60 protein-coding genes and 1 tRNA gene (1 of these 61 only partly in view) are annotated in these 55,131 nt (G+C 64.6%); 24 read left to right on the forward strand and 37 right to left on the reverse strand.

From position 1 onward, the window contains the following. From C100_RS0124565 to C100_RS33980, 7 genes are all read right to left on the reverse strand, one after another. Nucleotides 1-272: biotin/lipoyl-containing protein (locus C100_RS0124565; protein ID WP_031309252.1), on the reverse strand; the 272-nt coding region annotated here is incomplete at its 3' end. Nucleotides 273-280: 8 nt separating this feature from the next. Then, nucleotides 281-3,076 carry a 2-oxoglutarate dehydrogenase E1 component gene (locus tag C100_RS33955; RefSeq protein WP_031309253.1) on the reverse strand — a complete coding sequence of 932 codons (2,796 nt, stop codon included), beginning with the start codon at nucleotides 3,074-3,076 and terminating at the stop codon, nucleotides 281-283. Nucleotides 3,077-3,167: 91 nt separating this feature from the next. Next, entirely contained in the window at nucleotides 3,168-4,052 is an 885-nt protein-coding gene (gene sucD, locus C100_RS33960; RefSeq protein ID WP_024019503.1) for a succinate--CoA ligase subunit alpha, read from the reverse strand. Between the two features lie 105 nt (nucleotides 4,053-4,157). Further along, nucleotides 4,158-5,120, reverse strand: a complete 963-nt coding sequence (gene mdh, locus C100_RS33965) for a malate dehydrogenase (protein WP_031309255.1) — start codon at nucleotides 5,118-5,120, stop codon at nucleotides 4,158-4,160. Nucleotides 5,121-5,473: 353 nt separating this feature from the next. Next, nucleotides 5,474-6,586: a cell division protein ZapE gene (gene zapE, locus C100_RS33970; RefSeq protein ID WP_024019505.1), complete on the reverse strand. Its 1,113-nt coding sequence runs from the start codon at nucleotides 6,584-6,586 to the stop codon at nucleotides 5,474-5,476. Beyond that, complete coding sequence (locus tag C100_RS33975) at nucleotides 6,583-7,044, reverse strand: PaaI family thioesterase (protein WP_031309257.1); 462 nt, start codon at nucleotides 7,042-7,044, stop codon at nucleotides 6,583-6,585. The genes zapE and C100_RS33975 overlap by 4 nt, the downstream gene beginning before the upstream one ends. A gap of 2 nt (nucleotides 7,045-7,046) precedes the next feature. After that, nucleotides 7,047-7,835, reverse strand: a complete 789-nt coding sequence (locus tag C100_RS33980; protein WP_024019507.1) for a succinate dehydrogenase iron-sulfur subunit — start codon at nucleotides 7,833-7,835, stop codon at nucleotides 7,047-7,049. 198 nt (nucleotides 7,836-8,033) lie between these two features. On the opposite strand from C100_RS33980, the gene C100_RS33985 reads away from it, so the two are divergent. From C100_RS33985 to pncB, 4 genes are read left to right on the forward strand one after another with little or no spacing between them, the layout of a single operon-like run. Further along, complete coding sequence (locus C100_RS33985; RefSeq protein ID WP_024019508.1) at nucleotides 8,034-9,110, forward strand: glycosyl transferase; 1,077 nt, start codon at nucleotides 8,034-8,036, stop codon at nucleotides 9,108-9,110. Continuing rightward, nucleotides 9,107-10,213 carry a CDP-alcohol phosphatidyltransferase family protein gene (locus C100_RS33990; protein WP_024019509.1) on the forward strand — a complete coding sequence of 369 codons (1,107 nt, stop codon included), beginning with the start codon at nucleotides 9,107-9,109 and terminating at the stop codon, nucleotides 10,211-10,213. Before C100_RS33985 ends, C100_RS33990 begins: the two co-directional genes overlap by 4 nt. Further along, complete coding sequence (locus tag C100_RS33995; RefSeq protein WP_024019510.1) at nucleotides 10,210-10,647, forward strand: HIT domain-containing protein; 438 nt, start codon at nucleotides 10,210-10,212, stop codon at nucleotides 10,645-10,647. The genes C100_RS33990 and C100_RS33995 overlap by 4 nt, the downstream gene beginning before the upstream one ends. A gap of 24 nt (nucleotides 10,648-10,671) precedes the next feature. Further along, on the forward strand, nucleotides 10,672-11,973 hold the full coding sequence (pncB, locus tag C100_RS34000) for a nicotinate phosphoribosyltransferase (RefSeq protein ID WP_024019511.1): 1,302 nt from the start codon (nucleotides 10,672-10,674) through the stop codon (nucleotides 11,971-11,973). Nucleotides 11,974-12,074: 101 nt separating this feature from the next. Here the strand turns inward: pncB and C100_RS34005 are convergent, their stop codons facing one another. The 4 genes from C100_RS34005 to C100_RS34020 are packed head-to-tail and all read right to left on the reverse strand — an operon-like array spanning nucleotide 12,075 to nucleotide 15,646. After that, nucleotides 12,075-12,287 carry a hypothetical protein gene (locus C100_RS34005; protein WP_024019512.1) on the reverse strand — a complete coding sequence of 71 codons (213 nt, stop codon included), beginning with the start codon at nucleotides 12,285-12,287 and terminating at the stop codon, nucleotides 12,075-12,077. A 14-nt stretch (nucleotides 12,288-12,301) separates the two neighbouring features. Further along, nucleotides 12,302-13,648: an Nramp family divalent metal transporter gene (locus C100_RS34010; protein ID WP_031309259.1), complete on the reverse strand. Its 1,347-nt coding sequence runs from the start codon at nucleotides 13,646-13,648 to the stop codon at nucleotides 12,302-12,304. A gap of 33 nt (nucleotides 13,649-13,681) precedes the next feature. After that, nucleotides 13,682-14,671 (reverse strand): ferritin-like domain-containing protein, encoded by a 990-nt coding sequence (locus C100_RS34015; RefSeq protein WP_024019514.1) that lies wholly within the window; start codon nucleotides 14,669-14,671, stop codon nucleotides 13,682-13,684. Between the two features lie 27 nt (nucleotides 14,672-14,698). Beyond that, nucleotides 14,699-15,646 carry a ferritin-like domain-containing protein gene (locus C100_RS34020; RefSeq protein ID WP_024019515.1) on the reverse strand — a complete coding sequence of 316 codons (948 nt, stop codon included), beginning with the start codon at nucleotides 15,644-15,646 and terminating at the stop codon, nucleotides 14,699-14,701. Between the two features lie 327 nt (nucleotides 15,647-15,973). Here C100_RS34020 and C100_RS34025 point away from each other — a divergent pair, with 327 nt between their 5' ends. Further along, the gene (locus C100_RS34025; RefSeq protein ID WP_161633909.1) at nucleotides 15,974-16,564 is read left to right on the forward strand and encodes a Crp/Fnr family transcriptional regulator; all 591 of its coding nucleotides are present in this window, start codon (nucleotides 15,974-15,976) and stop codon (nucleotides 16,562-16,564) included. 96 nt (nucleotides 16,565-16,660) lie between these two features. On the opposite strand, the gene C100_RS34030 is transcribed toward C100_RS34025, so the two are convergent. The 9 genes from C100_RS34030 to C100_RS34070 form a co-directional block, all read right to left on the reverse strand. Beyond that, on the reverse strand, nucleotides 16,661-17,230 hold the full coding sequence (locus tag C100_RS34030; RefSeq protein ID WP_024019517.1) for a fasciclin domain-containing protein: 570 nt from the start codon (nucleotides 17,228-17,230) through the stop codon (nucleotides 16,661-16,663). An 81-nt stretch (nucleotides 17,231-17,311) separates the two neighbouring features. Beyond that, complete coding sequence (locus C100_RS34035; protein WP_024019518.1) at nucleotides 17,312-18,019, reverse strand: anti-sigma factor; 708 nt, start codon at nucleotides 18,017-18,019, stop codon at nucleotides 17,312-17,314. After that, nucleotides 18,012-18,572, reverse strand: coding sequence for a sigma-70 family RNA polymerase sigma factor (locus C100_RS34040; RefSeq protein ID WP_024019519.1), 561 nt, complete (start codon nucleotides 18,570-18,572; stop codon nucleotides 18,012-18,014). The genes C100_RS34035 and C100_RS34040 overlap by 8 nt, the downstream gene beginning before the upstream one ends. 256 nt (nucleotides 18,573-18,828) lie before the next feature. Next, on the reverse strand, nucleotides 18,829-19,044 hold the full coding sequence (locus C100_RS34045; protein WP_024019520.1) for a hypothetical protein: 216 nt from the start codon (nucleotides 19,042-19,044) through the stop codon (nucleotides 18,829-18,831). 114 nt (nucleotides 19,045-19,158) lie between these two features. Next, nucleotides 19,159-19,235, reverse strand: a tRNA-Arg gene (locus C100_RS34050). A gap of 62 nt (nucleotides 19,236-19,297) precedes the next feature. Beyond that, nucleotides 19,298-19,768, reverse strand: coding sequence for a DUF1178 family protein (locus C100_RS34055; protein WP_024019521.1), 471 nt, complete (start codon nucleotides 19,766-19,768; stop codon nucleotides 19,298-19,300). Further along, complete coding sequence (locus C100_RS34060) at nucleotides 19,765-20,595, reverse strand: carbon-nitrogen hydrolase family protein (protein WP_031309262.1); 831 nt, start codon at nucleotides 20,593-20,595, stop codon at nucleotides 19,765-19,767. The genes C100_RS34055 and C100_RS34060 overlap by 4 nt, the downstream gene beginning before the upstream one ends. Nucleotides 20,596-20,600: 5 nt before the next feature. Next, nucleotides 20,601-20,858 carry a glutaredoxin 3 gene (grxC, locus tag C100_RS34065; RefSeq protein ID WP_024019523.1) on the reverse strand — a complete coding sequence of 86 codons (258 nt, stop codon included), beginning with the start codon at nucleotides 20,856-20,858 and terminating at the stop codon, nucleotides 20,601-20,603. A 59-nt stretch (nucleotides 20,859-20,917) separates the two neighbouring features. Next, complete coding sequence (locus tag C100_RS34070) at nucleotides 20,918-21,670, reverse strand: ComF family protein (RefSeq protein WP_024019524.1); 753 nt, start codon at nucleotides 21,668-21,670, stop codon at nucleotides 20,918-20,920. Nucleotides 21,671-21,711: 41 nt separating this feature from the next. On the opposite strand from C100_RS34070, the gene C100_RS34075 reads away from it, so the two are divergent. Next, entirely contained in the window at nucleotides 21,712-22,578 is an 867-nt protein-coding gene (locus C100_RS34075) for a methyltransferase domain-containing protein (protein WP_024019525.1), read from the forward strand. Between the two features lie 143 nt (nucleotides 22,579-22,721). Then, on the forward strand, nucleotides 22,722-23,183 hold the full coding sequence (locus C100_RS34080; RefSeq protein WP_024019526.1) for a cache domain-containing protein: 462 nt from the start codon (nucleotides 22,722-22,724) through the stop codon (nucleotides 23,181-23,183). A gap of 76 nt (nucleotides 23,184-23,259) precedes the next feature. On the opposite strand, the gene C100_RS34085 is transcribed toward C100_RS34080, so the two are convergent. Beyond that, nucleotides 23,260-24,144 (reverse strand): metallophosphoesterase family protein, encoded by an 885-nt coding sequence (locus C100_RS34085; protein ID WP_024019527.1) that lies wholly within the window; start codon nucleotides 24,142-24,144, stop codon nucleotides 23,260-23,262. 70 nt (nucleotides 24,145-24,214) lie between these two features. On the opposite strand from C100_RS34085, the gene C100_RS34090 reads away from it, so the two are divergent. After that, complete coding sequence (locus C100_RS34090; RefSeq protein WP_031309264.1) at nucleotides 24,215-25,111, forward strand: diacylglycerol/lipid kinase family protein; 897 nt, start codon at nucleotides 24,215-24,217, stop codon at nucleotides 25,109-25,111. Between the two features lie 43 nt (nucleotides 25,112-25,154). On the opposite strand, the gene C100_RS34095 is transcribed toward C100_RS34090, so the two are convergent. Further along, a complete protein-coding gene (locus tag C100_RS34095) occupies nucleotides 25,155-26,312 on the reverse strand; it encodes a hypothetical protein (protein ID WP_024019529.1) in 1,158 nt (385 codons plus the stop codon). A gap of 151 nt (nucleotides 26,313-26,463) precedes the next feature. Here C100_RS34095 and C100_RS34100 point away from each other — a divergent pair, with 151 nt between their 5' ends. Then, nucleotides 26,464-27,531, forward strand: a complete 1,068-nt coding sequence (locus tag C100_RS34100) for a fatty acid desaturase family protein (RefSeq protein ID WP_024019530.1) — start codon at nucleotides 26,464-26,466, stop codon at nucleotides 27,529-27,531. Between the two features lie 180 nt (nucleotides 27,532-27,711). Here C100_RS34100 and lptG read toward each other — a convergent pair whose 3' ends face one another. Together lptG and lptF are read right to left on the reverse strand one after the other, a co-directional pair. Continuing rightward, nucleotides 27,712-28,812 (reverse strand): LPS export ABC transporter permease LptG, encoded by a 1,101-nt coding sequence (gene lptG / locus C100_RS34105; RefSeq protein ID WP_024019531.1) that lies wholly within the window; start codon nucleotides 28,810-28,812, stop codon nucleotides 27,712-27,714. A gap of 3 nt (nucleotides 28,813-28,815) precedes the next feature. Next, on the reverse strand, nucleotides 28,816-30,024 hold the full coding sequence (lptF, locus tag C100_RS34110) for an LPS export ABC transporter permease LptF (protein ID WP_024019532.1): 1,209 nt from the start codon (nucleotides 30,022-30,024) through the stop codon (nucleotides 28,816-28,818). A gap of 130 nt (nucleotides 30,025-30,154) precedes the next feature. Here lptF and C100_RS34115 point away from each other — a divergent pair, with 130 nt between their 5' ends. Both C100_RS34115 and C100_RS34120 read left to right on the forward strand, forming a co-directional pair. Next, nucleotides 30,155-30,649, forward strand: a complete 495-nt coding sequence (locus tag C100_RS34115; RefSeq protein WP_031309265.1) for a DUF2141 domain-containing protein — start codon at nucleotides 30,155-30,157, stop codon at nucleotides 30,647-30,649. A 9-nt stretch (nucleotides 30,650-30,658) separates the two neighbouring features. Then, nucleotides 30,659-31,627 (forward strand): diacylglycerol/lipid kinase family protein, encoded by a 969-nt coding sequence (locus C100_RS34120; protein ID WP_024019534.1) that lies wholly within the window; start codon nucleotides 30,659-30,661, stop codon nucleotides 31,625-31,627. Between the two features lie 160 nt (nucleotides 31,628-31,787). Here the strand turns inward: C100_RS34120 and C100_RS34125 are convergent, their stop codons facing one another. The 7 genes from C100_RS34125 to C100_RS34155 form a co-directional block, all read right to left on the reverse strand. Next, nucleotides 31,788-32,309 carry a DUF2239 family protein gene (locus C100_RS34125; RefSeq protein WP_024019535.1) on the reverse strand — a complete coding sequence of 174 codons (522 nt, stop codon included), beginning with the start codon at nucleotides 32,307-32,309 and terminating at the stop codon, nucleotides 31,788-31,790. A 65-nt stretch (nucleotides 32,310-32,374) separates the two neighbouring features. Continuing rightward, complete coding sequence (xth, locus tag C100_RS34130) at nucleotides 32,375-33,151, reverse strand: exodeoxyribonuclease III (protein WP_031309266.1); 777 nt, start codon at nucleotides 33,149-33,151, stop codon at nucleotides 32,375-32,377. Nucleotides 33,152-33,250: 99 nt separating this feature from the next. Then, nucleotides 33,251-33,577 (reverse strand): iron-sulfur cluster insertion protein ErpA, encoded by a 327-nt coding sequence (erpA, locus tag C100_RS34135; protein WP_024019537.1) that lies wholly within the window; start codon nucleotides 33,575-33,577, stop codon nucleotides 33,251-33,253. Between the two features lie 80 nt (nucleotides 33,578-33,657). After that, complete coding sequence (locus C100_RS34140) at nucleotides 33,658-34,386, reverse strand: M23 family metallopeptidase (protein WP_031309267.1); 729 nt, start codon at nucleotides 34,384-34,386, stop codon at nucleotides 33,658-33,660. A 105-nt stretch (nucleotides 34,387-34,491) separates the two neighbouring features. Further along, a complete protein-coding gene (locus tag C100_RS34145; RefSeq protein WP_037530206.1) occupies nucleotides 34,492-35,298 on the reverse strand; it encodes a ferritin-like domain-containing protein in 807 nt (268 codons plus the stop codon). An 11-nt stretch (nucleotides 35,299-35,309) separates the two neighbouring features. Next, nucleotides 35,310-35,771 (reverse strand): thioredoxin-dependent thiol peroxidase, encoded by a 462-nt coding sequence (gene bcp / locus C100_RS34150; protein ID WP_024019540.1) that lies wholly within the window; start codon nucleotides 35,769-35,771, stop codon nucleotides 35,310-35,312. Beyond that, complete coding sequence (locus C100_RS34155) at nucleotides 35,771-38,461, reverse strand: bifunctional [glutamine synthetase] adenylyltransferase/[glutamine synthetase]-adenylyl-L-tyrosine phosphorylase (RefSeq protein WP_031309269.1); 2,691 nt, start codon at nucleotides 38,459-38,461, stop codon at nucleotides 35,771-35,773. The genes bcp and C100_RS34155 overlap by 1 nt, the downstream gene beginning before the upstream one ends. Nucleotides 38,462-38,541: 80 nt before the next feature. On the opposite strand from C100_RS34155, the gene C100_RS34160 reads away from it, so the two are divergent. Beyond that, nucleotides 38,542-38,733, forward strand: a complete 192-nt coding sequence (locus tag C100_RS34160; protein WP_024019542.1) for a hypothetical protein — start codon at nucleotides 38,542-38,544, stop codon at nucleotides 38,731-38,733. 76 nt (nucleotides 38,734-38,809) lie between these two features. Next, nucleotides 38,810-39,163, forward strand: a complete 354-nt coding sequence (locus C100_RS34165) for a hypothetical protein (RefSeq protein ID WP_024019543.1) — start codon at nucleotides 38,810-38,812, stop codon at nucleotides 39,161-39,163. A 3-nt stretch (nucleotides 39,164-39,166) separates the two neighbouring features. Here C100_RS34165 and ypfJ read toward each other — a convergent pair whose 3' ends face one another. Further along, nucleotides 39,167-40,048, reverse strand: a complete 882-nt coding sequence (gene ypfJ, locus C100_RS34170; protein WP_031309270.1) for a KPN_02809 family neutral zinc metallopeptidase — start codon at nucleotides 40,046-40,048, stop codon at nucleotides 39,167-39,169. A gap of 145 nt (nucleotides 40,049-40,193) precedes the next feature. Between ypfJ and C100_RS34175 the strand changes: the two genes are divergently transcribed. The 3 genes from C100_RS34175 to C100_RS34185 all read left to right on the forward strand — a co-directional run bounded on the left by C100_RS34175 (nucleotide 40,194) and on the right by C100_RS34185 (nucleotide 43,642). Further along, nucleotides 40,194-41,387: a DUF3734 domain-containing protein gene (locus C100_RS34175; protein ID WP_024019545.1), complete on the forward strand. Its 1,194-nt coding sequence runs from the start codon at nucleotides 40,194-40,196 to the stop codon at nucleotides 41,385-41,387. Then, nucleotides 41,384-42,175, forward strand: coding sequence for a 3-hydroxybutyrate dehydrogenase (locus tag C100_RS34180; RefSeq protein WP_024019546.1), 792 nt, complete (start codon nucleotides 41,384-41,386; stop codon nucleotides 42,173-42,175). The genes C100_RS34175 and C100_RS34180 overlap by 4 nt, the downstream gene beginning before the upstream one ends. 111 nt (nucleotides 42,176-42,286) lie before the next feature. Next, nucleotides 42,287-43,642 carry an amidohydrolase gene (locus tag C100_RS34185; protein WP_031309271.1) on the forward strand — a complete coding sequence of 452 codons (1,356 nt, stop codon included), beginning with the start codon at nucleotides 42,287-42,289 and terminating at the stop codon, nucleotides 43,640-43,642. A gap of 88 nt (nucleotides 43,643-43,730) precedes the next feature. Here C100_RS34185 and bdcA read toward each other — a convergent pair whose 3' ends face one another. Further along, a complete protein-coding gene (gene bdcA / locus C100_RS34190; protein ID WP_031309272.1) occupies nucleotides 43,731-44,444 on the reverse strand; it encodes an SDR family oxidoreductase in 714 nt (237 codons plus the stop codon). A 72-nt stretch (nucleotides 44,445-44,516) separates the two neighbouring features. On the opposite strand from bdcA, the gene C100_RS34195 reads away from it, so the two are divergent. After that, a complete protein-coding gene (locus tag C100_RS34195; RefSeq protein WP_024019549.1) occupies nucleotides 44,517-45,110 on the forward strand; it encodes a TetR/AcrR family transcriptional regulator in 594 nt (197 codons plus the stop codon). Between the two features lie 38 nt (nucleotides 45,111-45,148). On the opposite strand, the gene C100_RS34200 is transcribed toward C100_RS34195, so the two are convergent. The 4 genes from C100_RS34200 to C100_RS34215 form a co-directional block, all read right to left on the reverse strand. Further along, a complete protein-coding gene (locus C100_RS34200; protein WP_024019550.1) occupies nucleotides 45,149-46,138 on the reverse strand; it encodes a nucleotidyltransferase domain-containing protein in 990 nt (329 codons plus the stop codon). After that, nucleotides 46,135-46,998 (reverse strand): HprK-related kinase A, encoded by an 864-nt coding sequence (locus C100_RS34205; RefSeq protein WP_031309273.1) that lies wholly within the window; start codon nucleotides 46,996-46,998, stop codon nucleotides 46,135-46,137. Before C100_RS34205 ends, C100_RS34200 begins: the two co-directional genes overlap by 4 nt. After that, the gene (locus C100_RS34210) at nucleotides 46,995-47,282 is read right to left on the reverse strand and encodes an HPr-rel-A system PqqD family peptide chaperone (RefSeq protein WP_031309274.1); all 288 of its coding nucleotides are present in this window, start codon (nucleotides 47,280-47,282) and stop codon (nucleotides 46,995-46,997) included. The genes C100_RS34205 and C100_RS34210 overlap by 4 nt, the downstream gene beginning before the upstream one ends. A 76-nt stretch (nucleotides 47,283-47,358) precedes the next feature. Continuing rightward, a complete protein-coding gene (locus tag C100_RS34215) occupies nucleotides 47,359-47,799 on the reverse strand; it encodes a hypothetical protein (RefSeq protein WP_024019553.1) in 441 nt (146 codons plus the stop codon). Nucleotides 47,800-47,900: 101 nt separating this feature from the next. Between C100_RS34215 and C100_RS34220 the strand changes: the two genes are divergently transcribed. From C100_RS34220 to phoB, 7 genes are all read left to right on the forward strand, one after another. Beyond that, nucleotides 47,901-49,193, forward strand: coding sequence for an ATP-binding protein (locus tag C100_RS34220; RefSeq protein ID WP_037530203.1), 1,293 nt, complete (start codon nucleotides 47,901-47,903; stop codon nucleotides 49,191-49,193). A 90-nt stretch (nucleotides 49,194-49,283) separates the two neighbouring features. After that, nucleotides 49,284-50,345, forward strand: a complete 1,062-nt coding sequence (locus C100_RS34225; protein WP_200866558.1) for a substrate-binding domain-containing protein — start codon at nucleotides 49,284-49,286, stop codon at nucleotides 50,343-50,345. A 10-nt stretch (nucleotides 50,346-50,355) separates the two neighbouring features. Further along, complete coding sequence (pstC, locus tag C100_RS34230; protein ID WP_024019556.1) at nucleotides 50,356-51,750, forward strand: phosphate ABC transporter permease subunit PstC; 1,395 nt, start codon at nucleotides 50,356-50,358, stop codon at nucleotides 51,748-51,750. 11 nt (nucleotides 51,751-51,761) lie between these two features. Next, the gene (gene pstA / locus C100_RS34235; RefSeq protein WP_031309278.1) at nucleotides 51,762-53,006 is read left to right on the forward strand and encodes a phosphate ABC transporter permease PstA; all 1,245 of its coding nucleotides are present in this window, start codon (nucleotides 51,762-51,764) and stop codon (nucleotides 53,004-53,006) included. A gap of 8 nt (nucleotides 53,007-53,014) precedes the next feature. Beyond that, nucleotides 53,015-53,803, forward strand: a complete 789-nt coding sequence (pstB, locus tag C100_RS34240; protein WP_031309279.1) for a phosphate ABC transporter ATP-binding protein PstB — start codon at nucleotides 53,015-53,017, stop codon at nucleotides 53,801-53,803. Nucleotides 53,804-53,835: 32 nt separating this feature from the next. Further along, entirely contained in the window at nucleotides 53,836-54,531 is a 696-nt protein-coding gene (gene phoU / locus C100_RS34245) for a phosphate signaling complex protein PhoU (protein WP_024019559.1), read from the forward strand. A 2-nt stretch (nucleotides 54,532-54,533) separates the two neighbouring features. Beyond that, a protein-coding gene (phoB, locus tag C100_RS34250; protein WP_024019560.1) for a phosphate regulon transcriptional regulator PhoB crosses the window boundary here: on the forward strand, nucleotides 54,534-55,131 show its 5' portion. The gene runs 104 nt beyond the window's last position; 598 of the gene's 702 nt are visible here — the first part of the coding sequence; its start codon is at nucleotides 54,534-54,536; its stop codon lies off the right edge, out of view.

Raw genomic sequence — 55,131 nt, forward strand, 5'->3', positions numbered from 1 at the left:
GCGGCGGCGGGCGTCGGGGAAGCGGCGGCGGCAGCGCCTTCGTTCAGATAGGCGAGCAGCGCGCCGACCTCGACCGTGTCGCCTTCCTTGGCGATGATGTCGCCCAGCGTGCCGGCGACCGGCGCGGGCACATCGACCGCGACCTTGTCGGTTTCCAGGCTGACGATGGGTTCGTCCAGGGCGACAGCCTCACCGGGCTTTTTGAGCCACTGGCCGACGGTTGCTTCGGTAACGGATTCGCCCAGCGTGGGGACTTTGACTTCAGTGGCCATGAGCTGTCTCAGCCTTTCTTCTGGCGGCGGATTTCGGTGCGGACATTATGCCCGAGCGCGTCGGCGACGAGAGCGCCCTGTTCGGCGACATGGCGCTTGGCCAGGCCCGTGGCGGGCGAGGCCGCCGCCTTGCGGCCGGCATAGCGGGCGCGCATCGGCGCACGACCGGCCTTGGCCAACGCTTCCTCGATATAGGGTTCGACGAAGGACCAGGCGCCGTTGTTGCGCGGTTCTTCCTGGCACCACACGATGTCTTCCAGATCGGTCATGCGGCCGATGCGCTTGGCCAGGGCTTCGGTCGCGAACGGATAAATTTGTTCGATGCGAAGGATCTGGACATCGGTGTCGCCGGCGGCGTCGCGCGCCTCCATCAGGTCGTAGAAAACCTTGCCGGAACAGAGCACCAGGCGCCTGGTTTCCGCGTCGGGCGCCGCATTGGGGTCCGACAGGATGCGCTTGAAATGCGTTTCGCCCAGGAAATCCTCAGCCTTGCTGACCGCCATCTTGTGACGCAGCAATGATTTGGGCGTCATGATGATGAGCGGCTTGCGGAAGGGCCGCAGCATCTGGCGACGCAGGACATGGAAATAATTGGCCGGGGTCGTGATGTTCGCGACCTGGATATTCCCTTCGGCGCAGAGCTGGAGATAACGTTCCAGACGCGCCGAACTATGTTCCGGCCCCTGCCCTTCATAGCCATGCGGCAGCAGGCAGACGAGCCCGTTGGAGCGCAGCCACTTGGTTTCCGACGACGCGATATACTGATCGAAGATGATCTGCGCGCCATTGGCGAAGTCGCCGAACTGCGCTTCCCAAAGCACGAGGCTCTTGGGATCGGCGAGCGCGAAGCCATATTCGAAGCCCAGCACGCCATATTCGGACAGCGGCGAATCCAGCACTTCGAACCGGCCATGCGGCACCGTGGCGAGCGGGATATATTTGTTTTCCGTATCCTGATCGACCCAGACCGCATGACGCTGGCTGAAAGTGCCGCGCCCCGAATCCTGGCCAGACAGGCGCACGCCATAGCCTTCCGACAGCAATGAGCCGAAGGCCAGCGCCTCGCCGGTCGCCCAGTCGAAATTCTCACCCGACTTGAACATCTCAGCCTTGGCGTCGAGGACGCGCTTCAGCGTCTTGTGGACATTCTGGCCTTCGGGCACAGTGGTCAGCGTACGGCCCAGGCTGTCGAACAGCTTCTGGGAGATGCCGCTTTCGACCGTCTGCCGCGCGGTTTCCGCGTCGGCGGGCTTGTGCAGGCCCGACCAGCGGCCGGCGAACCAGTCGGCGGTGTTCGCCTTATAGCTCTTCGCCGCCTCGAACTCTTCTTCCAGATGATTGACGAAGTCGCCGGTCGCCTGGGTGACGAAATCATCGTCGACCAGCCCTTCGGCCTTCAAGCGGGCCGAATAAATGTCGCTGACCGGCGGATGCTGGCGGATTTTCGCATACATTTGCGGCTGGGTGAAAGACGGCTCGTCGCCTTCATTATGACCGAAGCGACGATAGCACCACATGTCGATCACGATGTCGCGATGGAAGGTCTGGCGATATTCCATCGCCAGCTTGCACGCGAAGGTGACCGCTTCGGGGTCATCGCCATTGACGTGCAGGATCGGCGCCTGAACGCCCTTTGCCACGTCGCTGGGATAGGGCGAACCGCGCGAGAATTGCGGGCTGGTGGTGAAGCCGATCTGATTGTTGACAACGAAATGGACACAGCCGCCGGTATTGTAACCGGTCACGCCCGAGAAGCCGAAACATTCCCACACGATGCCCTGGCCAGCAAAGGCCGCGTCGCCGTGGATCAGCACGGGCAGAACCTGCTCATGCCTGGCGAGGTCGTCGCGGAAGGTCTGCTGCGCGCGCACCTTGCCGAGCACGATCGGGTCGACAGTTTCCAGATGCGACGGGTTGGGAACCAGGCTCATATGAACCTTGACGCCGTCAAACTCACGGTCGGTCGAAGTGCCCAGATGATATTTGACGTCGCCCGATCCGCCGACATCTTCCGGGTTGGCGGTGCCGCCCGAAAATTCGTGGAAGATGACGCGGAAACCCTTGGCCATGACATTGGCGAGCACGTTCAGGCGGCCGCGATGGGCCATGCCGAACACGATTTCGCGCACACCGGTCGCGCCGCCATATTTGATGACCGCTTCCAGCGCCGGGATCATGGATTCGCCGCCGTCGAGGCCAAAGCGCTTGGTGCCGACATATTTGCGGCCCAGGAACTTCTCATATTGCTCGGCCTGGATGACCTTGGACAATATCGCCTTCTTGCCCTCGGGCGTGAAGTGGATTTCCTTGTCCTTGCCTTCCATCCGCTCCTGGAGGAAGCGGCGCTCCTCGACATCGGAGATGTGCATATACTCCAGGCCGACACTGCCGCAGTAATTCTGCCGCAGGATCGCCACGAGCTCGCTGACGGTCGCATATTGCAGCCCCAGCGCGCCGCCGAGATAGATTTTCTTGTTGAGGTCGGTCAGGCCATGATATTCCGGCGTCAGATCCGCCGGCTGGTCACGCTTGGCCAGGCCCAGCGGATCGAGATTCGCGGCCAGATGACCGCGCACGCGATAGGTGCGGATCAGCATCAGGGCGCGGATGCTGTCTTCGGCGGCGGCGGCGATGTCGGCGTCCGACACGGCCTTGCCCTGCGCCTTGGCGGCTGCCTTAACGGCCACCTGCATCTGCGTGGGGTCCAGCGCGCCGGTCAGATCATCCGTATCCGTCAGCGGCCAGTTGTCACGCGCCCAACTGGGGCCGCGCTCAATCTCGAATTCCTGGTTCTCGTAACCCATGGTCTGTCCCATCCCAGCCGCGTGCAGTCGCGGATACGGGAAAATGGCGGCCGGGGTGCAGCCCGGCCGCGCTATATATGTAGGAGTTTATTCAGCCCTTCAACACTTCAACGAGCGTCGAGCCGAGTTCGGACGGGCTGGCGGCGACCTTGATGCCGGCCGCTTCCATCGCCGCGATCTTGCTTTCCGCGTCGCCCTTGCCGCCCGACACGATCGCGCCGGCATGGCCCATGCGACGGCCCGGAGGCGCAGTGCGACCCGCAATGAAGCCGGCCATCGGCTTCTTGCGGCCCTTCTTGGCCTCGTCGATCAGGAACTGGGCGGCCTGTTCTTCCGCGTCGCCGCCGATTTCGCCGATCATGATGATCGATTCGGTGGCGTCGTCGGCCAGGAACAGCTCCAGCACGTCGATGAAGTTGGTGCCGTTGACCGGATCGCCGCCGATGCCGACCGCAGTGGTCTGCCCCAGGCCCGCGTTGGTGGTCTGGAACACGGCTTCATAGGTCAGCGTGCCCGAACGCGACACGACGCCGACCGAACCCTGCGAGAAGATCGACCCCGGCATGATGCCGATCTTGCATTCATTGGGGGTCAGGACGCCGGGGCAGTTCGGGCCGATCAGGCGCGACTTGCTGCCCGACAAGGCGCGCTTCACGCGCACCATGTCCAGGACGGGGATGCCTTCGGTGATGCAGACGATCAGCGGGATTTCCGCGTCGATCGCTTCCAGGATCGAGTCGGCCGCGAATGGCGGCGGCACGTAGATGACCGAAGCGTCCGCACCGGTCTTCGACTTGGCTTCCGCGACCGTGTCATACATGGGCAGGCCGATATGGGTCGTGCCGCCCTTGCCGGGGGTCACGCCGGCAACCATCTGGGTGCCGTAGGCCAGCGCCTGCTCAGTGTGGAAGGTGCCGGTGGCACCGGTCATACCCTGGGTGATGACCTTGGTGTTCTTGTTCACCAGAATGGACATGCGTGTCCCTTTATCTTCTGTGGACGTGGCACTTTGGGTCTAACGGCAGCCCGCCCCAGGCTGCGCACTTACCTGGGACGGACCGGTGCAGGCTTGGAGTAGGGTTCAGGCGAGGCTGGGGTCGATGCCCTTGCAGGCTTCCAGCAGTTCCTTGACCGCATCGACCGACACGGTGAGGTTGGCCTTGGCTTCTTCGTTCAGTTCGATTTCGACGATCTGCTCGACACCATCCTTGCCGATGATGACCGGCACGCCGACATAGAGATTGTCGACGCCATATTGGCCGGTCAGGTTCGCGGCGCAGGGCAGCAGACGCTTCTTGTCGCCCAGATAGGCTTCGGCCATGGCGATCGCGCTGGTGGCGGGCGCATAGAAGGCCGAGCCGGTCTTCAGCAGCGCAACGATCTCGCCGCCGCCCGAACGGGTGCGCTTGACGATTGCGTCGATGCGCTCCTGGGTCGAACGGCCCTGCTTGATGAGGTCGGGAACGGGGATGCCCGCGACGGTCGAATATTCGATGACCGGCACCATGGTGTCGCCATGGCCGCCGAGCACGAAGCTGGTGACGTCCTTGGCCGACACGTTGAATTCCTCGGCGAGGAAATGGTTGAAGCGCGAGCTGTCGAGCACGCCCGCCATGCCCACGACCTTGTTGTGCGGCAGGCCGGAAAATTCGCGCAGCGCCCACACCATCGCGTCGAGCGGGTTGGTGATGCAGATGACGAAAGCGTCGGGGGCGTTGGCGGCGATGCCTTCGCCCACGGCCTTCATGACCTTGAGGTTGATGCCGAGCAGATCGTCACGGCTCATGCCCGGCTTGCGGGCGACGCCGGCGGTGACGATGATGACGTCGGCGCCGGCGATGTCGGCATAATCGTTGGAACCCGTGATCTTGGCATCGAAGCCTTCGACCGAAGCGCATTGCGAGAGATCGAGGGCCTTGCCCTGCGGCACACCTTCGACAACATCGAAGAGGACGATATCGCCGAGCCCCTTGAGCGCTGCCAGATGCGCGAGCGTGCCGCCGATATTGCCTGCGCCGATGAGCGCGATCTTCTTACGGGCCATATGCTTGTCATCCTCCAAGTCATGACTACTGGAATTGTTGGCTCGCCTACGCCCTTCGCGCGGGGGTTTCAACCTTGGAAATCCGCCAAAGTCAAATTATCTTTGCAATTAGTTCGCAATTGCATTAATAGCGATTCACCTCCTGTCGCTCCGAACTCCTACCCTGGTTCGCGAGCCTTCCCTACAGAGGTATCCTGCCGGATGCCGTCATAGCCGACGGCATCCGGCCTGTTTCCTTCAGAAAAATTGCGTCCCGATGAATGGTTCCGTGTGAATGTGACGGCCAGAGCCCCGCCCCCGCCGTAGCGCGCGCGACGAGAGGGTGACGAAAAGCCTGAAACGGGCAGAAAAATCTATTTCGGGCCGTGGCCCAGCGCGAGATAATCGTCCGACTGCATTTCCATGAGTCGCGACACTGTGCGCTCAAACTCGAACGCGCCATCGCCCTGCGGATAGAGTCGCGCCGGTTCGGCATCGGCCGCGGCCAGCAGCTTCACCTTATATTCGTAGAGCGAGTCGATCAGCGTCACGAAGCGGGCCGCCTCGTTGCGCTTTTCCGGCCCCAGGACGGGGATGCCGACGATGATGGCAGTATGATATTTACGCGCGATCGCCAGATAGTCCGACGCGCCCCGCGCCTCGGCGCACAGGCGCTTGAAGGAAAAGACTGCAACACCCTTCAGGCTCTTGGGCACATGCATGGTGCGACCACCCTGCACGACGATGTCCTCGGCCGGCACTTTGGCCCGGTCCTCGACCGGATAGTCGGTCAGGCGGAAAAAGGCTTCCGACAGCGCCCTGGTAGCTTCCGGCCCATTGGGGACGTGCCATAATTTCGCGTCGCCCAGACGGTCGCGCCGATAGTCGGTCGGCCCATTGAGCGTCATCACGTCCAGCTTCGCCTTGATAAGGTCGATGAAGGGCAGGAAAAGCTGGCGATTGAGGCCGTCCTTGTAGAGGTCGTCCGGCACCCGATTGGAGGTGGTGACGATCGTCACCCGCTTTTCGAGCAAGCCAGTGAACAGCCGCGACATGATCGCCGCGTCGGCCATATTGTTGACGACCATCTCGTCAAAGCAGAGCAGCCGGGCCTCTTCGGCCAGCGATTCGACGACAGGCGGAATCGGGTCGCCGGTTTCCGACTTGCGGGCTTGCGCCAGGCGGGCATGGACGTCGAGCATGAATTCATGGAAATGCGCGCGCTTCTTGCGCTGGACATGAACCGTGTCGAAAAACAGGTCCATCAGCATCGATTTGCCGCGCCCCACCCCGCCCCACATATAGAGACCGCGCGGCGGTTCGGGCGCCTTGCGCAGCAGTTTCCACAAGGTCGATCCGCGCGCCGGCGTCGCCTCCAGTTCCTGCTGGAGATGGTCGAGTCGCTCGGCCGCGGCGCGCTGGTCGGGATCGGGGCGCAATTCACCGGCTTTCACCAGCTGGTCATAGCAGGTGAGGACGGTCGTCACTTGCGCGGCGGCGCCTTGCGCAGCGTCGCGGTCGATGCGGCAACCGACTGGCCATCCTGGGTTATCAGCATCCGCAGGAAGAAGAGGCGCCCGGTTTCGCGCAGCGCCTCGACCTCGGCGATCAGGTCCGGGCCGACCTTGCCCGCGCCCAGATATTGCATCGACAGGTCGATGGTCACGCCATTGATCTGATCCTTATGCCCCATCGCCCACAGCGCGCCGAAATAGGCATGATCGGCAAAGGCGGCGAGGAAACCGCCATGCAGCGTATCGAGTCGGTTGCGGTGACTGGTGCGCGTCTCCAACCCGACCAGCGCCTTGCCGGGCGCGTCGCTGCGCATATAGCCCCGGCCGATGGCCTGGAGAAAAGTGTCGGGATGGGGGTCGGACCATGCAGCCCAGCCCGCCCATTTCCCATCGGTCAGCGGCTTCCCGCCGGCAACACCGTCGCTATTCAACGTCAAAGCTGCCGTTCGACCATCATCTTCTTGGTTTCGGCGATCGCCTTGGCCGGGCTCAGCCCCTTGGGGCAGACATTGGCGCAGTTCATGATGGTGTGGCAGCGATAGAGGCGGAAGGGATCTTCCAGTTCATCCAGGCGCTCGCCGGTATATTCGTCGCGGCTGTCGGCCAGCCAGCGATAGGCCTGAAGCAGGATGGCGGGGCCAAGAAACTTGTCCGAATTCCACCAATAGCTGGGGCAGCTGGTCGAGCAGCAGGCGCACAGAATGCACTCGTAGAGGCCATCCAGCTTCTCGCGATCGGCCGGCGACTGGAGCCGCTCCTTGCCCGAAGGCGGCGGCGACACGGTCTTTAGCCAGGGCTGGATCGAATTATACTGGGCGTAGAAGTGAGTGAAGTCCGGCACCAGATCCTTGATGACGTCCATGTGCGGCAGCGGGGTGATCTGCACCTGCTTGCCCGCACATTCGTCGATGGCGGTGGTGCAGGCCAGGCCGTTCTTGCCATTCATGTTCATCGAGCAGGAACCGCAAATGCCTTCGCGGCAGGACCGGCGGAAGGTCAGCGTCGGATCATATTCATTCTTGATCTTCAGCAGCGCGTCCAGAACCATTGGCCCGCATGTATCGAGGTCGATCTCGAACGTGTCGTAGCGCGGGTTCTGGCCGGAGTCGGGGTCGTAGCGATAGACCTTGAAGCTGCGGACATTGGTGGCGCCCTCGGGCGCCTTGTGGGTCACGCCCTTGCCGCTGATCTTGCTGTTCTTGGGCAACGCAAATTCGGCCATCGCTCGTCGAGCCTCTTCGAGAATGTCTGTTAGTCGGGGTCCGCATAACAAAAATTCCGCAAAGGTCCAGCGCTGTGGCCGATGTTTCTGTCCCCACGACCTTGTTGCAAATGGCTTGCAGGCCTGCACATCGTCATGCGGCAGCCGCTTGCTTCCTTCGCCATGCGCGCTAGGGCGGGCGGAGCGCGGGGAGTTTCAGTGCCGGTCGATATCGCCTTTCTTGCCATTGCCGAAGCGCAGCAGCTCTATCATTGGCTGCCGGCCGCGCTGGAACTGGCGCGTCGCCCCGATGTGCGGGTCAGCATGCTGTCGCCGTCCGACCAGCTATTGGCCCTGGCCGGCAGCTATGACCCCGAAGGCCGCCTGACGCGCCTGCGCCTGCGCCGCCCCCCATCCGGCCCCGACTCGCTGTTCCGACAGCCGTCGCGGCTTGCCACGCTGTTGCTGAACCACCGCACCATCGCGCGCTTTCCGACCGTCGTGACGACCGAGATCAGCAGCGCCTGGCTGCGCCACATGCCCGGTTTTTCATCACGCATGATTCATATAAAGCATGGCGCGGGCGATCGCGAAGGCGGCTACAAGAAACGGCATCGCGACTTTGACCTGACCCTGGTCGGCGGCGAGAAGGACCAGCGGCGGCTGATCGCGCGCGGCCTTGGCACAGTCGAGGACATTCGCATCGGCGGCTATGCCAAATTCGAACTGCGCGCGCCGCGACAACGTTTTTTCGCCGACGACAAGCCCGTGCTGCTCTACAATCCGCATTTCGACCCGGACCTGTCATCCTGGATCAAGCATGGGCCTGAAATTCTCGCGACATTGGAGGCGCTGACGGATTGGAACGTCATCATCGCGCCTCATACCAAGCTGGCCCGGCGCGTCCCGCCGATCGTCAGCAGCGCGCCGCACATCCGCATCGACATGGGCAGCCGCCACTCGATCGACATGAGCTACACAAATAGCGCGGATCTTTACATCGGTGACGTGTCCAGCCAAGTTTACGAGTTCCTGCTCACTCCCCGCCCCTGCGTCTTTCTCAATCTCGAAAGGCGGCACTGGCAGGGGATCGAGAATTTCAACCATTGGCGGCTTGGGCAAGTGATCGAGCGGGCAGATGGCTTGCCGCAAGCGCTGGCCCGCGCGAACGACTTGCAAGCCGGGTTCCTTGCCGCGCAGGAAGCGGCGATGCACCAATCCATCGACCTGTCCCCCATCCCCGCCTCCCGGCGGCAGGCCGACCTCATCCTCCATTTCGCGAAGGGCGCCGCATGAGCCAGCTTTTGTCCACCACCCTCGGCCCGGTTCGCCTGCTGGGCGAGAATGCGACGCCGATCTGGGGCATGTCCAACGCCGAACGGGACCGCCGCATGGCGGAGAGCGCGGCGAAGAGTGGCAGCACATTGGCGACGGGGCACGAGCTGCTGTTCAACCTTGCCTATGCGTTCGACCCGCTGCTGTTGCGGCTGGCGCTCGAAACGCCGGGCACAATATTCGTCTGGGGCGCGAAGCCGATCGTGGGGCAGGTGCCGCAGGGCGCGGATCCGCTGACCGCCGCCCATGTCATCGACCTGTCGGACGGCCGCAAGCTCTACAACCGCCAGTTGCGCAAGCTGGAGCAGCCGATGGTGCGCGAACTCACCCCGGAGACCCGGCGCGAGATCGAACGCCGCAGCTATTTCGGCGCCTATAAGGGCGTCACCGACCTGCTCACCAAATATCTCTGGCCCGAGCTGGCGCTGATCCTGACCCGTAGCGCCGCGCAGTTGAAGATGACGCCGAACATGGTGTCGGTGATCGGCGTCACGCTCTGCCTGGTCGCGACTTTCCTGTTCGCCAAGGGGATGTACTGGAGCGGATTCCTGAGCGGCTTCATCTTCATGGTGCTGGACACGGTGGACGGAAAGCTGGCGCGCTGCACCATCACCTCGTCCAAATGGGGCAATGTGATCGACCATGGCGTCGATCTGGTCCATCCGCCCTTCTGGTGGTATTTCTGGGGCACGGGCCTGGTCTATTGGGGACTGGGTCTGTCGGCCGGCACCTTCACCTTCATCATGACGGCGGTCATTGCAGGCTATGTGCTGCAACGGCTGATCGAGGGGATGTTCCTCAAGGATTTCAAGATGGACATCCATGTCTGGCGCCCGTTCGACAGCCAGTTCCGCCTCATCACCGCGCGGCGCAATCCCAACATGGTGATCCTGTTCGTGTCGTTGCTCTTTGGTCGGCCCGACATCGGGCTGATCGCGCTGGCATGGTGGACGATCCTGTCGCTGGTCGTTCATGCGGTGCGGCTGGCGCAAGCCTATGGCGTCAAGCGCAGCGGGCGGCCGATCACCAGCTGGATGGACGAGGCGGGAGCGGCGGCGGCATGAACGCGACGATCGAGAAATTCGGATGGCCCGCGACGTTGATCGCGGAGTTCGACCATTGGCTGGTCCTGCTGCGCCCCGCCCAGCCGACGCTGGGATCGCTGGTGCTGGCGGCGAAGAGCGATGCGACCGCGTTCGGCGACCTGCCGGGCGAGGCCCATGCCGAACTCAAGACCGTAACCGCCGCGGTCGAGGCCGCGCTGGCGGCGGCGGTCGATTTTCGGAAGATCAACTATCTGATGCTGATGATGGTCGATCCCCACGTCCATTTCCACGTCATCCCCCGCTATGACGGCAGCCGCAGCGCCGTCGGCCTGACGATTACGGACGCGGGCTGGCCGGGGCAGCCGGACCTGGGCGCGGCAGTCAAACCCGACAGCGAAATGGACAGCTTGCGCGACTGGCTGAAATCTCATTTCGATACAGAAATAATATAGCTTTACCCTGCCGGAAAGGCCGCCATGCTGACCGACATCGCCACCCGCGTTCATAATCATGGCTGGCGGCTCGACCCGATCGTGCGCAGCCTGCTCGACACGGATTTCTACAAGCTGCTGATGTTGCAGATGATCCGCAACCTGCATCCCGATGTCACAGCGACCTTCGCCCTTATCAACCGCACCGCGTCGGTTCGCCTGGCCGACATCATCGACGAGGCGGAGTTGCGCGCGCAGCTCGACCATGCGCGCACGCTGCGCTTCACGCCCAAGGAACTGATCTGGCTGGCCGGCAACAGCTTCTATGGCAAGACCCAGATGTTCGCGCCCGACTTCATCGCCTGGCTCGCCCAATTCCGCCTGCCCGACTATGAATTGCGCAAGGTGGAAGGGCAATATGAACTGCGGTTCGAAGGGCCATGGACGCATACGACGATGTGGGAGATCCCCGCGCTCGCCATCGTGAACGAACTGCGCGTGCGCGCCGCGCTCAAGGATCGGGGGCGGTTTGCGCTGGATATTCTCTATGCGCGCGCCAAGGCGAAACTGTGGACGAAGGTCGAGCGCCTGCGCATGTTGCCCGACCTGGCGCTGTCCGATTTCGGCACCCGCCGCCGCCATGGCTTCCTGTGGCAACGCTGGTGCGTGGAGGCGTTGAAAGAGGGGCTTGGCGACCGCTTCATCGGCACGTCCAACATATTGCTGGCGATGGACGCGGATCTGGAGGCGATCGGCACCAATGCCCATGAACTGCCGATGGTGCTGGCGGCGCTGAGCGACGACGACAAGAGCCTGGCGCAGGCGCCCTATGCCGTGCTGGAGGAATGGCGCAGTCACTATGGCGGCAATCTGCTGATCGCCCTGCCCGACGCCTTCGGCACGGCCGCCTTCCTGCGAGAGGCGCCGGATTGGGTAGCCGACTGGACCGGCTTTCGCCCCGACAGCCTGCCGCCGATCCCCGCAGGCGAGCAGATCATCGCCTGGTGGCAGGCAAAGGGCCGCGATCCCCGGACCAAGCGGCTGATCTTTTCCGACGGCATGGATGTCGATGGCATAGAGACCGTCTATCGCCATTTCCACGGGCGCGTGCGCATGAGCTTTGGCTGGGGCACCAACCTGACCAATGATTTTCGCGATTGCGCGCCCTTCGACACCGATGCGCTCGATCCGATATCCCTGGTGTGCAAGGTGGTGGAGGCCAATGGGCGGCCGGCGGTCAAACTGTCCGACAATCCGGCCAAGGCGACCGGCGACCCGGCGGAAATCGCGCGCTATCTGCGCATATTTGGCGCGCAAGGGCGGACGCAAAGCACGGTGACGGTGTGATGGCCGCGGGTTGATCCGGCACAAGAGGAAAATGGTGCGCCCTAGAGGATGAAGATGGGAACGGACCGATCGTCAGTTGCCTGAAGGGCCACTATCCTGCTTCAGCGTGCAGGCGTCGCATTGGCGGCATAGGGTCGCTCCAGGATCGAACGGCTGGCGATCTGGTAGAGCGCCTCATAGGCTATCGCGGCCGCCATTATGCCGATGGCATAGGGGAGGTCCGACCGGTCGAACAAGATGGCCCGAAGCAGCAGGCCGAAGGCTACCGCCATTGATGACAGCCGCATGAGTGTGGAACGCAAATTGGCGCGCATGTCAGTCCTTCCTTTCAAAAGAAGAAGTCGAGCAGAAGCTTGAGGTTGAGGATGATGATGACGGCCGAGATCGACCAGGCCACCCATCCAAGCCATCGCGGATTGACGAACTTGCCCATCAGCCTGGCATCGCTGGTGAATTTCACCAACGGCACGACGGCAAAGGGTAGTTGCAGGCTCAGCACCACCTGGCTCAGGACCAGGAGCCTGGTCGTGCCCTCCGATCCATAAAAGACGGCGACGATCACGGCCGGCACGATGGCGAGCATCCGGGTTACGACTCGTCGCGCCCAGGCGGGCACACGCAGATTGACGAAGCCTTCCATCACGATCTGCCCGGCCAGGGTCGCGGTGATCGTGCTGTTCTGGCCCGACGCCAGCAGGGCGACGGCGAACAGGGTGCTGGCGATGCCGGCGCCCAGAACCGGCGCGAGCAGGCGATGCGCGTCCTGGATTTCGGCCACGCCGGTCATGCCCGCCACATGGAAGGAAGAAGCCGCCAGGATCAGGATCGCGCCATTGACGAACATCGCCAGCGTGAGCGCGACGGTGCTGTCCACCGTGGCGAACAGCACCGCTTCCCGCTTGCCCTTTTCGCTCCGTTCGAAGCTGCGGGTCTGGACGATCGAGGAATGTAGATAGAGATTATGGGGCATCACGGTCGCGCCGATGATGCCGATCGCGATGTAGAGCATTGCCGGATCGGTGACGACGCCGGCGCTGGGAACAAGGCCCGCGCCGATCGCGGCAAGGTCGGGGCGAGACAGGAACAGTTCGATGGCAAAACAGCCGGCGATCACGATCAGCAGTGCGACGATAAACGCCTCCAACTGGCGAAAACCGCGCTGTTGCAGGAACAGGATCAGCAGGACGTCGGCGGCGGTCAGGCACACGCCCAGCGCCAGCGGGATGTCGAACAGCAATTGCAGCGCGATCGCGGTGCCGACCACCTCGGCCAGATCGCAGGCGATGATCGCCAGTTCGCACATGACCCACAACATCGTGCGCACCGGTGCGCTATATTCCGCGCGGCAGGCCTGCGCGAGGTCCATGCCGGTGACGATGCCCAGTTTCGCCGCAAGCGATTGCAGCACCATCGCCATGATGCTGGACAGCAGGATGACCGACAGCAAGGTGTAGCCGAATGCCGACCCACCGGCGAGGTCGGTCGCCCAGTTCCCCGGGTCCATATAGCCGACCGCGACGATGTAGCCGGGACCGGCAAAGGCGCCCATTTTCTTCCAGACGCTGCCGCCAGCCCGCGGCACCGCGACCGTCCGGTAGGAGCCGGGCAGGCTGGGCCTGATGGCCGGCATGTCCGTGGACGGCATTGCGATGTCGGCGGGTGGCGGAGGCGTCATGTATCATCCCCTCTGGAAGTAGTCGCTAGTTTGTCACTGGGCCATGCTGCTGTTCAGGCTGCCATTGAGGCCATTGGGGAAAAAGCCGCCCTTTTGTGCGGCGAGTTTCGTCAGATAGACGATGTTGAGCACTTCTCCGGTCGACCGGCTGTAGGCGATGCCATCGGCATCGGTCGGAACGATGTTCGATGCGCCACCGCTCGGGCTGATGCCCTGATCCTTGTCGCTCGCCCCGTCGAGACTGTCGCGCGCGTCGGATATTTTGTCGGCGGACGTGCGTAACGAGGGCGTGTCCACGCCCTTGCCGTAGAGCACTGTCCGAACCAGGGCGGCATGATAGGCTTCGGCGGCGAGGATGCCGGCCGCAGCCTCCAGGAACGTCTTGTTGGTGATGAGCGGCGAGGCGCCTTTATAGGCGGTGACCCCGACATCTTCGAAGATGAAGGCGCCCAGCAGGAAATTCTCGTCGCTGGCATAGGGGTCGAAGCTCTGGCCTGCCGGGATCAGGCCGGCCGCCTGGGCCGCGGCGGAGAAAGCCCCGGTTGCGTCGGACCCTATATCGATCGCGGGCTGGGCCACGGCCGTAGTGCCGATCGCGCCCCGCAGAAATTCGACATGGGCGCGCTCGTCGGCGGCAATTTCCCGCGCATAACGGGCGATCAAGGGATCGGTGAAGGCCACCTGGCGTCCGCCGGTGACTGCGCCCTGCGTGCCTGCGCCGCCCAATATGCCGCTCGGCAACCCGGAGCCGAAGGCGGCGAAATAATAGAATTGCGCCTCCAGATATTCGAGGTTCAGGGCAAAGTTCAGGACGTCCCCGTCCGTCACCGTCGGGGCAGGCGTGGGGGTTGGCGTGGGCGTAGGCGTCGGGGCCGGTGAGTCGTCATCGTCGTCGCAGGCCGACAGCAGGCTCGCGCCAGCCGCCACCACCGCCATCGAACCCGCCGCGCGCAGAAAACCGCGCCTCTGGTCACGGCGTCGCGCGCGCGCTTCAAAGGCTTCAAGCATCAGATCGTCTTTCATGGGAACATCTCCGTCGCAAAGAGGGGCTTAGTTCGCCGCGCTCATGTTGATGGTGCCGTTGACGCCGTTGGGGAAAAATCCGCCCCGCGCCGTCGCCATGTTGGTCAGATAGGCGATGTTGAGCACCTGTCCGGTCGTTCGACTGTAGGCGAGGCCGTTGGCGTCGAGCGGAACGATGTTCGACGCATCGCCGATATTGGCGATGCCCTGGTCCAGGTCGCTGGAACCGTCCAGACTGTCGCGCGCGTCGGAAATCGCCTCTGTCGCGTCGATCAGCGCGGGCGTTGCGATGCCCTTGCGATAGAGTGAGGTGCGGACCAGCCCTGCATGATAGGCTTCCACCGCCAGGATCCCGGCTGCCGCTTCGAGATAGGTCTTGCTGGTGATGAGCGGCGCTGCGCCCTTGTAGGCGGTGACCCCGACATCTTCGAAGATGAAGGCGCCCAGCAGGAAATTCTCGTCGCTGGAATAGGGGTCGAAGCTGGCTCCGCCACCGATCAGTCCTGCCGCGCGCGCAGCGGACGAAAAAGCGCCATTGGGATCGGTGCCGACATCGATGGCCGGCTGGGCGACGGCGGCGGTGCCCAGATTCTTGCGCAGAAAATCGACATGGGCGATTTCATCCTGCGCGATCTCCTTGGCATATTGAGCCACGACCGGGTCGGTGAAATTGACTTTCCGCCCGCCCGTGGCGGTGCCGGCATTGCCGCTGCCGCTGGTATATTTGGTGTCGATCGGCGTGCCGAACACCGCATAGGAATAGAAATTCGCCTCCAGATATTCGAGATTGAGGGCGAAGTTCAGAATGTCGCCATCAGATGGCGCGCTCTGCGCCAGGGCTGACTGGCTGCTCGCCGCAAAGCCCGCGCTGCCAAAGGCTGCCATGGCCCCGAGCGTTCGGAAAAAATCCCGCCTTTCTTCGCGCCGTTTGGCCCTGCGCTCCAAAGTTTCGATTGCCAGAATATCATCGGTCATCCCTTGATCCTCACTGACTGGTGGTCATGATGAGCGGGTGCGCGTCATCGGCGGGCTAAGGCGGGATCGGGTGACGAAGTTCCGGTTTTTACGCGGAAAAAAGAATCTGCGTACGCGAACGTACCCGGATGCATCCGCGACGCCGCCGGGTCCGTATCTGGTGGTTTGATCAGCATGAATTGCGAGGGCGTTTTGGTTGCCGCCATTCAGAAAGATACAGCGAACATCCTCTTGCGATCCTTGTCGCCGCCCGACTATGCCAGCGTCAGCCGGCATTTTACGCGGGTGGCATGTGCGCCACGATCGATAATCCAGCCCGCCGGGCAAATGATAGAATTTCTGGACTTCCCGGAGGACGGCATATTGACCCTCGGCAGCGACGCGGGCGCCCGCGCAGCCTGCCTGACGGCGCTGGTCGGACGCGAGGGCTTCATCGGCTGGTCAGCCCTGATGAATGCGCGCCTTTCTCCCTATCATATCCGGGCGGGGCGAGAAGGCGCCAGCGTCCTGCGAATGGAGATAAACCCGATGCTCCAACGCATGGAGGATCGGCCAAGTCTGCGCGCCAGCCTTTTGCGCTACGTTCATGCCGTGATGATCCAGATGACCGCCACGATCGTGTCGAGCAAGACCGATCCCATCGAACGGCGCCTGGCCCGCCTGATTCTGATGCATCATGATCGCGCGAGCGGCGACCACATCTGCGCCACGCACCAGGATCTTGCGGACATGCTGGTGGTTCGCCGCGCCAGCATTACGGACGCGCTGCATGTGATGGAGGGCGATCAATTGATCGCCAGCACCCGCAATCGGGTCGTCATGCGCAACCGGCCCGGCCTTTGCCTTGTGGCTGGCGATACTTACGGCGTGGCCGAAGAACATTATGGCCGGTGCGTGGCGTCCCTGTTTGGCTTGTGAGAAGCGCGCAGGGCGGGCGTGCATAAAGGGGGAAGCCCGCCGATCGACGGGCGATCGACGGGCTTCCGCAGTCCGGCGTTTAGATGGCCGATCGGGTCAGGGCATCAGAACCGTGTCGACCACATGGATGACGCCATTGGACTGCATCACGTTGGCGATCTCGATCTTGGAGGTGCCGCCCTTGGCATCGGTCAGATACCAGGCGCCGTCTTTTTCCCATGCGGTCAGGCTTTCGCCTTCCACAGTGGTCAGCATCGCCTTGCCGTCGTTCATTTTCGCCTTGGCCGCGATGTCGTCGGCGGTCATCCGACCGGCAACGACATGATAGGTCAATATCTTGGTCAGCATCGCCTTGTTCTCAGGCTTCAGCAATGTGTCCACCGTGCCGGCGGGCAGCTTGGCAAAGGCGGAATTGGTCGGGGCAAAGACGGTGAATGGCCCCGCGCCCTTGAGCGTATCGACCAGACCGGCGGCTTTGACCGCGGCGACCAGCGTCGTGTGATCCTTTGAGTTGACGGCGTTGTCGATGATGTCCTTGGTCGGGTACATGGCCGCGCCGCCGACCATCGGATTCTTGCCCATGTCCTTGGCGATGGCCGGAGCCCCGCTGGCGAGAAACAGGGTGCCCACCAATGCAAGCGAAAGCTTTGTCAGGTTAGTCGTCATAAAGGCTTCCTTCCTATGTCGCGCGTCCCGTCAGAGCGGGCGTGCAGGTCAGTTACGGAAGGGAGCGGTCAGCGGATGCAATCACAGCAGGGATATTTTTCCTGCGGCAATCGGCGCCGAACTGGGGGCGTCATGAGGGGCGCCGGACATTGCTTCCATGGTGACCGCCAAAGTCGCGCCCTCTGTCAGCAAGGGGCGATATGACGGATCGACGACAATGCGACTTTCAGCGCCGTCGGTAATCAGGCCAAGCGACCTGGGTTTGCCATCGGCGGGAATGATCCACAATTCGGGCGCGAGAGTGTCCGATCCTATCCCGGTGGGCCGCAGGGTCAGGTCACCCGACGCCGGGTCGTACCGCGCCAATATCATCGGCCCATCGGAAGCGCCGACCATCTGCGCCACCGCCACTGGCGCAGGAACGGAAAGCGGAACCGGCGCCGAGGGACGAAGGAGCATGACGAACGCCAGCGACGCGGCGATGGCCCCCGCCCCCAGCGCGCCTGCACGCCAGCGGCGCAATTGCCTTATGACCGGTTCGCGTAGCGATCCCTCGCCAAGACGGGTTTCGATGCCTGCCCACAGCGCGCCCGGCGGCGCGACCGGGACATAATCGTCGTAGAGCGCCGCGAGGCGATGTTCCCATGCATCGATCATGCCGGGCGCAAAGTCCGGATCAGCCAGCAGGCTGCGCAGCGCCGCCGCCCGCGCGTCGCCGTCCAGCACGCCAAGCGCCAGTTCGGCGGTGAGCGCATCGCGCTCCTCGGGTGTCAGGGGCGCGTCAGCCATCGCCGATACACGCCTTGAGTTGCTGGAGGCCGCGCCGTATCCAGCTCTTCATCGTTCCGAGCGGCACGGCCAGGCGATCGGCGAGCTGCGCATAGGTCAGCCCATCCATGAATGCGGTGCGAATGGATGTGCGCTGCCGTTCCTCCAATTGATCCAGGCAGGCAAAGATGCGTGCTTTGTCCTGGTCGCGCTCGATCATCAGGTCGGCTGCAAGTGTCGTGTCCGGGATTTGCGTCGCGGCGCTTTCGGGCAGCATGTCGGGACGGCGTGACGAGCGGCACCAGTCGATCGCGCTGTTGCGGGCGATGGTGCACAGCCAAGTGATCGGGCTGGCGCGCCCGGCATCGAACCGTCCGGCCCGATTCCAGATCTTGATGTAGACGTCCTGCAAAACATCCTCCGCAGCATCCCGGTCTGCACAGATACGGAGGCAAATGCCGAATAGTTTCGGTGACGTCATCTCATAGACCTGCCGAAGCGCCGAATGGTCGCGCTGCGCGACCCGCGCCAGCGCTGCGATCAATCGGTCGCGTTCGGTGTCTACGTCTCCCACTTGGGCAACCTAGCAAGCTTCCTTCTCATTTCAATCTTGGAAACCGGGGCATCTGCGCAAAACCCAACGTCATTGAATCGTCTTAATTTCTGGAATATTGGCAATCAAGCTGCCGCTTGAAGACGCCGGTTTGGTATTCCTCGCTGCTGCAGAGAAGTCCATCGCAGGCGGCGAGGGAGTCAGGCGTCAGTAATCGTCACCTTCAACGCAGGCCGCGACGTCATCGGCGCTTTTACAAGCGATTCGGGTAAGAGCCTCAGCCGCTGGGTAGAACGGGGCGCGCAATAGGGCAAAAAGCGGTAAGCCCGACCAGCCATCCCTGCCAGTTCTTGCCCTTCACCTCAGCCGCTTCGCAGCCGATGAACATAGCGCCGAACAGGACACCCATGGAAATGACGGCGCTAGCGATCCCTGCGCCGGTAGCGCGCAAAATGTCGATGAACGACGCGAGTATCTCGCCCCCTGTCCGCATAGAATGATCATATGGCAGCGAGAAATCTGGCGCCTCATGGTGCTTATCCAGCGCTTACCCTCGTAAATCGCCGGCGGTATCCGATGCGGAGGCTTCCGTTAATTCATTGAAAAATGGTGCACCCAACTGGATTCGAACCAGTGGCCCCCAGATTAGGAATCTGATGCTCTATCCTGCTGAGCTATGGGTGCCCGCCGACGGCTCTATTGCGGGGGGGGCATGTGGTCAATTCTTGGCGCGCATTTCCCGGCGATCAATTCTTCGCCTGGGGCGGGACGACCGGCAGGGGTAGCGGCGCCACTTCGACGCCTTCGGCGATCAACGCCTTCGCCTCGGCCGGGGCGACTTCGCCATGGATGCTGGCGCGGTCCTGTTCGCCATAATGCATCGCCCGCGCCTGATCGGCGAAATCGCGTCCGACCCAGGTGGAGTCCGCCAACAGCTTTTGCTGCGCCTGCGCCACGGCTTCGACAAGGGCGCGCATCTTCGCCTGGTCGGCGCCCGTCGTCGCCGGGGCGGCGGGCTGTTCGCGCGGGGCGAGCGCGCGGCGGTTGCCCTTCGCCCCGACAGCGGGCGCCATCACCGCCTTGGTCACGGCGACATCGCCGCAGATCGGACAAGCGACCAGCCCGCGCGCCTGTTGCGCGTCATAATCGGCGCTGGACCCGAACCAGGCTTCGAACACATGGCCATGGGCACCGCATTTAAGGTCGAACACGATCACGAAACAGTTACGTCCTTCGATATCTCACGGCGGTTGGCGAGGGCGGGCACCCGCCCGCGCACATCCCCTATGCGCGAGAGGTCAAGATCCGCAAGCCCCAGCCCGGATGCATCGCCCATGTCGAGCAATATGTCGCCCCACGGATCGATCACGACGCTATGGCCATAGGTGGTCCGCCCGTCCTGATGCGCGCCGGTCTGCGCCGTGGCGATGACAAAGCATCCCGCCTCGATCGCACGGGCACGGAGCAGCACATGCCAATGGGCCTGGCCGGTCGGCACGGTGAAGGCGGCGGGCGCCAGCAATATGGTCGCACCCGCATCGGTCAGGGCGCGGTAGAGATCGGGGAAACGCATGTCGTAGCAGATGGAAAAGCCCATCCGGCCCCAGGGCGTATCGACGGCGACAACCTGCTCCCCCGGCCCATAGACCGAGGATTCGCGCCAGCTTTCCCCGGTGGCGAGATCGACGTCGAACAGGTGGATCTTGTCATAGCGCGCGCGAATGTCGCCATTGGCGTCGATCAGGAAACTGCGATTGGCCCAGCGCCCGTCGGCCCGCTCGCCCTTCAGCGGCAGCGATCCCACATGTATCCACAATCCTTCGCGCGCCGCCGCCTCGCGCACTGCGGCCAGCACGACATCATCACCCTCCGCCCGCAGCGTCTGCGCCGCGCGCGTGCGGTCGCGATCCAGATAGCCGGCCATTTCGGGCGTGAAGAGCATGTCCGCGCCCTCGCCCTTGGCGCGCCGGGCCATCGCCACGATCGCGGCGGCGTTGGCTGCGGGATCGATCCCGCTGGTCATCTGGAACAGGGCGGCGCGCAGGGTCGTCACAGGCCGAGCAGCTCGTCCAGCTTGCCCTCCCGGTTCAGCGCGCCCAGTTCGTCGCTGCCGCCGATATGCTGCCCGTCGATGAAGATTTGCGGCACGGTGGTCCGGCCGGGCGCGCGGGACAGCATCTCGTCGCGCTTTGGCCCGCCCATGCTGATGTCATATTCCTCGAACGCGGCGCCCTTGCCGTCGAGCAAGGATTTCGCCCGCGCGCAATAGCCGCACCAGGCCCTGGTATAGATTTCGACTTTCGCCATGAAATAACAGCTCCTTTCTCATGAAAATGGGGGTCTGCGCCATATTGTCAATCAATCCGTCATGGCGCGTCGCCATCGGGCAGCGCCCGCGCCCAGCAAAGCAACCGCACATCCGCCGCGCCGCCGCGCCTGAGGACCAGGGCGCAGGCCGCCGCGGTCGCCCCGCTGGTATGGACATCGTCGATCAGCAGCACCCGCCGCCCCTGCATCCCATGCCCGTCCGCCAAAGCGAAGGCGCCGCGCACCGCCCTGGCCCGCTGCGCCGGATTCATGCCCCGCAGCGGCTGCGTCCGCCGCACGCGCCGCAAGCCACGCCTGTCCACCGGCCATCCGGTCAGGCGGCCCAGATGATCGGCGATCAGCGCCGACTGGTTGAAGCCCCGGCCCCACAGCCGCCAGCGATGCAGCGGCACCGGCACGATCAGCGGCGGCGCGCCGTCCCCAACCGCACCGACATGGCGCAGCATCTGCCGCGCGATCAGCCGGGCAAGGCCGATGCGCCGCCCATATTTGAGCCGCAGCGCCACCGTGCGCGCGACATCGCCATAGGCAAGCACGGCGCGGGCGCTGTCCCAGGGCGGCGGATCGGCGAGGCAGGCGCCGCATTCCGCCCCCGCCTCCATCTCATGCGGGAATGGCAGGCCGCAGCGCGCGCAGCATGGCTCACCCAGGAAGGTCATCCCGCTCCAGCAGGTCAGGCAGAAAGCGAAATCCTCACCCACGATGGCGCCGCAGCCGGGGCAGCGGGGCGGCAGCGCATAATCGATCGCGGGGCGCAGCGCGGCCTTGAGAAGCGGGGCGAGAGGCATCATCTGCCTTGTCCCCGCTTCGCCCCCGATGCACAAGGCCCGCCATGACCGCAACCGAACCGCGCCCCGATATTTTCGACCGATCCCTGCGCGCGCGGCGTCGCGACCGGATGCTGACGGCCTTTGCCGATCATGACTTCCTGCACCGGGCGATGCTGGACGAATTGCTGGAGCGGCTGGGCGATGTGCAGCGCGACCTGCACGAGGCGCTGGTGATCGGCTGTCCCGATGGCAGCGCGAAGGCGGCGCTCGAAGCGATGGGCAAGCGAGTCGCCTGCGCCGATCCGGGCTTTCTGGCGGCGAACCAGGGCGGCGGGGTGCAGGCGGACGAGGACGCCCTGCCCTTTGCCGATGCAAGTTTCGACCTCATCCTGGCCTGCGGCACGCTCGACAGCGTCAACGACCTGCCGGGCGCGCTGATCCTGATGCGGCGGGTGTTGCGCCCCGACGGGCTGATGCTCGCGGCTTTTGCGGGCGCAGGGAGCCTGCCCCGCCTCAAGGCCGCGTTGCTCGCCGCCGAGGGCGACCGGCCGGGCCAGCATGTCCATCCGCAAGTCGATGTGCGATCGGCCGGCGACCTGCTGAGCCGCGCCGGTTTCGCCATGCCGGTGGCGGATGGAGAGACGCTGACGATCCGCTATGGCGATGTCGTGCGGCTGATGCATGACCTGCGCGGCATGGGCGCGGGCAATATGCTGGCGAACCGGCCGCCGGCGCTGACCCGCGATGTCATCATGCGCGCCGCCGCCCATTTCGCCGACGCCGCCGACCCGGACGGGCGCACGGGCGAGCAGATGGCGATCGTCTATCTGTCGGGCTGGCGGCCGGACCCGAGCCAGGCCCAACCGGCGCGGCGCGGCAGCGCCACGGCATCGCTGGCGGAGGCGCTGAAGGGGAAGCCGGCGGGATAGACGCGCGCGCGCCTCCCTCATTCCAAAGGTCGATTTGATCCATGTCCAAGACGGGGCGGGGGGATCGGCGCAAGACCCTTCGCATCGTCGGCACCGCGCCTGTCCGCGCGGATATAGGCACGGCGACATAAGGAGGTAGACCCATGCGCTTTCATCCCCGCCTTTTGCTCGCCGCCTGTGCGCTCGCGCTGCTGCCGGCCAGCGCCCATGCCGCTCCGCGCGCCACCGCCGCCGATGCGCGCGCCATGCTCGAACGGGCGGTCGCCCAAGTGCATGAGGTCGGCGCGCAAGCGGCGTTCGCGGCCTTCAACCAGCCCGATGGCGCGTTCAATACCGGCGAGCTTTATGTCTTCGCCTTCGACCTTGACGGCATTTACGAAGCCTATGGCGCGCATCCGGGACTGGTCGGCAAGGATGTGCGCGACCTGACCGATGCCGAGGGCAAGCCGATCGTGCGCGACATGATCGAGATCGCCAGGACGTCCGGGCGCGGGCAGATCAACTATGTCTGGCTCAACCGCGCCGACAATCATGTCGAACATAAACTGTCGCTGATCGAACGGGTGGGCGAGCATGTGATCGGCGTGGGCTATTACGCCGACTGACCGGCGCGCCGGGTTCGCTTTGCCCGGCGCCCTGTTGCGAGGATAGCGAAAGGATCGGATGGCGGGGGTGATGCCGTCAGACGCGGGCCGCGCCGGCGCGTCGCGGTTCGGCGCCGACCCTCGGCGGGTCGATCACGTCGCGCGCGGTCCAACCCTGGCCATCATGGGCGTAGTCGACGTGGCTGGCGCGGCGGAATCCGGCGCCGTCCCAGACGATGACCTGCAATTCCATCTCGTCATGGCGGCGAACATGCAGCCAGTTGAAACTTTGCGGCTCGTCATTGCGCAGCCGGGTCGATGTGGCGGTGCCGGCCTGGATCACCAGCGCGCCACCGCTATGCGCCACCATTTTCTGCGCCGCTTGCGCATAGGTGCGGTGGAAATGGCCCGCCAACGCCAGATGCACGCCGGCCTGACACGCGGCCTGCACCGCATCTTCGTGCCGGCCGACCGCCTCGCTCAATTCCCCGCCCTTGCCGATGGGCATGGCAAAGAGCGGATGATGAGTGACGAGGATGCGGGTCTTGTCGGGGGCGACGGTCGCGAACCGGCGCCGAAGAATGTCCATTTGGTCATGGTTGATCCGCCCGTCCTTGATCGTCAGCGACCGCGCGGTGTTGAGGCCCAGGATCGCGACCTCGTCATCCTCGTAAAAGGGGCAAAGCGCATTGCTGATATAGCGTTTGTAACGCCGCAGCGGCGCCATGAAGCGGCGCACGACGTCATAGAGCGGCACGTCATGATTGCCCGGAACGACCAGCGTCCTGAGCCCCGCCGCATGCAACCGGCCCAGCCAGGCGGCGGCCTGCCGGAATTGCGCCACGCGCGCCCGTTGCGTGAAATCGCCGCTGATGATGACGAGGTCGGGGCGGCGTTCCTCCAGCCAGGCGGTGGCGGCATCGACGATCCTGGGATCGTTCGCGCCGAAATGAATGTCGGACAGATGAGCGATACGGGCCATGCAGGAGTAACGGATCGGCGGCGAAGGGTTTCCCTTGGACCCCGAATCGATCCGGCGGAGTTATTGCGGCATGGAAATGAAACCCCTCCCCAAGGACGCCATTCTGGTGGTCAACGCCCATAGCCGACGCGGGCAGGATCTGTTCGCGCAGGCCCGGTCCAAGCTGGAAGCGGCCGGCGTCCGCCTGATCGCCGCCCACGCCGTGGAAGAACCCGAACGGATGGCCGCGACCGTGCGCGACGCCGTCGATAGCGGCGCGCCGATGGTGATCGTGGGCGGAGGCGATGGCTCCATGTCGGGCACGGTCGACGAATTTGTCGGCAAGGATTGCGTGTTTGGCGTGCTGCCGCTTGGCACCGCGAACAGCTTCGCCCGAACGCTGGGCCTGCCGCTCGACCTGGACGGCGCGGTGCAGGCGATCGCGGCGGGACGGCGGCGGCGCGTCGACCTGGGCATGATCGACCGCGATTATTTCGTCAACGCCGCCTCGCTGGGCCTGTCGCCGATGATCGGGCGGACGGTGCCGCACAAGCTGAAACGCTATCTGGGGCGGGTCGGCTATCTGGTCTGGGCGGCGAAATGTTCGGTGGGCTTCCGCGCCTTTCGCCTGACGATCGATGACGGGACGCAGGAACATCGCCTGTGGTCGACCGAAGTGCGCATACTCAACGGCCCCTATCATGGCGGGGTCGCGCTGTCCGATCGCGCCGAGGTCGATAGCGGCGAGATCGTGGTGCAGGCGGTGGTCGGCCGCAGCAAGCCACGGCTCGCCTGGGACTGGTATGCGAAATTCTTCAGGCTGCGGGACCGCAACGCGCATACGCAGGAATTTCATGGCACGGCGTTCCGCATCGCCACGAAACCGCGCCAGCGCATCTCCATCGACGGCGAAGTGCTGGCAAAGACGCCGGTGACGGTGAAGGTCGCGGCCGGCGCCGTCGAGGTGGCGGTGGCCGCGGACGACTGACGCCGCCCCCGGTCCCTGCCCGCCCGGAGATGATGAACCCGACCTACAGCGGCTTTTCGTAGATCTGGTAAATCTTGTTCACCTCGCTCCCGATGGCTTCCGCGATCGCGTTCATGCCCTGATTATCGTCCAGCACCCAGCCGATTTCGCCCCGTGTCGCGCCATAGCGGGTGATGGCGTTGCGGCGGATATATTCGATCATCATGAAGGCGAGCTGGCTCGCCATGCGCGAGGATTGCAGCCGCTGCACGACGCCCATCAGCGGCACGCGCATGGTGCGCACGCGTGGCTTTTTCAGCCAGCGCAGCAGCTTGATCCAGCCAAAGGGAAAGAGCGAGCCGTTGAGCGGGCCGAGCGCCTCATTCAGGTCGGGCAAGGTCATCATGAAGGCGACCGGCTCGCCGTCCAGTTCGGCGACCATGATCAGGTCTTCGAACACGATGGGTTTAAGCTTCTTGCCGCTATGGGCGACTTCGTCGTCCGTGATCGGCACAAAGCCCCAATTCTGGCCCCAGGCATCGTTCAATATGCCCAGGATGATGGCGGCCTCTCGATCGAAATTTTTCCTGTCGACCTGGCGGACGCGGATGCGGCCGTTTTTCTCGCCCGACTGGATGATGCGCTGGATCAACGGCGGAAAATCACGGGTGATGTCCAACTCATAGGTTTTGAGCTGCTTGGCGGGGACGTAGCCTGCGCCTTCGATCATCGCCTGATAGGCCGGGCTGTTATGGCCCATCATCACCGTGGGCGGATGGTCATGGCCTTCGATCAGCAGGCCCGGCTCTTCCCAGATGGACAGCGAGATCGGCCCCAGCACGCGGGTCATGCCCTTGGCGCGGAGCCATGTTTCCGCCGCCGCGATCAGAGCCGCGCCGGTTTGCGCATCCTCCGCCTCGAACATGCCGAAATTGCCGGTGCCCGGCCCCATGCCCTGTCCGACCGGCTGTTCCAGCGCGAGATGATCGATATGGGCGGAAACGCGGCCCACCACCTTGCCGCCGCGCCGGGCGAGGAAATATTGCGCTTCCGCATGGCCGAAAAAGGGATTCTTCCCCGGCGTCAGCAGTTCCTTCACCTCGGCCTTGAGCGGCGGCACCCAGTTGGGATCATTGGCGTAGAGCCGCCAGGGCAGGTCGATAAAGGCCTGCATGTCGGCCTTGCCGGAAACGGGAGTGATGACCAGATCATTATGCGCCACAGGTGCCGCCTTCGCAAAAACAGGAAGATGCAGTGCAGTTCGTCGCTTGTTTGCGGAATGTCAATCATGCGCGCGACGGCAGAGTGTAACAGGCTGGATATGTCATGGTGCTGCCATGAATTCAGCGCATTTGGAGATTAGGAACGCCCGCATGACAGTGCATGATCCCATTCTTGCCGCCGCGCGGCGGGCGCGCGCGGCGATCCCCGACGACAGCGCGATGCTGCGCGCCGCGGCCGATCTGGCGCGCGAATTTTCGGTCGCCAACCCCCGCATCTACTGGTCCGACCTGCTGGCGTCGGCGCTGATCGGCTGGAGCGCGCTGGCGGGCGCGATCCTGATCGACAATGTGGCGCTGGCCGTCGCCTGTGGCGTGGTGGCGATGCTGGCGCTCTATCGCGCGGCAAGCTTCATCCATGAGCTGACGCATATCCGCAAGGATGCCCTGCCCGGCTTTCGCCTGACCTGGAACCTGATCGTCGGCGTGCCGCTGATGATCCCGTCCTTCATGTATGAAGGCATCCATACGCAGCATCATGCCCGCACCCGGTACGGCACCGCGGACGATCCCGAATATCTGCCGCTGGCGCTGATGAAGCCCTGGTCGCTGCCGCTGTTCATCGTCGTCGCGTCGCTGGCGCCGGTCGGCCTGATCCTGCGCTTTGGCCTGCTGACGCCGCTGTCGCTGCTGATCCCGGCGCTGCGCCGCAAGGTGGTGGCGGAATTGTCCGCCCTGTCGATCAACCCGGCCTATCGCCGCCGCGCGCCGGAGGGCGATTTCGCCCGGATGTGGGCCTGGCAGGAAGCGGGCGCCTGCATCGTCGCGCTGGCGCTTGTGGCCAGCGTCTTCGCCTTCGGCTGGAAGCCTTTGCTGGTCTACATGGCCGTGCATTCGGCGATGACCGTCATCAACCAGTTGCGCACCCTGGTCGCCCATTTGTGGGAAAATGAGGGCGAAGCGATGACGGTGACGGCGCAATATCTGGACTCGGTCAATGTGCCGCCGCCGGGCGCGCTGCCCGCTCTATGGGCGCCGGTGGGCCTGCGTTATCATGCGCTGCACCATCTGCTGCCCAGCGTCCCCTATCATTCGCTGGGACAGGCCCATGCGCGGCTGATGACGACGCTCGACATGGATTCGCCCTATCACAAGGGCAATTACAAGGGGATGATGCCGCTGGTCGGCAAGATCGCCCGCAGCACCATGACAGCACGCTGACGGACCCACCGGACGGCAAACGCTGCCGCCCCAAATATTTTTAAGTTGCTGCTTGAAACCGTCAAGCACGCGCCCATATCGCGGTTGTTCCGGTCACTTTCCCCTCCCCCTCATGAGGACCGGGACGCCCCCTTGAGGAGGCCCCGTGCGACACCCTTGGTCGCCGGGGCCTTTTTCCTGTCATTCCTCCGTGCGGAACAGCACGGTTTCGCCGAGCAGCAGGAACAGGCAGAACGGCGCCCAGGCCGCCAGCACCGGCGGATAAGCGCCCAGATTGCCCATGGCGAGCGAGAAATTATCCGCCACGAAATAGGCGAAGCCCAGCGCCATGCCCAGCACCGCGCGCATGAAAAGCTGGCCCGAACGGGCAAGGCCGAAGGCGGCGACCGACCCGAGAATCGGCATCAGCAGCGCAGAGAGCGGTCCCGACAGCTTGTGCCACAGGCTTCCTTCCAATTCGGCGGTGGGGCGGCCCGCGTCGTGCAGGTCGGCGATGGCGTCCTGCAATTCGCCAAAGGTCAGCGCGTCGGGATCGACCTTGGCCAAAGTGAACTGGTCGGGACGGATGTCGCGGCCGAAACGGACGGTGCCGATGTCACGCATCGTGCCGCGCGCCACGTCAAACTGGCGCGCGCCCTCCAGCACCCAGCTTTTGGAGGCCGCGTCATAATGGCCCCTGGGCGCCTGCACGATCGTCGTCAGGCCGTTATTGACGCGATTATAGATTTCCACTTTGCGCAACTGAACATTGGTGCCGCGTCCCGCGACGATCGCCGCATTGACCAGATTATTGCCATCGCGCACCCAAGGGTTGGTTTTCACCCCGCTGTCGCGCGGGATCGGGCCATAATCGACCGCGTCCCACGCGCTGAGCGCCGCGGTCGACCGCGCCACGATCCGTTCGTTGAAGACGAAGCTGATGGCCGACACACCCAGCGCCGCCACGACCAGCGGCGCCAATATCTGATGGGCGGACAGGCCGGCCGCCTTCATCGAGATGATCTCGCTATTCTGGTTCAGCGTCGCCAGCATGACCAGCGTGCCCAGCAGGACCGAAAAGGGCAGGAACCGCGCGATGATCTGCGGCGCGCGCAGGCCGACATAATGCCACAGCTGCGCGTCGCCATTGCCCGGATAGGCCAGGATGTCGCCCGAATTGCCAAGCAGATCCAGCGTCTGGAGCACAATCACGAGCAGCGCCAGCACGGCGAAGGTGCGGGTCAGGAACTGCCGGACCATGTAGAGGCTGATCTGGCGCGAAGGAAAGAAATTAAGCTGCATGGGTCAGGCGGCTCCTTCCGCCGAGGCGCGTCGCCGCCCGAAACGCACCAGCCGGGCAATCTGCTTGCCCAGCTTGGCAAAGGCATATTCCAGCGCAGCGATCGGCTGGCCGCCGGGGCGATTGGCGATCACATGATACATCCAGAGCACCAGGCCGGAGGCGAACAGGAAGGGCGTCCAGAGCGCGATGATCGGATCGACCTTGCCCAGCGCGCCGACGCTTTCGCCATATTGGTTGATCTTGTGATAGGTCACGATGAATATGATGGAGAGGAAGACGCCCAGCGCCGATGTCGATCGTTTGGGCGGGATGGCAAAGGCCAGTGCAGCGAGCGGCAGCAGCAGCATGAAGACGACCTCGACCATGCGGAAATGGAAATTGGCGCGCACCTCGTTACGTAATTTGTCCGGCGTGGCGCTGTTGCGGCCGATCACCACCAGTTCGGGAATCGTCTTTTCCCGGTCCACGTCGCGGCCACGAAACGCCTCGATCCTGGGCAGGTCGATCGGCAGGTCGTGGCTGGAAAAGGAGAGGATACGCGGCGTCTTATATTTGGGCGCGTCATTGACCAGCACGCCGTCGCGCAGGCGGAAGATGATCGTGTCGGGATCATCCGTGGCCAGGAACGTCCCCTGCGCGGCGGTGACCGCGACCGACTGACCGTCGCGATTCGTCGCGCGCACGAAGATGCCTTGCAGGTTGCGACCCTGGTCGCGGCTGCGTTCGATCCGCAGGGTCATCCGCTTGCCCAGATCGGTGAATTCGCCAACCTTGATCGACGCGCCGAGCGCGCCGGATCGCAGTTCGAATCGCAAGGCTTCATAGGCGTGGCGCGAGAGCGGCTGGACGAAGCCGACAATGCCGAAATTGATCAGCGCCAGCGCGATCGCATACATATAGGGCACGCGCAAAAGCCGACCATAGGACAGGCCGACAGACCGCATCACGTCCAGTTCGGAGGACAAGGCGAGCTTGCGGAAGGCGAGTAATATGCCGAGCATCAGCCCGATCGGGATGCCGAGCGAGAGATATTCGGGCAGCATATTGGCGAGCATCCGCCACACGACGCTGACCGGCCCCCCTTCCGCCGCGACGAAATCGAACAGGCTGAGCATCTTGTCGAGCACCAGCAGCATCGCGGCGATCACCAATGTGCCCAGCATGGGCACCGCGATCAGGCGGGCGAGATAACGATCGGTGGCGGTCAGCATTCTCTAAGTCGTCGTCCCATCACCATGTTTTGGCCGCAAACCCCACCCATATGCGAGCGAGGTAGAATTGCGGGGCGAACAGGGGCTCGCCGTCCGGTCCATTCGGGTGGCTATAGCTTCCAGGAGTCTGATGGTCATGTTGAAAGTTGCAATGGGTGTCATGTCGGCAGCAGCGATGGTCGCTGCGGCACCGGCGCTGGCCCATGGGCAGGAAATTCCGAACAATCTAGAACGCTGCGGCGCCGATGCGAAGGGGCCGGCGGTGCTGGTCGATGTGCGCGGCTTTGCCGCGGCAACGGGCAAGGTGCGCGTCCAATCCTATCCCGGCACCAAGGCCGCCTGGCTGGAAAAGGGCGAATGGCTGAGCCGCATCGACGTACCAGCGAAACCCGCGAACGGAGGTATGCGCTTTTGTATGCCGGTGCCGCATCCGGGCACTTATGGCATCGCCGTGCGGCACGACCGCGACGGCAATGGCAAGACCGACATTTCGCGCGATGGCGGCGGTTTTTCCAACAATCCGTCGATCAACATCTTCAACCTGGGCAAGCCGAGCGTGAGCAAGGCTGCGTTCCAGGTCGGTCCCGGCGTGACGAAAATCACGATCAACCTCAAATATATGTGATCCCGAACCATGGTGTGCGTCGCGCTTTTGTCCAATCCCAAATCCACGGGCAACCGGCAGTCGCTTCCGCGCGTGCGCAGCTATTGCGCCAGCAACCCCGACATTTTCCACTATGAAGTGGAGCATGTCGACCAGATCGGCCGGGCGTTCCAGACGATCGCCCGCGTCGATCCCACCGTTATCGTCATCAATGGCGGCGACGGCACGGTGCAGGCGTCGCTCACCGAACTCTATCAGGGCGAGCATTTCACGGGCCGGGTTCCGCCGATCGCGGTGCTGCCCAATGGCAAGACCAACCTCATCGCGCTCGACCTTGGCATCCATGGCGACCCGATCAAGGCGCTGGAGCGAATCGTCGAGATCGCCAAGTCGGGCGTCGATGACCATGTCGTCGCGCGCGAACTGATCGCCTTGTCGGATGGCGCCGTCGGCAGCCGGCCGGTGCTGGGCATGTTCCTGGGCGGCGCGGGCCTGGCCGATTACATGCTTTATTGCCGCAACCAGATTTATCCGCTCGGCCTTTCCAACGGCCTGAGCCATTTCATCACGGCTTTGGCGGTGATCGTGTCGCTGCTGTTCGGTATTCGCGCCCGGTTCCTGCCGCCGTCGAGCAAGCCGGTCAGCATCTCGCTGATCCGCGACGGCCAGATCGCCGGCCGCTTCGCGGTGCTGATCGTCACGACGCTGGAACGGTTGCTGCTGGGCGTCCAGCCGGGAGACAGCAGCCGCGGCAACATGAAGCTGATGGCGGTGGACCAGAATCTCCCGGCGCTGCTGCGGCTGGTCTGGGCCAGCCTGTTCAAGCAGATGGGCAAGGCGCGGATGCAGGGCATTCACCTGGAACAGGGCGACATCATCCGCATCGAAGGCGACCATAGCAGCGTCATCCTTGACGGCGAACTGTTCGAAGCGTCGGAGGGCCGGCCCATCGTGCTGCGCTCGACCAAGCCGGTGCCCTTCCTGCGGCTGGCGGCGTAAGACCGGGGCAAAACGGCTCTTCCGATCGGTGTGCTTGGTGACTGGGGTGGGAAGTGGAATGACGCTGGAGCCTCAGTGGGTCTGGCGCGTCATTGCCTGAGATCCCAGCTTTCGCTGGGATGACGGAATATCCTCGTTCCCGCCCTCCCGCCATTTCTTCTCAGGCTGAAAAAGCCGGCGTCGCCAGCGCGCGGGCGTGGTCGCGGATGCCGGACGGCCAATCGCCCGACAGCGAAATATACAGTTCTTCGTCCCGCGCGTAGAGCGCGCGGATCGCCGCTTCATAGCCGGGCCGGTCGCCCGCCATGGCGGTCACGAAATGATAGGCGGCGTCCATCGCGGCGCGCGGGCTGGGCGCGGCGATGCTGGCCTTGCGCGCGGCTTCGACCAGTTTGCGCAGGGTTGCCGACGCGCCGCCCGGCTGCGCCGCCAGCCAGTCCCAATGGCGTGGCAGCAGGGTCACCTCGCGCGGCTGGACGCCCAGTTTCGGGCGGCCCCTGCCCCTGGGCGCCTCCGCCGCCGGATCGCGCAGATCAATATCGACCTGCCGTCCTGTGCTGTCGTCGAACAGCAGAATATTCTGCGCCTCGTCGCCCATGGCGCGCAGCGCGTCACGCACTTCCGCCTCATCGCCGGTCGCGATCCACAGGTCGCCTGCAAAGGCCGTCAATGTTCGTTCCATGCCAAATTCCCTTCGGCACGGCCATTATTACCCGGATTTATTTATGTCAATATACCCGGATGAAATTATGCAGGTCGTAGTTCAACCCAGGTCGGCGCATGATCGCTCGCCTTTTCCCGGCCGCGAAAATCCCGGTCGACCTGGGCGTCGATCAGGCGATCGGCGGCGGACGGGCTGAGCAGCAGATGGTCGATGCGGAAACCCGCGTCGCGCGGCCAGCTGTTCGCCTGATAGTCCCAGAAGGTCCATACGCCGCCCGCGGGATGACGGCTGAGGATCGCGTCGGTCCAGCCATCCCCCAGCAGCCGGCGATAGGCTGCACGGCTTTCGGGCTGCATTAGCGCATCGTCCTGCATCGCCTTGACCGAGAATGTGTCCACATCGCGGGGAATGACATTATAATCGCCGGCCAGGATCGCAGGAACTTCCTCCGCCCAGATTTCCGCCGCACGGTCGCGCAGGCGCTTCATCCAGCGCAGCTTATAATCGAACTTCGGGCCGGGCTGCGGATTGCCGTTGGGCAGGTAGATGGATGCGACGCGCACACCCTTCACATCGGCTTCCAGATAGCGGCTATGCTCATCCTCCGGCTCGCCGGCCAGCCCGCGCCGCACTTCGACCGGGGTTTCGCCCCGCGCCAGAATGGCGACGCCGTTAAACCCCTTTTGCCCGTGCCAGATCGCGCCATAGCCCGCATCCTCTATGTCCTTGGCCGGAAAGGTTTCGTCGCTGGTCTTGATCTCCTGAAGGCAGGCGACATCGGGCCGCGTTTCGTCCAGCCATTCCAGCAGACGCGGCAGGCGCGCCTTGATGCCGTTGATGTTGAAGGTGGCGATGCGCATCATGTCTCTCTCTTCCATTTGCCTATCCTTTGAACAAAGGACGGGCGTTGAGCAAGCACGCGCCGTGGCGCGACAGGCTCAAGGCAGAGAAAGCGCCGATCAGACCGAGAAGCTGGTTCCGCAGCCGCAGCCGGCGGTGGCGTTGGGGTTCGTGACCTTGAACGCCGCGCCGCCCAGGTCCGACACGAAATCGACGGCCGACCCACGCACCAGGTCGATGCTGACATCGTCCACCACCAGGGTCACACCGTCGCGCTCGACCGACAGATCGTCCGCCTCGACCAGATCGGCGAGGCCGAAGCGATATTGGAAGCCCGAACAGCCGCCGCCCTCCACCGACAGGCGAAGAATGGCGGGCTTGCCCTGTTTGGCGGCAATCGCCGCCACGCGGGCGGCGGCGGAAGGGGTGAGATCGATGTCGGCCATGATGCCCTAGATAGGAATAGACAAAAGGCCCGGCAACCCATCAGGTGCCGGGCCTTTTGCGAATTTCGGGAAGGGCCGGATCAGTCGGCCGCCTTTTCCTCGGCCTTGGTCGGACCGCCCATGGCGACCGGCGGCTTCGTGTTCATCGCAACCAGATAGTCGGGGCCGGCGACAAAGGGGATCGGATTGATTGCGGCGCCGTCGACGCGGACTTCATAATGAAGATGGCTGCCGGTCGAGCGGCCGGTCGAGCCCATCAGGCCGATGATCTGACCGCGCTTCACATAGCTGTTGGGGCTGACAAGCAGTTTCGACATATGGCCGTAGCGCGTTTCCATGCCGCTGCCATGCGTGATCTGGACCAGATTGCCATAGCCATTGGCCCAGCCGGCGCGACTGACGACACCGTCGGCAGTGGCGTAGATGGGGGTGCCGGTCGGACCGGGAATGTCGATGCCCTTGTGCATCCGGGCGCCGCCGTTGAACGGGTCCGAACGGACGCCGAAGTTGGAGGTCAGCGTCAGCTTGGCGACCGGGCGACCCGAGGGGATATAGGCCGACGCCTTGGGCGTGCCGTCAAGGCGCTGGAGGCTGGCGAAAAGATTGGAGAAGGCCGCGTCATTCTGGCCCGGCTGAGCCGCGCTGGCCGGCACCTCCCCATAGGGATCATCATCGTCGGTCGATGCCTGGACCGGAACCGCGGCGCAGAGGACAGCGACAACGCCGAGCGATCCAGCCATTTTTAAAAATTTCGACGCGGACCGGAACATGTTTGATGCGCGCGCATTGACCGAGTGTAGAACCGACATGCAGACCCCGACTATCCACCGGAGACTTATACCTCTCGGTGCGTTTTGTTTCATATTTGGCGACCTGGGCCGCCCCCGCTGATTGTGCAGACTGCAAATTGCGGATCAGGTTGCAAGCGCGGCGTAGTAATCTTCGGTCAGACCGGCCTGCCGACGCGCCGAGTCGTTGAACGGCGGCTTAACGCTGCCGCGAAAATGGCGTTTCACCAGCATTTGATAGTGGTTCGCGGCATTTACGCCCAATCTGTTCGTCGCCCAGTTGAACCAGCTCGTCCCTGCGGCGACATGGCGAATTTCGTCCGTCATAATGCGGCGCAATATGCTGGCGGATGTCATGTCGCCAACCGCTTCGAAGCGCGCGACCGTGGCGGGCGTGATGTCGAGCGCCCGCGCCTCCAGCACCATCGGCACCACCGCCAGCCGGGCCAGCGCATCGCCGGCGGTTGCGCTGGCGGCCTCCCACAATCCGTCATGGGCAGGCAAGGCGCCATAATGGCTGCCCATTTGCCGCAACCGCCGGTCGAGCAGCGCGAAATGCATCGCCTCTTCCGCGCCAACCCGCATCCAGTCGTCGACGAAGGCCGCTGGAAAAGCTTCGCCAAAGCGGCCGATCAGGTCGAAGGCGAGGTCGATCGCGACGAATTCGATATGCGCCAATGCGTGGAGCATGGCGATCCGGCCCCGGTCCGACCCCATCTTGCCGCGCCGGGGCATCTGGACAGGCGAGAGCAATAACGGCGATGCGGGCCGCGCGGGCCGGTCGGGCAGCGGCGTGTCGAACCGCGCGGCCAGCCGGCCCAGCCGCCAGGCGCGCGCCACGGACCGGGCCGCCATCAGTTTCGCATAATGATCGGGCGTCAGCAGCACATGGGCGCAGGCCGCACCCACGTCCTCAATCTGCGTTGGAGCGATCGGGGCGGGCGTCAAAGCGCCTTCACCGCCTCCAGCACCTGTTCGGCATGGCCCTTCACCTTGACCTTGGGCCAGACGCGCAGGATCGTGCCGTCTGCGCCGACCAGGAAGGTCGCCCGTTCGATCCCCATATATTTGCGGCCATAGAGCGATTTTTCGACCCAGGTGCCGAACGCCTGGCACGCCGCGCCCGGCTCATCCGACGCCAGGATGACGCTGAGACCATATTTTTCCGAGAATTTCTTGAGCTTTGCCGGCTTGTCCCTGGAAATGCCGATCACCGGCACGCCCGACGCCGCATATTCGTCGGCCAGGGCGGTGAAATCCTTCGCTTCGTTGGTGCAGCCGGGCGTGTCCGCCTTGGGATAGAAATAGACGACGAGCGGCTTGCCCCGATAATGATCCAAGGTGAAATCCACGCCGTCCGCGTCCTTCAACTCGACCGCCGGGATGGCGTCCCCCTGTTCCAGCATCACATGTCCTCCTGATAGGGCTCCGCGAGCGCGGCCCAGGCTTCGCTCACGCATTGCCGCGCCTGCGCGTAGCTTGCAAGCAGCCCGTCCCAATCCTTTGCCCCGCAGGCGCGGGCCAGCAGCGACCGGGTCGCCGCCGGCGGCTCGGTCGATTTGGGCGAAACCAGGCGCGAGACGATCAGATAGCAGGTGATGAGGTCATGGGCGGCGATCAACTCCGAGGACAGATGCCCGGCCGCGACCAGCTCCGCCAGCGCCAGCGACAGGTCGGGATGAAAGGCCATACCGTGCCGGAACTGGGAGACGTGGATCAGGAATTCCAGATCGACCAGGCCGCCCGGCACCAGCTTGACGTCCAGATCGCTCGCCGGCGGCTTGTGCCGGGCGATGTCGCCACGCATCTTGACCGCCTGCCGCGCCAGCGCGCCGAAATCGCGCGGACGACGCAGGGTTTCGGCGAGGATCGCTTCGAGCGCAGCGCGCGCGGCGGGCGATCCGAACACCGGCCGCGCGCGGGTCAGCGCCAGATGTTCCCAGGTCCAGGCCTCCTCCCGCTGATACCGCGCGAAACTGTCCAGGCTGACCGCCAGCAACCCCTGCGCGCCCGAAGGGCGCAGGCGGGTATCGACCTCATAGAGCGGGCCGGACGCGGTATGGACCGACAGCGCATTGGTGATGCGCTGTCCCAGCCGGTTGAAATAATGGGTCGCGCCCAAGGGCTTTGGACCATCGGATTCGGTCGAGAAATCGCCGGTGAAAAGATAGATCAGGTCAAGGTCGGACGCGTGGGTCAGTACACCGCCGCCCAGCCGCCCCAAGGCCAGGATGAGCATCTCGCCGCCCGGCACCTTGCCATGGGCGGCCTCGAACTCCGCCACCGTCGCGGCGGCCAGCGCCTCGATGGCGGCCTGGGCCACACGGGCATAGCCCCTGCCCGCCTCCAGCGGATCGCCGCCGCGGATGATCTGCACGCCCAGCGCGAAGCGGCGGTCGCCCACCCGCTGGCGGACGCGATCGAGCAGGGTCTGATAATCCTCCCCGACTTCCAGCATCGCGAATTGGCGCGTCAGCAGGTCCACCGCCGGCGGCGGATCGAAAGCGGTGGCGTCGATCAGGCCGTCAAGCAGTTCGGCCCGCCGTCCGAGCGCGTCCGCCAGCGTCGGCGCGTGGCTGAGCAGTTCGGCCAGCAACTCCACCAGTGCGGGGCGCGCGGCGAGCAGTTTGAAGAAATTGATCGCACTCGGCAGGCGGCCGATCATGTCGTCGAGCCGGTTGAGCGCGCGCGAGGGATCGGGCGCCAGGGCCAGCGCGCGCATGAGACCGGGCAGCAATGTTTCCAGCGCCTCACGCGAAGGGGCGCTGCGCAACGCACGCACGGTGCCGCCGCGCCAGCGACCGATGCGGGCCAGCGGCGTTTCAGGATCGACAAAGCCCATGTCGACCAGTTGCGCCTTGAGCCGGTCCTCGTCGCGCGACAGGGAGGCGTCCTCCCGTTCCGGACTCAACCGGTCATAGTTGCGGCCGACCCATTCGACCTGCGGGCGCAACAGGTCCAGCAGCGCCGCGCCGTCGGCCAGGCCGTGGAGCCGCGCGACATTGTCGATGCCTTCTGCGGTGGGCGGCAGTTCATGGGTCTGGCGGTCCTCCACCATCTGCAACCGATGCTCGATTGTGCGGAAAAGGACATAGGCCTCGTCCAGCCGGGCGGCGACATCCGCCTCTATCACCCCGCCGGTCGCCAGCGCTCGCAGCGCCTCCCGCGTGTTGCCCGATCGCAAGGCGGGGTCACGGCCGCCATGGATAAGTTGATGAACCTGGGCGAAAAATTCCACCTCGCGAATGCCGCCACGGCCGCGCTTGAGGTCATAGCCCGGCCCAAAGGCCTGGCCCTGCGCATAATGGTCGCGGATGCGGCGGGATATGTCGACGATCGCGTCGATCGCGCCGAAATCCAGGCTTCTGCGCCAGACGAAGGGGCGGATCTGGCGCATGAAATAGTCGCCCAACGCCAAATCACCAGCCGCCGGCCGCGCGCGGATGAAGGCCGCCTGCTCCCAGCCCAATGCGGTCGATTCATAATAGCCGATCGCCGCCTCCACCGGCAGGGCGATCGGCGTCGCTTCGGGCGAGGGCCGCAGCCGCAGATCCACGCGAAAGACATAGCCGTCGCCGTCACGCGCGGCGAGCAGTTCGCTGACCCGCCGCCCAAGGCGCACGGCGGCGTCGGCCACATCCTCCCGCGCGCCATGCGGCAAGGTGGTGGGGTCATAGAGCAGGATTGGGTCGATGTCGGACGAATAATTGAGTTCGCGGCTGCCATGCTTGCCCAGCGCCAGCACGACGAAGCCCCTATGTCCGGCGTCGGGATAGCGTTCCTGCATCGCCGCGGCGAGCGCTTCCTCCAGCGCCTCGTCAGCGAAATCCGACAGGGTTTGCGTGACGCGGTCCAGATTCCAGGCGCCGGACAGGTCCGCCCCCGCAACAGCAAGCGCGATCGCACCGCGCCGCCGCCGCAGCGACCGGGCGATGCCATCCTGTGGATCGGCCACTGCGCGCGCCGCCGTCAGCGCGCCGTCCATGTCGCCCTGCGCCAATTGCCCTGCAACGTTGGGGAAGCGATCAAGCGCCCGCGCCAGGAAAGGCGAATGCGCCCGGATGCGCGCTTGGATTTGCGGCCAGTTCGACACCATCTTCTCCCTTTCCGGCGCGATATCGCGTGCGAATGCGACAAACGCCAGCAACTTTTCAGCGACATGGCCGTTTCGGACATATGGAAATGCACCGCAAAACGCTCGGCCGATCGGCACTGGGACGGGATGGCGAACTCGGTCGCATCGTGACGGTCGGCCTGCCTGCGCCTTATGAAGGTGTCGGCAAGGCGCTGCGCTCCACTTATTCGCCGCCGCGCGATTCGCTGCCCGACGACATGATGGCGCTGCTGGCAAAGCTCGACAGGCACTGAGGGCGCAGGACTTTTTTTACCCGTTTCGGGGATAAGGCGGCATCCTCCCTTCGGGTCGCACAAGGGTCGCCTGCCAATGCTGTATCGCAACTTCGCCATCGCAACCTTGATCGCCGCGCCGCTGATCGTGCTGGCGATCCAGAATTTCCTGCCTCAGCCAGGGGGCGCGCCGCGATCCGAAGAGGCAGCGCCCCATCCCGACGCGCCGCCGCCGGTCCCCGTGCCGGTCGCGCCGCCCGTCGTCACGCCTGGAGCGCCCGCCATGCCTGAGCCAGCCCCCAGCTTTGGCCAGCCGATGGCGGACGCGGGCGCGCCGATGCTGGCGCCGGGCCAGGGCCTGCCCGCGGCGCCCGTTGCTTCCAGCGATGGCGGGAACCCCTATACATCGGCGGAAGCTGCCCCGCCCGGCTCCCCCAACGCCGAGAAATAAAGCTCAAAGCGCGCCCTGAAAGGTGTCGCACTGGGCCGGGTCGCCGGTCGACAGCCCCTTGCGCAGCCATTGCATCCGCTGGGCGCTGCTGCCGTGGGTGAAGCTTTCGGGCACGGGGCGCCGGCCAGCCGCCTTTTGCAGCGTATCGTCACCGATGGCTTCGGCCGCCCGCATCCCTTCCTCCAGATCGCCCGGCTCCATCAAATTGGTGTCGCGCGCCGCCCAGACCCCCGCATAGCAGTCCGCCTGCAATTCCATCTTTACCTGAAGCGCGTTGCCGTCCGCTTCCGAAGCGCGTTGCTGCGCCTTGCGGATGCGGTCCGCTTCGCCGGTGATGGTCTGGATATGATGGCCGACCTCATGCGCGATGATATAGCCGATCGGGAAGTCGCCCGGCGCGTTGAAGCGGGTTTCCATCTCGCGGAAAAAATCCGTGTCGAGATAGATGCGCCGGTCGGCCGGGCAATAGAAAGGCCCCATCGCCGATTGCGCCGCACCGCAGCCCGACTGACCGTTCTGGCTGTAGAACACCAGCGTGGGTGGCGGATATTGCTCGCCCTCGGCCTTGAAAATGTCGCTCCAGCGCCGTTCGGTCGATCCGAGCACCTTGAGCGAGGTGCGTTGCACATCCGTCAATTCCGCAGGGGTGGGGCGTTGCGTCTGGACCGGCTGTCCGCCCTCCCCGCCGCCGACCAGGCTGAGCGGGTTCATGCCCATCACCACCATGATGATGAGCACGACGGCAATGCCGCCGCAACCGAATCGGCTGCCGATCAGGGGCAGCAACATGCCAAGGCCGCCGCCCAGACCGCCACCGCCAAACCCGCCGCCCCGGCCCTGCTGCACCTCGAAATGGCTGCTTTCCTGTTCGTCGTCGAGCCGCATCGCGTCCTCCCTTTGCCGGCCATTGCCTACGCGATTCATCGCGCGCGGGAAACCGCTCCCCACCCGGAAGGTTGCGCCAGACCGCTGTTTTATTACGAGACATTAAGTTGGATTGCGCGCGCCAAAGCCTATATTGCACTGCGACATGGCAGATACCGAACCCAAGCGCGCACAGACCCGGCCGCTCCGCCGCGCCCGCACATCGCTCGCCCTTCCCCGCGAAGTCGCCCTTCTGCTTCAGGGAGGTGGCGCGCTCGGATCGTTTCAGGCAGGCGTCTTCGACCGGCTGGACGAACTGGGCATCGACATCAGCTGGGTCGCGGGCATTTCGATCGGCGCCGTCAATGCAGCGATCATCGCCGGCAACGAGCCGCACCGGCGCCTCAGTCGCCTCAAGAAATTCTGGTACACCGTATCGGGCGGGATGCCCAATATCGTCCTGCCCGAAATCGACCATATCCGCGAAGCGGCGCATCTGGGCGCTGCGGCGACCGTGGCGACGTTCGGCGTGCCGGGCATGTTTCGCCCCCGCCTGTGGCCCGCCCCGCTGATGCCCGAAGGCACGCCGGGCGCGATCAGCTTCTATGACAGCACCCCCCTGAAAGACACGCTCGACGCCTGCATCGACTGGGAACTGCTCAATGACGGACCGGTCCGTCTGTCGGTAGGCGCGGTCGATGTCGAAACGGGCAATTTCGCCTATTGGGACACGCGCGGCCCCGGCGGCAACACGCGGATCGACGCGCGCCACATCATGGCGTCGGGCGCCCTGCCCCCCGGCCTGCCGCCGATCGAGATTGACGGGCGCTGGTATTGGGATGGCGGCATCGTGTCCAACACGCCGCTCGCCCATGTGCTCAATCACCAGACCGAGGACATGCTGGTCTTTCAGGTCGATCTGTTCCCGGCCGAAGGGCCGATGCCGCGCCAGATGACCGGCGTCTATTCGCGCATGAAGGACATTCAATATAGCAGCCGCACCCGTCAGGTGACTGACCAGTATCTGCGCCTGCGACGGGAGCATGGCGCGATCAAGGCGTTGCTGGACAAACTGCCCGCCGAAATGCAGGATTCGACCGAAGCGCAGGCGTTGCGCCAATGCCTGGACCAGGGATCGGTCAACATCGTCCACCTGATCTATCGCTCGCGCAATTGGGAAAGCGGCGCCAAGGACTTCGAATTTTCCCGCTCCACCATGCTCGACCATTGGAGCCAAGGCCGCGATTCGGTGGAGGAAGTGATGCACAAGGGCGACCTGATCGCCCGCAACATCCTCAACGGCAAGAGCGCGAGCTTCGACCTCGACGCACCCGATCATCTCAAGGAGAAAAAGGCATGAGCACCTCTCTGTCAGGCAAGACCGCGCTGATTACCGGCTCCACGTCCGGCATCGGCCTTGCCTATGCCAAGGCGCTGGCCGGCGAAGGCGCCAATGTCGTCATCAACGGCTTTGGCGACAAGGACGCGATCGAGCAGGAGCGACTGGGCCTCGAAAAGCTCTCCGGGGCCAAGGCGCTCTATTCCGGTCATGACCTGACCAAGGTCGACCAGATCGAAACGATGATGAAGGAAGCGGCCGACGCTTTTGGTGGCATCGACATCCTGATCAACAATGCCGGGATGCAGCATGTCGCCCCGGTCGAGGAATTTCCGCTCGACAAGTGGGACCTCATCATCGCGCTCAACCTCAATGCCGCCTTCCATACAACCCGGCTTGCCGTGCCCTATATGAAGGAAAAGAAGTGGGGCCGCATCATCCAGACCGCGTCCGCCCATTCGCTGGTCGCCTCTCCCTTCAAGAGCGCCTATGTGACCGCCAAGCACGGCCTGGCGGGCTTCACCAAGACGGTGGCGCTGGAAGTCGCAACCTTTGGCATCACCGCCAACTGCATCTCGCCCGGCTATGTCTGGACGCCGCTGGTCGAAAACCAGATCCCCGACACGATGAAGGCGCGGGGGATGACGCGCGAGCAGGTGATGAACGACGTGCTGCTGGCCGGCCAGCCGACCAAGCAGTTCGTCACCGCCGAAGAGGTCGCGGCGACCGCGCTCTATCTGTGCAGCGATGCCGCCGCGCAGGTGACAGGCGCGAACCTGAGCATCGACGGCGGCTGGACCGCGCAATAACGCGGCAACGCCGAGGCCCAAGCCGGCAGCATATGCGCAAGAGGTGAAGACACCCCCTTCACCCTTGCGCAAATCGCCTTATGCTCATGCGCAGCAAGGGAGATCATGCATATGCGCCACGCGCTCACGACCGTTCTGGCCGCCGTCAGCTTCACGTCCATCGCCGCCGCCCAGACGCCGCCGGAAACCCCGCCCGTAACGCCGCCCGCGCAAAGCGAGATCGGCGCGGCGGTGGCCAAGGACATGGACGCCATGATGGCGCTTTACCGCGACCTGCACGCCAACCCGGAATTGTCGCTCAAGGAAGTCAACACCGCGGCCAAGCTGGCCAAGCGGCTGAAGGCGTTGAAATATGACGTGACCGAGAAGGTCGGCGGCACCGGCGTCGTGGCGGTGATGAAGAATGGCACAGGTCCGGTGCTGCTGATCCGCGCCGACATGGACGCGCTGCCGGTGGTGGAGCAGACCGGGCTGGACTTCGCCTCCAAGGTTCGCACCAAGACGCCCGAGGGCGTCGAGACCGGCGTCATGCACGCCTGCGGCCATGATACCCATATGACGGCCTTCATCGAGACGGCGAAGCTGCTCGCGGCGCGCAAGGATCAGTGGAAGGGGACGCTGGTCATGATCCTCCAGCCCGCAGAGGAAGTGGGCAAGGGCGCGCGCGACATGCTGGAGGACGGACTTTACACCCGCTTCCCGCGGCCGACCCATGCGCTCGCCTTTCATGATGCCGCCAATCTGGAGGCGGGGGTGATCGGCTATACACCGGGCTATGCGCTGGCCAATGTCGATAGCGTCGATATCGATGTGAAGGGCGTGGGCGGTCATGGCGCCTATCCGCAGACCGCCAAAGACCCGATCGTGCTGGGGTCGCGGATCGTGACCTCGCTCCAGACGCTCGTCAGCCGTGAACAGGACCCGCAAGACCCGGCCGTCGTTACCGTCGGCAGCTTTCAGGGCGGCGCCAAGCATAATATCATCCCGGACGAGGCGAAGCTGCTACTGACCGTGCGCAGCTATTCGGACGAGACCCGCGCGAAACTGATCGAGGGGATCAGGCGCATCGCGCGAGGCGAAGCGATCGCGGCGGGTATGCCGCAAGACAAGATGCCGGTGGTGAGCGTGAAGGACGAATTCACGCCCTCCACCTATAATCCGCCCGAATTCGCCGAGGAGATGGCGGGCTTGCTCAAGACGCATTTCCCCGACGGCCGGGTTGTCAAGACGACGGCGGTGATGGGCGGTGAGGATTTCGGCCGCTTCTATCGCGCCGACAAGAGCATCAAGAGCTTCATCTTCTGGGTCGGCGGCGTTCCGGCGGAGAAGATGGCGGCGGCGCAGGCCGGTCAGATCAGCCTGCCCTCGCTCCACAGCCCCTTCTGGGCGCCACAGGCCGACAAGGTCATCGCCACCGGTAGCGAGGCGATGACCGTGCTGGCGCTGGATATATTGAAGAAGGACTGAGGCGGTCGCATCAAGAGCGGAAGGAAGTCATCTCAGTCACTGTCCTGGATGGCTTCGCTCCGCTCTCAATGATGCAGGAGAGCGAGTGTCAGGCGCCGAAGCCGCCGTCGATCGTGTGCATGGCGCCGGTGACGATGCCCGCTTCAGGGCCGGCGAGATAGGCGGCGAGACCCGCAATCTCCTGACCCGTGGCATGGCGCTTGATTGCCATGAAGCCGTGCATGGTTTCGGCCATCGGCCCGTTCGACGGGTTCATGTCGGTATCGGTCGGGCCGGGCTGGATGATGTTGACGGTGATGCCCCGCGCACCGAAATCGCGAGCGAGGCCGCGGGCCATGCCCTGCAACGCCGACTTGGTGAGGGCATAGGCGGCACCGCCCGCAAAAGGCATACGATCCCCATTGACCGATCCGACGACGATGATGCGGCCGCCATCGGGCATCAAACGGACCGCCTCGACCGCAGCATGATAGGGCGCACGGACATTGATGTCGATCATCCGGTCCACCGCGTCGGCCTCCAGCGTCAGCGCGTCGCCCATCACCAGCGCGCCGGCATTGACGATCAATATGTCGAGCGGTCCCTGCGCAGCAACGACGTCGATCACCGCCTGACGATCGGCCGCGTCGGATTGGATCGGCGTCGCGCCGGTGTCAGCGGCCAGCGCCTGCGCAGCATCGTGCGATCCGGCATAGGTGAAGGCGACCTGCGCGCCGTCGCCAGTGAAGCGACGGACGATTGCGGCGCCGATGCCGCGGCTACCGCCGATGACAAGGGCTTTCTTCGACGTGAAATCGGTCATGTGGATCATCCTTGAGATATTTGTAATGATCGCTATATAAATTAAAAGCGGACATGTTCAAGGATTTTTATAGTGACCGTTAAAGATAAATCGAAAAGCCGCGGCAGACCCCGTGCTTTCGACCGGGAAAAGGCGCTGGAGCGGGCGCAGGCGCTGTTCCACGCACAGGGTTATGAAGGCGTCGGCGTCGCCGCGCTGGCACAGGCCATGGAAATCAATCCGCCCAGCCTTTACGCCGCCTTCGGCAGCAAGGCGGCGCTGTTCGATGAGATATTGGGCCGCTATGCGCGGGCATCGCCCCTGCTGGAGGCGCTGGATATGGCCAAGGCCAGTCCCGCGACGGTGTTAGCGGATGTGTTGCACAAGGCCGCCATCCTCTATTCGGCCGATCCAGCCACCCTGGGATGCATGGTGCTGGAAGGCGGCCGTGGCACAGACGCCGATGCGGCCTGCCGCGCGCGCGGTTGCCGGGACGCGAGCGTGCAGGCAATGCGCGACTTCGTCGCCCGCACCCACCCCGACAAGGCCGATGTGGTGGCGGATTATATGACGGCCGTGATGTCCGGCCTGTCGGCTGACGCGCGCGCGGGCCATTCGACCCAGCGCCTGACGGCGATCGCCGACATGGCGGCGCTGGCGATCAAGGCGATGCTGACGCCGGATTGAGCAGGCGGGCGAACATTCTTGTTCATGACGCCGTCGCCCTATTGCGGCCGATGCCCCTTGCGCCACTTGGTCCAGAGATGCCGCACCAGCATCTGCGGCGGCATCCGCAACCAGTGAGATCGGAGATAGAAGGCGAAGACGAGCAGCTTACGCGTCTCCCGTCCCCAGCCGTCACGGGCGAGCAAGCGGGCGCGGACCAGCCGGTCCCAGACCGTCAACCGCTCGCCATCGCCATACAGCGCTGCGGCAAGGCGGCGAGCCTGACTCACATGCCGCAGCAGACCATGGCGGTCGGCGCGCGCATCGAGCGTCCGGGGATCGGCATCCGGCAGCAGGCAATATATGTCCCACAGATTGCGCAGTCCCCCCTGCAAGTCGCCATCGGCCAGCATATGCGCAACCGAATGGACGATCCGGTCCTCGGTCGAGAGAATATATAATCCATCGGTTATCGCGACGGCGTCGGCGATCATGGCCTCCGCGTCGGGCGTCTGCCGCGCGGTGAGCGGCAGGACGGTATGATGCACGTCGATCATCCGGTCGCGGGTCCGATGGATCATCGGCGGCAATTCGTGCATCCACTGGCGATAATAAGCGTCGTCATAGGGGTCGGGCTTCACCCATTCCCAGCCCGCCGCCATCAATGCCTCCTCGACCTGCGGCATGGCCGCGCGCGGCACCAATATGTCGAGGTCACCGATGAAGCGCCCCTGCCCCGCGCGCAGGCCGGCCGCCACATAGGCCGTGCCCTTGAGCAGCAGCAACCGGACATCCAGCCCGCGCAGCGCCTGCGCCGCGCGGTCGGCTTCCCACAAGGCCTGGCGCGCTTCACGCTCCGCGTCCCGCCGCGCGTCGTCCAGGATCGGCGCCGCCGCCGCCGGCACGGCCCCGCCATCGAGCCGCCAGGCCAGCGTGCCGATCAGCCGTTCCGCGCGCGCCGCCGCGATCAGGCCGTTCCACCCGGTCGCGTCGAGCGCCGCGACCGACGCGGGATCGCGCAGCGCGCGGACCAGCAGCGCGGCGCTCACGCCAATTCATCCCACAGGCGATCGACCATATCGAACGCGGCCTCGCCCGATGGAAAGTCGATCGCGCGCGCGGGCGCGCCGGTCACGAAGCGGGTCAGGGCGGCAAAACCCGGCTCCCCCAGAGCGACATAATTGGTCGATGCCTGGGTCAGGCGCATGAACGCCTCCCCCTGTCCCACCGGCCGGACCTCCGCCTGATGGCCAAAGCGGGGGAAGAGCAGCAGCGCGGGCGCCGCGCCTTCGGTCATGCGGGCGACGGCATCGGCGCGCGGGACCATGTGGCGGATGTCGCCCTTTGCCGTGGCCCGCAGCAGCGGCCCCATCCGGTCCGCCGCCACCGCGCCTGCAACCACGTCGATCGCCCGGTTTTTCAGCGATACCAGGCGCGGAAAGGGCAGGATCGCCCCGCTGTCGAGGTCCAGCAGCGCAAATTCATCGCCCATCAGCCGCCAGCCACGCTCGCCCAGCAAGGCCGCCAGCGTCGATTTGCCGGAGCCGGACTCTCCGGTCATCACCAACGCGCGCCCGTCCTTCTCCACGCTGGAGGCATGGAGCAGCAGATGTCGTCGCCAGCCGAGCGCCATTTGCAGGTTCATGCCCATTTCAGCCGCCAGCAAGCCATGGGCCAGGCTCATCGGCGCGGCGTCGGCCAGCCCATGGTCACCGGTGATGAAGATGGACGGTCGCACCCAGCGCCGCGCCAGGCTGGTCGGCTGAAGCCGGACGGTGAAGTCGGCGATGGCGCCGCGCTGGTCGGGATAGGCGGCATAGAGCCGCGCCAATGCGTCGATCGGCGCGCGCCAGGCGGACCCGACGCGGAATGTCGCCGGGCCGATGCGCAGGGTCAGTTCATGCCTCATGCCGCGCACACCAGCCCCAGCGCCTCCAGCGCCTCCAACTGCGCAGCGACCTGCGCCAGCGCAACGTCACGCGGTCCCAGGTCATAGTCGCGCGCCAGCCGGTCATGCAGATCCGACGCCGTGACAGGCGCCCCGTCGACCATGCGCTCCAGCATTTCGGGCACGGGACTGATCACCATATGGGTCTGGCCCGACCGAGGATGGTAGAGCAGGACGAGATCGTCGAGCGGGCAGACGCGACAGGAGTCGCGGCGGTCGAGACGATAGCGCTTCATCCTGTCCATGGCCGGCCCTTCCTGCTGCATCGTCCCGCCCTGATATGGGGAATTTTTGCAATCGGCCATTGCGCCGAACGGCGGATCAGCGCGGCATCTGCAAGGAGGCGTAGCAGGTAAAGCCGCTCGTCCCCGATTGGAGGCGGCGGATATAGTTGAGATAGGCCTGATTCTGGTCGTAGCTGGTGCCAGGCAACGGGCGACCGCGCAGCGCCTGTTTCACCTGCTCCCCGGTGAAGCTGCGCCCGGTGCCGGGAAAAGCGCCCGGCGTGCCAGCGGGCACGACCTGCCCGCTGGGCGCGATATATTTGCCCGCGCGGCCCTGGTCGGGCACGGGAATGGTGCAATTGAGCACGGAGGCCGCCGTGTTGGCCAACGCCGGACGAATCGAAACGATCGCGGAAGCCGCCACCGCGCCGCCCATCAGCAATTGGCGACGCGACGCAAAGGCGCCCTCCGCCGGCTGTTCGACAATGGAGGGCTGCTGCGGCGGGAGGCCGTCCTGCTCGGGCTTCGGGTCGCTCATAAAATTCCGTTTCGCATCGCGCGCTTGCCAAAGCGTAAAGATTGCACGCTATTGGGCATCGACCATCGCAGCAATTACGCGACAAATCCAGCGCGGTAACCATGAATCGACTAAGCATTTCGCAGATCACCGCCTCCCTGGCCATGCTGTTGCTGGGCACGGGCGGCGCCTTGATGTTGGGCGCGCACCCGATCAACATCGCCCTGCCGGTCCTGGCCGGCGTCCTGGTGCTCATCATCACGTCGGGTGATGCGGGGCTTCGCCCGTCCCCCGCCCCGTCGCCGGTCGTGGTCGATCAACCCGACTTTACCGCCCATCCCGATTTTCCAAGTCTGCTGGAGGGGATTTCCGATCCGCTGATGCTAGTGGAAAAAGGACGGATCGTGCGCGCCAACCGGGCGGCGATGCGGCTGTTGGGCGCGCATATCGAGGGAGAGGATGCGCGCATCGCCATCCGCCACCCCGCCGCCGCCGAGCGATTGGCAAGCCTCGCGCCGCTGGCCGAACCGATCATGATCGAACTGGTGGGCCTCGGCACGCGCGAACAGCGCTGGCAGATGCGTGTCGCCCCCGTCGGCGCCGTGAGCGCGATGCGACGGCTGGTGCATCTGGTCGATCATAGCGGCACCCATGCCGCCGAACGGATGCGCGTCGATTTCGTCGCCAATGCCAGCCACGAACTGCGCACGCCGCTGGCGGGGATATTGGGCTTCATCGAGACGCTGGCCGATCCCGAACTGGGCAAGGATGTCGAGACCCGCCAACGCTTCCTGAAGATCATGGATGGCGAAGCCCGGCGAATGCAGCGGTTGATCGACGACCTCATATCCCTGTCGCGGATCGAAGCGGAAAAATATCGTGCGCCCGACAGCGCGGTGGACCTGAGCGAGCTGGTGGCCGAAGTGGTCGGCGTGTTCCGGTCCAGCCATGGCGAGCGGGGCCGCGACGTCGGGATGGAGATCGCCCCCGGCCTGGGTCCGGTGCTGGGCGACCGGGCGCAACTGTCACAGTTGCTGCACAATCTGATCGGCAATTCGGTGAAATATGGTCGCCCCGGCACGCCGATCCGCGTCTCGCTGGCCGAAGGGCCAAGCGGCATGGCCCGGCTGTCGGTCGCGGACGAGGGCGAAGGCATTGGTCCCGACCACCTGCCGCGCCTGACCGAGCGCTTCTATCGCGTCGATTCCGGGCGAAGCCGGGCGATGGGCGGCACGGGCCTGGGCCTGGCCATCGTCAAGCATATCGTCGAACGGCATCGTGGCCGGCTCGACATTGCGAGCACATTGGGCAAGGGCACGAGCATCAGCGTGCTTCTGCCGCCGCCCGCCGAAGAAGCCTCCGCCAGAATGGACGAGAAAAGGCGGCCTTCCGCCCTTTCCGGCACAGTGTCATGAAAATGAAACTGGAATGTCACAGAGGCGCGATGGTCCGCGACTAGTGGCCGTCTCCATGGGGGCGGCGACATGCGACTCGCGGCTTTGATGATGGAGATTCCCGTGAAGAAATTCGCCCTTCTCGCCGCTGCGGCCACAACCATGCTCAGCCTCGCCGGCTGCGGCGACCAGTCGGGCGCGGGCGGCACACGCGACCAGATTCGCGCGGTCGGATCCTCCACCGTCTATCCCTTCGCAACCGCGGCGGCCGAACTGTTCGTCCACAGCAACCCCGGCATGAAGTCGCCGATCATCGAATCGACCGGCACGGGCGGGGGCATGAAGCTGTTCTGCGCGGGCGTCGGCGCCCAGCATCCCGACATCGAGGATGCTTCGCGCCGGATGAAGAAGTCCGAATTCGACCAGTGCCAGGCCAACGGGGTCAAGGACATCATCGAAATCCAGATCGGCGTCGACGGCCTCGCCTTCGCCGAATCGAAAAAAGGTCCGGGCCTGAAGCTCACTCCCCAGATCGTCTATGAGGCGCTGGCCGCCAATCCCTATGGCAAGGGGCCGAACAAGACGCAGACCTGGAAGGATGTGGACCCGAGCCTGCCGGCGATCACCATCTCCGTCTTCGGCCCGCCATCGACCAGCGGCACGCGCGATTCGCTTGCCGAACTGATCCTTGAAAAGGGTTGCCAGAGCGACCCCGCCATGGAAGCGCTCAAGGAGAAGAATGAGGACGAATATAAGGCGACCTGCACCCGAATCCGCGAGGACGGCAAATATGTGGACTCCGGCGAAAATGACAATTTGATCGTTCAGAAGCTGGGTGCAAATCCCAATGCTGTCGGCGTCTTCGGCTTCAGCTTCCTGGAAGAAAATAAGGACACATTGCAGGATGTGCCGATCAACGGCGTCCAGGCGACCTATGAAACGGTTTCGACCGGCCAATATCCCGGCGCCCGCCCACTCTATATCTATGTGAAGAAGGCGCATATGCAGGCCGTCCCCGGCCTTCAGGCCTATATCAACACCTTCGCCGCCAACTGGGGGCCTGACGGCGCGCTGACCAAGCGCGGCATGGTCGCTTCACCCGAAGAACAGCGCAAGGCAAGCGCCGAGACGGTCAGATCCCTGGCCGTGCTCGACGGTTCCGAACTCAAATAAGCGAAGGCCCATGACCGGACCAGCCATCCTCCTGCTGCTCGCGGGCCTGGGCGCCATAGCCTGGGTCAGCGCCCGCGCGCGTGCGCTCCGGCTCCAGACCGTGGCGCGAGCCACCGGGCGGCGCGACGCCGTTCACTCGCTGCCAGGCTATCATGGCTGGTATGTCGCACTGTGGACGCTGATCCCCGCCGGCATTTTCCTGGCCGTGTGGGCCAATGTGGCGCCAGGGCTGGTGACGCAATCGGTGCTGACCGATCCGGCGGCGCAGAGCCTGCCCGCCGATGGCTTTGCCCGGTCCGCCATCCTGGGCGAGGCGCGGGCGATCGCCAGCGGGTTGCAGGCCGCCGCCTTCAATCCGGCGAGCGAAGCGCTGGTCGAGCCCTATCGCACAGCCCTGACCGAATATGGCATCGCCGGCGCGGTGCTTGCGCTGATCCTCGCTTTTGCCGGTGGCGCCTATGCCTTCACGCGCGTGCGCCCCGATTTCCGGGCGCGCACCAGGGTGGAACGGTTGGTGATGGCGTCGCTGCTGATCGCCTCGTTGCTGGCGATCATCACCACGCTGGGCATCGTCGCCTCGCTGCTGTGGGAAAGCTTCCGCTTCTTCTCGATGGTGAACCCGCTCGACTTCCTGTTCGGCGTCAAATGGAGTCCGCAGTCGGCCGCCATGGGCTATGGCAACAAGGACGCGTTCGGGGCGGTGCCATTGTTCTGGGGCACGATCTTCATCGGCGCGATCATCGCCATGATCGTCGCCATTCCGTTGGGCCTGATGAGCGCGGTCTATCTGACCCAATATGCCAGCCCCACCGTGCGCAAGTGGATGAAGCCGATGCTGGAGGTGCTCGCGGGCGTCCCCACCGTCGTCTACGGCTATTTCGCCGCGCTGACCGTCGCGCCGGCGCTGCGCGACCTCGCCGTCTCGATCGGCATCCATGGCGCATCCTCGGAAAGCGCACTGGCCGCCGGCCTGGTGATGGGCGTGATGATCATTCCCTTCGTGTCATCCATGGCCGACGACAGCATCGCCGCCGTGCCGCAGTCGATGCGGGACGGCAGCCTGGCGATGGGCGCGACCACCAGCGAGACGATCACCCGCGTTCTGGTCCCCGCCGCGCTGCCCGGCGTCGTGGGGGGCGTGCTGCTGGCCGTCAGCCGCGCCATCGGCGAAACGATGATCGTGGTGATGGCCGCGGGCCTTGCCGCCAACCTGACGCTCAATCCCTTCGCCAGCGTGACCACGGTGACGACCCAGATCGTCCAGTTGCTGACCGGTGACCAGGAGTTTGACAGCGCCAAGACGCTGGCCGCCTTCGCGCTTGGACTGGTGCTGTTCATCGTCACCCTGCTGCTCAACATCGTGGCCCTGCGGGTCGTGAAGAAATATCGCGAGGCTTACGAATAATGTCTGCCGCCATCATCTCCGAGCGCGTCCCTACCGACTGGAAGTCGAACGCGATGCGCCGACGGATCGCGCGACGCTATGCCGCCGAGCGCCGCTTCCGCCTGCTGGGCATGGGGGCGGTGCTGCTCTCGGCCGCTTTCCTCGCCTTCCTGCTCGTGACCATGATGGGCAATGGCCTGCGCGGCTTCACCCGGACCGAAATCGCGCTGAAGGTGGACTTTCCCGCCGCGCCGCTGCTGCTTGACCCCGACACCATCACCAACGAGGCGCTGGCCAACGCCAACCTGCCGATGGTGACGAGCGCGGTGGCCCGAAAGACGCTTGGCAAGGATGCCGACGCGCTGTTGTCGCCCACCGCCTGGGTCAGCATCCGCGACGCGATCAAGGCCGATCCGACCATCCTCAGCCGCACCGAAACCATCCGCATTCCCGCCTCGACCGAGATCGACCTCGCGGCCAAGAGCGATGGCTCGCCGGAGGCCGAAGCCGCCGTCACGCGCCTCAAGCAGGCCGGCATCCTCTCGACCGGCTTCAACTGGAACTTCCTGACAGCCAGCGACGGCACCGATCCGACCCAGGTCGGCATCTGGGGCGCGTTCAAGGGCTCGCTGCTCACCATGCTCGTCACCCTGGTGCTGAGCTTCCCGATCGGCGTGGCGACCGCCCTCTATCTGGAGGAATATGCACCCAAGGCCTGGTGGACCGACATCATCGAAGTGTCGATCAACAATCTGGCGGCCGTTCCTTCGATCATCTTCGGCCTCCTGGGCCTGTCGATCTTCCTCAACTTCCTGCACCTGCCGCGATCGGCGGCGCTGATCGGCGGCGTGACGCTGGCGCTGATGACGATGCCGGTCATCGTCATCGCCGGCCGCAACGCCATCAAGTCGGTGCCGCCCAGCATCCGCGACGCGGCGCTAGGCATTGGCGCCAGCCCGGTGCAGGTGGTGTTCCAGCATGTCCTGCCGCTCGCCCTGCCCGGCATCCTGACCGGCACCATCATCGGCATGGCGCGCGCGCTGGGCGAAACCGCGCCGCTCCTGATGATCGGGATGCGCGCGTTCATCGCCACGCCGCCGGGCGGCATCACTGACCCGGCTACCGTTCTTCCCGTCCAGATATTCCTCTGGTCGGACGAAGTCTCGAAGGGCTTCGTCGAGAAAACGTCGGCGGCGATCATCGTGCTGCTCATCTTCCTGCTCGCGATGAACGGCCTCGCCATCTACCTGCGCAACAAATTTGAAAAACGGTGGTAATGACACCCATGACCGAAGAACAACATAATCTGGCGGTGGATAACCCCAAGATGACGGCGCGTGACGTCAAGGTCTTCTATGGCCCCAAGCAGGCGATCAAGGGCGTTTCGATCGACGTCGACATGGACCATGTGACCGCCTTCATCGGCCCGTCGGGCTGCGGCAAGTCGACCTTCCTGCGCACGTTGAACCGCATGAACGACACCGTCGCCAGCGCCCGTGTCGAAGGCGCCATCACCCTGGACGGCGAAGACATCTACGCCCCCTCCATGGACGTGGTGCAATTGCGCGCGCGCGTCGGCATGGTGTTCCAGAAGCCCAACCCTTTCCCCAAGTCGATCTACGAGAATATCGCCTACGGACCGCGCATCCACGGCCTGGCCGCGTCGAAGGCGGACATGGACGTCATCGTCGAAAAGTCGCTGCGGCGCGCTGGCCTGTGGGAAGAGGTCAAGGATCGGCTCCAGGACAGCGGCACCGCGCTTTCGGGCGGCCAGCAGCAGCGCCTGTGCATCGGCCGCGCCATAGCTGTCGAGCCGGAGGTCATCCTGATGGACGAGCCCTGTTCGGCGCTGGACCCGATCGCCACGGCGAAGATCGAGGAACTGATCCACGAACTGCGCGGGCGCTACGCCATCGTCATCGTCACCCATAATATGCAGCAGGCCGCGCGCGTGTCGCAACGCACCGCCTTCTTCCACCTGGGCGAACTGGTCGAATATGGCGTGACCAGCGAGATTTTCACCAATCCGCGCCAGGAGCGGACCAAGGATTATATCACCGGTCGCTATGGCTGATTTTCGCGGCTGACCGGGACGGAGAGACGAATATGGCAGAACATACGATCAAGGCATTTGACGAGGATATCGACCGGCTGCGCGGCCTGATCGCCGAAATGGGCGGGCGCGCCGAAGCGGCGATCGAAAATGCGATGCTGGCTCTCCAGCGCCACGACAAGGTGCTCGCCGCCGAAGTCGTCGCCGACGACAAGCGCATCGACGCGATCGAGGCGGAGGTCGAGAAGATGGTGGTGGAGGTGATCGCCCTGCGCGCGCCGATGGCCAACGACTTGCGCGACGTCGTCGCCGCGCTGAAAATCGTCAGCGTGGTCGAACGCATCGGCGATTATGCGAAGAATATCGCCAAGCGCGTGCCGCTGGTCGCCACCAACACCCGTACCCTGGAGCCGATTTCGCTTCTTCCTTCCATGGGCCAGGTCGCCGGCGAGATGGTGCATGACGCACTGAACGCCTTTGCCGCGCGCGATCCCGACCTGGCCCTGGCAGTGGTCGAGCGCGACACGGTGGTGGATGATTTCTACAACAGCGTGTTCCGCACGCTGGTGACCTATATGGTCGAAAACCCCAAGACGATCAGCGAATGCGCGCATCTGCTGTTCATCGCCAAGAATATCGAGCGTATCGGCGACCATGCCACCAACGTCGCCGAGATGGTTTATTACGCCGCCACGGGCAATACCCTGCCCGACCGCGACCGCGGTGCCGACATTCAAGTGGAGGACTGATCATGCCGCGGGCCAAGATGCTGCTGGTGGAAGATGACGCGGCGCTTGCCGAGCTTCTGATCTGGCATTTCAAACGTGAGGATTTCGACGTCGCCCATACGGTCGATGGCGAGGAAGCGCTGTTGATGGCGCAGGAAAATGTTCCCGACATCGTCCTGCTCGACTGGATGGTGGAAAGCCTGTCGGGCATCGAGGTCTGCCGCCGCCTGCGCCGCATGACCGGCACCGCCAACGTGCCGATCATCATGCTGACCGCGCGCGGCGAAGAAGAGGATCGCGTCCGCGGCCTGGAAACCGGCGCGGACGATTATGTGACCAAGCCCTTCTCGCCCCGCGAACTGGTGGCGCGGGTGGGCGCCGTGCTGCGACGGGTGCGGCCCGCGCTGGCCGGCGAGACGCTGACCTTCGCCGATGTCGAGATGGACACGGTAGGCCACAAGGTGCGCCGCAGCGGGCAGGTCATCCCGCTCGGCCCGACCGAGTTCCGCCTGCTCAAGCATTTCCTGGAGCATCCCGGCTGGGTCTTTTCGCGCGAACGGCTGCTCGACAGCGTCTGGGGCCAAGACAGCGACATCGAACTGCGCACCGTCGATGTTCATA

Source organism: Sphingobium sp. C100 (genome assembly GCF_000508185.1).
Lineage (GTDB): Bacteria > Pseudomonadota > Alphaproteobacteria > Sphingomonadales > Sphingomonadaceae > Sphingobium.

Bases quoted from the DNA above. Each gene is read 5' to 3' on its own strand.
- C100_RS33955 (WP_031309253.1), bottom strand. From the start codon at position 3,076: ATGGGTTACGAGAACCAGGAATTCGAGATTGAGCGCGGCCCCAGTTGG.
- sucD (WP_024019503.1), bottom strand. From the start codon at position 4,052: ATGTCCATTCTGGTGAACAAGAACACCAAGGTCATCACCCAGGGTATG.
- mdh (WP_031309255.1), bottom strand. From the start codon at position 5,120: ATGGCCCGTAAGAAGATCGCGCTCATCGGCGCAGGCAATATCGGCGGC.
- C100_RS33980 (WP_024019507.1), bottom strand. From the start codon at position 7,835: ATGGCCGAATTTGCGTTGCCCAAGAACAGCAAGATCAGCGGCAAGGGC.
- C100_RS33990 (WP_024019509.1), top strand. From the start codon at position 9,107: ATGAGCCAGCTTTTGTCCACCACCCTCGGCCCGGTTCGCCTGCTGGGC.
- C100_RS33995 (WP_024019510.1), top strand. From the start codon at position 10,210: ATGAACGCGACGATCGAGAAATTCGGATGGCCCGCGACGTTGATCGCG.
- pncB (WP_024019511.1), top strand. From the start codon at position 10,672: ATGCTGACCGACATCGCCACCCGCGTTCATAATCATGGCTGGCGGCTC.
- C100_RS34005 (WP_024019512.1), bottom strand. From the start codon at position 12,287: ATGCGCGCCAATTTGCGTTCCACACTCATGCGGCTGTCATCAATGGCG.
- C100_RS34010 (WP_031309259.1), bottom strand. From the start codon at position 13,648: ATGACGCCTCCGCCACCCGCCGACATCGCAATGCCGTCCACGGACATG.
- C100_RS34015 (WP_024019514.1), bottom strand. From the start codon at position 14,671: ATGAAAGACGATCTGATGCTTGAAGCCTTTGAAGCGCGCGCGCGACGC.
- C100_RS34020 (WP_024019515.1), bottom strand. From the start codon at position 15,646: ATGACCGATGATATTCTGGCAATCGAAACTTTGGAGCGCAGGGCCAAA.
- C100_RS34025 (WP_161633909.1), top strand. From the start codon at position 15,974: ATGATAGAATTTCTGGACTTCCCGGAGGACGGCATATTGACCCTCGGC.
- C100_RS34030 (WP_024019517.1), bottom strand. From the start codon at position 17,230: ATGACGACTAACCTGACAAAGCTTTCGCTTGCATTGGTGGGCACCCTG.
- C100_RS34035 (WP_024019518.1), bottom strand. From the start codon at position 18,019: ATGGCTGACGCGCCCCTGACACCCGAGGAGCGCGATGCGCTCACCGCC.
- C100_RS34045 (WP_024019520.1), bottom strand. From the start codon at position 19,044: ATGCGGACAGGGGGCGAGATACTCGCGTCGTTCATCGACATTTTGCGC.
- grxC (WP_024019523.1), bottom strand. From the start codon at position 20,858: ATGGCGAAAGTCGAAATCTATACCAGGGCCTGGTGCGGCTATTGCGCG.
- C100_RS34070 (WP_024019524.1), bottom strand. From the start codon at position 21,670: ATGATGCCTCTCGCCCCGCTTCTCAAGGCCGCGCTGCGCCCCGCGATC.
- C100_RS34075 (WP_024019525.1), top strand. From the start codon at position 21,712: ATGACCGCAACCGAACCGCGCCCCGATATTTTCGACCGATCCCTGCGC.
- C100_RS34080 (WP_024019526.1), top strand. From the start codon at position 22,722: ATGCGCTTTCATCCCCGCCTTTTGCTCGCCGCCTGTGCGCTCGCGCTG.
- C100_RS34085 (WP_024019527.1), bottom strand. From the start codon at position 24,144: ATGGCCCGTATCGCTCATCTGTCCGACATTCATTTCGGCGCGAACGAT.
- C100_RS34090 (WP_031309264.1), top strand. From the start codon at position 24,215: ATGGAAATGAAACCCCTCCCCAAGGACGCCATTCTGGTGGTCAACGCC.
- C100_RS34100 (WP_024019530.1), top strand. From the start codon at position 26,464: ATGACAGTGCATGATCCCATTCTTGCCGCCGCGCGGCGGGCGCGCGCG.
- lptG (WP_024019531.1), bottom strand. From the start codon at position 28,812: ATGCAGCTTAATTTCTTTCCTTCGCGCCAGATCAGCCTCTACATGGTC.
- lptF (WP_024019532.1), bottom strand. From the start codon at position 30,024: ATGCTGACCGCCACCGATCGTTATCTCGCCCGCCTGATCGCGGTGCCC.
- C100_RS34115 (WP_031309265.1), top strand. From the start codon at position 30,155: ATGGTCATGTTGAAAGTTGCAATGGGTGTCATGTCGGCAGCAGCGATG.
- C100_RS34120 (WP_024019534.1), top strand. From the start codon at position 30,659: ATGGTGTGCGTCGCGCTTTTGTCCAATCCCAAATCCACGGGCAACCGG.
- C100_RS34125 (WP_024019535.1), bottom strand. From the start codon at position 32,309: ATGGAACGAACATTGACGGCCTTTGCAGGCGACCTGTGGATCGCGACC.
- xth (WP_031309266.1), bottom strand. From the start codon at position 33,151: ATGCGCATCGCCACCTTCAACATCAACGGCATCAAGGCGCGCCTGCCG.
- erpA (WP_024019537.1), bottom strand. From the start codon at position 33,577: ATGGCCGACATCGATCTCACCCCTTCCGCCGCCGCCCGCGTGGCGGCG.
- C100_RS34140 (WP_031309267.1), bottom strand. From the start codon at position 34,386: ATGTCGGTTCTACACTCGGTCAATGCGCGCGCATCAAACATGTTCCGG.
- bcp (WP_024019540.1), bottom strand. From the start codon at position 35,771: ATGCTGGAACAGGGGGACGCCATCCCGGCGGTCGAGTTGAAGGACGCG.
- C100_RS34155 (WP_031309269.1), bottom strand. From the start codon at position 38,461: ATGGTGTCGAACTGGCCGCAAATCCAAGCGCGCATCCGGGCGCATTCG.
- C100_RS34160 (WP_024019542.1), top strand. From the start codon at position 38,542: ATGGAAATGCACCGCAAAACGCTCGGCCGATCGGCACTGGGACGGGAT.
- C100_RS34165 (WP_024019543.1), top strand. From the start codon at position 38,810: ATGCTGTATCGCAACTTCGCCATCGCAACCTTGATCGCCGCGCCGCTG.
- ypfJ (WP_031309270.1), bottom strand. From the start codon at position 40,048: ATGCGGCTCGACGACGAACAGGAAAGCAGCCATTTCGAGGTGCAGCAG.
- C100_RS34175 (WP_024019545.1), top strand. From the start codon at position 40,194: ATGGCAGATACCGAACCCAAGCGCGCACAGACCCGGCCGCTCCGCCGC.
- C100_RS34180 (WP_024019546.1), top strand. From the start codon at position 41,384: ATGAGCACCTCTCTGTCAGGCAAGACCGCGCTGATTACCGGCTCCACG.
- C100_RS34185 (WP_031309271.1), top strand. From the start codon at position 42,287: ATGCGCCACGCGCTCACGACCGTTCTGGCCGCCGTCAGCTTCACGTCC.
- bdcA (WP_031309272.1), bottom strand. From the start codon at position 44,444: ATGACCGATTTCACGTCGAAGAAAGCCCTTGTCATCGGCGGTAGCCGC.
- C100_RS34205 (WP_031309273.1), bottom strand. From the start codon at position 46,998: ATGAGGCATGAACTGACCCTGCGCATCGGCCCGGCGACATTCCGCGTC.
- C100_RS34210 (WP_031309274.1), bottom strand. From the start codon at position 47,282: ATGGACAGGATGAAGCGCTATCGTCTCGACCGCCGCGACTCCTGTCGC.
- C100_RS34215 (WP_024019553.1), bottom strand. From the start codon at position 47,799: ATGAGCGACCCGAAGCCCGAGCAGGACGGCCTCCCGCCGCAGCAGCCC.
- C100_RS34220 (WP_037530203.1), top strand. From the start codon at position 47,901: ATGAATCGACTAAGCATTTCGCAGATCACCGCCTCCCTGGCCATGCTG.
- C100_RS34225 (WP_200866558.1), top strand. From the start codon at position 49,284: ATGGAGATTCCCGTGAAGAAATTCGCCCTTCTCGCCGCTGCGGCCACA.
- pstC (WP_024019556.1), top strand. From the start codon at position 50,356: ATGACCGGACCAGCCATCCTCCTGCTGCTCGCGGGCCTGGGCGCCATA.
- pstB (WP_031309279.1), top strand. From the start codon at position 53,015: ATGACCGAAGAACAACATAATCTGGCGGTGGATAACCCCAAGATGACG.
- phoU (WP_024019559.1), top strand. From the start codon at position 53,836: ATGGCAGAACATACGATCAAGGCATTTGACGAGGATATCGACCGGCTG.